This window comes from Halomonas urmiana (assembly GCF_005780185.1).
Taxonomy (GTDB): domain Bacteria; phylum Pseudomonadota; class Gammaproteobacteria; order Pseudomonadales; family Halomonadaceae; genus Halomonas; species Halomonas urmiana.
The window spans coordinates 1-54808 of sequence record NZ_VBUI01000016.1 but is presented as its reverse complement, the minus strand read 5'-3'; the positions used below and the strand labels follow the sequence as shown (position 1 = coordinate 54808).

The window sequence follows — 54808 nt, the reverse complement described above, 5'->3', positions numbered from 1 at the left end:
GCGGTATGGCTGACCTTGTGGGAGACGCTGCCGAAGACCATGCCGCGCATGTCGCTGACACCGCGGCTCCCCATGATGATGGCATCGACGCCGAGGCTCTCGGCCGCTTCGTTGATGCACTCGGCCGGACGGCCCTGGCGCACCACCTCCTCGACCTCGATGCCCTCGAGATCGACCGCGCCTCGCGCCTGGTCGATGATCTTGCGCGCCTCGTCCTTCATGCCGGCGGCCAGCTTCTCGCGATCCTCCTCGGAGAATGGCTCGGCGGTACCGCCGGTGAACAGGCCGATGTTGTCGGGCGGAAACTCGGCCACGGTCATCAGGTGCAGGGTCACCCCCGTGCCGCGGGCCAGCTGGGCCGCCACGGTGAGCGCCTTCTCGGCATGGGAGGAACCATCGAGCGGGACAAGGATTGACGTATACATGGCGGGTCTGGGTCCTGTGCGGGTGGGAAGCGGGCCGCGGCCGGCCCTTTACTCTCAAGACTAGACGCTACCCACATTTCGGCAAATACCGATATACAAGGCGCGCTCGGATCGCCGGCCGAAAGCGATGCGAGGGACGCCTGGTCGTCAGGGGATGGCGAAGGCCTGAGCGCGGAGCGACTCGATGACGAAGGCTTCCATGGCCTGGGCCGCCGGGGAGAGACTGCGCTTCCCGGGGCGCAGCAGGCCCAGCTCGCGCTCCACCATCGGATCCACCAGCGGGATGAAGCGCAGCCGCTCGTACTCCTGGGGGAAGGCGAGCCGCGGCAGGGTGGTGATGCCGATCCCCGCCACCAGCATGGCGGTCAGCGAGATCATGTTGGAAATGTCGAAGGCGCTCTCGGCCAGCAGCGGCTCGGCCTCGGTGCCCTCCAACAGCCGCGAGGTGCCGTTGCGGATCAGCACCTGGCCCTGCAGCGCCTCCCAGCCCAGCTCGGCACGCTCGGCCAGGGGATGATCATCCCGGCACACCACGCCGACATCGTCGCGCATCAGCGGCATGAAGGAGAGCTCGTCGTCCTCCCGCCACAGGCTGGTGATCCCCAGCTCGACCTCCCCGCCGGCCACCAGGCGCCGGACGAAGTCTGCGCTGCCGTCGTGCAGGCTTACCCGCAGGTCGGGATAGCGCAGGATGAAGTCGCTGAGCAGCCGCGGCATCAGCCGGCTGGCCACCGAGGGCACCGCGGCCATGTCGACGTGCCCCGCCTGTTTCTGCACCTGCGCCCAGAGCTCCCGGCTCAGGCGGTCGTGCTGGGTGATCAGCTCGCGGAAGCGCGGCAGACAGTAGCGACCGAAGGGCGTGAGGGCCGCCTTGCCGCCCTTCTCGAACAACGGCTCGCCCAGCCGCTGCTCCAGCTCGCGCACCGCCATGGACACCGCCGGCTGGGTGCGGTGCAGCTGTCGGGCCGCGGCGTGGAAGCCGCCCTCGTCGACGATGGCCAGCACGCAGCGCAGCGGTTGAATCTTGAGCTCCGGCAGCATGGCCACCTCCCCGCCTAATGGTAAGAAAAGCTGATCATAGGATCTTTTTTATTGATTATGCTTATCTTGGACGCTCACCTAGGATGACGGCAACGTCACTAAGGAGGTTTCCATGTCACACGTTCATTCCCTCTACATCGATGGCAGCTGGGTCGAAGGCCAGGACAGCATCGCCAACGTCAATCCGTCCGACACCAGCGACGTGATCGGCCACTACGCCCAGGCCGGCGTCGACCAGGTCGGCCTGGCCATCGCCGCGGCGCGGCGCGGCGTGAACGAGTGGCGCCATAGCGGCCTGGAGCAGCGCTACGGCGTGCTGATGGCCATCGGCGACGAGCTGTTCGCCCGCAAGGACGAACTGGGCCGCCTGCTGGCCCGCGAAGAGGGCAAGGCCCTGGCCGAGGGCGTGGGCGAAGTCTATCGCTCCGCGCAGTTCTTCCACTACTACGCCGCCGAGGTACTGCGCCAGATCGACGAGCGAGTCGACTCCGTGCGCCCGGGCGTCGAGGTCGACACGCGCCGCGAGCCGGTCGGCGTGGTGGGCATCATCAGCCCCTGGAACTTTCCCATGGCCACCGCGGTGTGGAAGATCGCCCCGGCGCTGGCCTTCGGCAACGCCGTGATCTTCAAGCCGGCCAACCTGGTGCCGGCCAGCGCCTGGGCGCTGACCGACATCATCAGCCGCCAGGCGCTGCCCGCCGGCACCTTCAACCTGCTGATGGGCCCGGGTTCCAGCGTCGGCGATGCGCTCATTTCCAGCCCCGACATCCACGCCCTAAGCTTCACCGGCTCGCTGGACGTGGGCCGCCGCGTGGCCGCCGCCACCGCCGGCAACCTGGTCAAGTGCCAGCTGGAGATGGGCTCCAAGAACGCCCTGATCGTCGCCGACGACGCCAACCTCGACCTGGCCGTGGAGGCCGCCTTCGCCGGTGCCTACTCCGGCACCGGCCAGAAGTGCACCGCCTCCTCGCGCCTGATCGTCACCGAGGCCGTGCACGACGCCTTCGTCGAGAAGCTGGTCGCCAAGCTCGAGACCATCCGCGTCGGCCACGCCCTGGAAGACGGCGTGCACATCGGCCCCGCCGTGGACGCCCGCCAGCTGGAGTCCAACCTGGCCTGGATCGAGCGCGCCCGCGCCGACGGCGCCACCCTGGCCTTCGGCGGCGAGCGCCTCACCCGCGACACCAACGGCTTCTACATGGCCCCGACGCTGTTCGTCGACACCACCAATGACATGGCCATCAACCGCGAGGAGGTCTTCGGGCCGATCGCCTGCGTGATCAAGGTGCGCGACTACGAGGAGGCCGTGGCCACCCTCAACGACACCAACTTCGGCCTCACCGCCGGCATCATCACCGACTCCCTGAAGCTCGCCAGCGACTTCAAGGCCCGCGCCGAGACCGGCTGCGTGATGGTCAACCTGGCCACCGCCGGCACCGATTATCACGTGCCCTTCGGTGGCCGCAAGGACTCCAGCTTCGGTCCCCGCGAGCAGGGCCGCTACGCCCGCGAGTTCTACACCGTGGTCAAGACCTGCTACGTCAAGGCCGGCTGAGCCGAGGCCTGAGGAGAGCGTCATGTCAAAAGAGCTGCTGATCGTCGACGGCCTGCAGTACTCCAACTGGTCGCGGGAGATCTTCGAGCAGATGCGCGAGGGCGGCGTCGATGCCGTCCACGCCACCCTCGTCTATCACGAGAACATCCGCGAGACCCTGACCCGCCTGGGCGAGTGGAATCGCCGCTTCGAGGCCCATGGCGACCTGATCATGCCGGTGCGGGAGGCGGGCGACATCGAGCGCGCCCGCCAGGCCGGCAAGGTGGGAATCTTCCTGGGCGCCCAGAACTGTTCGCCCATCGAGGATGACATCGACATGGTCGCGGTGATGCGCGACCTGGGGCTGCTGATCATGCAGCTGACCTACAATAACCAGAGCCTGCTGGCCTGTGGCTGCTACGAGGCCGAGGACAGCGGCATCACCCGCTTCGGTCGCCAGGTGATCCGCGAGATGAACCGGGTGGGCATGGTCATCGACATGTCGCACAGCGCCGAGCGCTCGACCCTGGAAGCCGTGGAGCTCTCCGAGCGTCCGGTGATCATCTCCCATGCCAACCCGAGCTCCTTCCATGCGGCCAAGCGCAACAAATCGGACAAGGTGCTCGAGGCGATCGCCGAGTCCGGCGGCCTGCTGGGCTTCTCCGCCTACCCCTTCCACCTGAAGAACGGGCCGGACTGCAGCCTCGAAGACTACTGCGACATGATCGCCCGCACCGCCGACCTGATGGGCATCGAGCATATCGGCATCGGCACCGACCTGTGCCAGGCGCAGCCGACCTCGGTGCTGGAGTGGATGCGCAACGGTCGCTGGTCGAAGGAGATGGACTACGGCGAGGGCAGCCAGGGCAACGCCGGCTGGCCGCGGCCGCTCGCCTGGCTGCGCGACAGCCGTGACTTCCCCAACCTGGTTGCGGGACTGCGCCAGCGCGGCTTCGATGAGGCATCAATCGCGCGCATCATGGGCCAGAACTGGGTCGAGCTGCTGGCGCGGGCCGCCACGCCGGCCCGGGCCGAGGAGGCGGCCGCCTGACATCGGCGCACGCTTCGGGACAATAATAAGGGCCCCTCAGGGGCCCCCATGCAAAGGCCACCGACATGACACAACATAACGCCACTCACTCCGCCGCGCCGACGCGGCGCGAGCACCGCCTGGGCGATCCCGTCGTCCTGGTGCTCAGCGTCGGCTTCATCCTGCTGTTCATCGCCCTGTCGCTGTATGACGTCGACTGGGTGGCCGAGGGCATCGGCGCCGGCTTCGCCTGGACCGCCGCTACCCTCGGCTCCTACTTCCAGCTGCTACTGCTGCTGACCTTCTTCATCGGCATCGGCGTGGCCCTCACCCCCGCCGCCAGCGCGCGGATCGGCAACCTCGCCACGCCGGAGATCAGCACCTTCAAGTGGCTGTCGATCATCATGTGCACCCTGCTGGCCGGCGGCGGCGTGTTCTTCGCCGCCGGCGAGCCAGTCTATCACTTCGTGGTCACCCCGCCGGCCTTCGACAGCGAGGCCGGCACGGTCGACGCCGTGGCCGGCGCCCTGGCGCAGTCGTTCATGCACTGGGGCTTTCTGGCCTGGGCGGTGCTCGGCTCGCTGACCGCGGTGGTGCTGGCCCACGCCCACTACGACAAGGGCCGGCCGCTGCAGCCGCGCACCCTGCTCACCCCGATCCTCGGCGAGCGCATCATCCAGGGGCCCGTCGGCGGCGTGATCGACGCCCTGTGCGTGATCGCCGTGGTCGCCGGCACCGTGGGGCCCATCGGCTTTCTGGCCACCCAGGTCAGCTTCGGCCTGCACGAGCTGTTCGGGGTCTCCGAGGGCTATGGCACCCAGCTCGCCATCCTCGTCGCGCTGGCCGTGGTCTACGTCACCTCGGCGGTGACCGGCATCCATCGGGGCATCCAGATCCTCAGCCGCTTCAACGTCTTCCTGGCGCTGGCCATCGCCGCGGTGATCTTCGTCTTCGGCCCGACACTGTTCCTGACCAACGCCTTCACCCAGGGCTTCGGCACCTACCTGACCTCCTTCTTCTCGATGGCCACCATGACCGCCGAGACCGCGCCTGCCTGGTGGATGCAGTGGTGGACGGTGTTCTTCTTCGCCTGGTTCATCGGCTACGGGCCGCTGATGGCGATCTTCGTGGCGCGCATCTCGCGCGGCCGCTCGATCCGCCAGATGATCCTGGCCGTGGCCGTGATGGCGCCGATCGCCACCACCATCTGGTTCACCCTGCTCGGCGGCTCGGGCATCCACTACCAGCTGACCGGCGTGATCGACCTCACCGAGGCGCTTAACAACTTCCAGTTCGACGTGGCCACCCTCACCGTGGCCCAGGCGCTGCCCGGCGGCACCCTGATGGCCGTGGCGATCCTGGTGCTGACCACCATCTTCGTCGCCACCACCGGCGACTCCATGAGCTACGCCATCGCCGTGGTGGGCTCCGGGCACGATCGTCCCAGCTCACTGATTCGCGCCTTCTGGGGCATCGCCATGGCCATCATGGCGGGCATCCTGCTCTACATGGGCGCCGGCCAGATCAGCGTGCTGCAGCAGTTCATCGTCATCACCGCCATTCCGGTCTCACTGGTGCTGCTGCCCTCGCTGTGGACCGGCCCCCAGGCCGCCTACGCCATGGCCCGCGAGCAGGGCCTGCTGGCCCGCCGCTCTGTGGAGACCCCCGATGCTTGAGTACCGCTACCCGATCGCCGGCACGGTGCCACTGCGTAACGCCGGCGAGGTCATGGACCTCGAGCGGCTGGGCAGCCTGCCGGCCAGCCGCCTGAGCTTCGTGCGCAGCCTGGTGCGCCAGATGGCGCGCCAGCGCTGGCAGATCAGCACCGCACGCTTCGACCTGGATGAGCACGGACACGGCGTCGCCATCTATCGCCTGCAGACCCCCCAGGGGCGCTATCACGGGGTGATCTTCTCCCAGCAGCTGGCCGACGACCAGCGCTCCGACCGGGTGATCGCCCAGGCCTGGGACGTGACCTTCGGCGTGATCGAGGGCGACGTCGACGACGCCCTGCTCAAGCAAATGGCCGCCAATGTGCCGCTGCAGGAGGCCGGCCGCCAGCATCCGCGGCTGCTGGTGCTCTCCCGCGCCAACCGCAGCCTGCGCAACTTCGCCCACTTCGTGGAGGCGCTCTCTGCCGGGCAGCAGCCCGATCCCGCCTGGCTGACCCGGGTCGGCTACCTCTACCGGACCACGGCGGTCTACGGCAATGGCAAGTTCGGCATCGCCGACTTCGTGCGCCTGCAGGACAATCCCGACTTCCACCGTCCCTTCTCGGCCCAGATGCTGGCGGTCTACCTGCTGCGCCACTTCTCCATCGAGCAGGTGGAACACATCGCCCGCTGCCAGGCACCCGAGCGCGCCGTGCCCATGGCCACCGAGCTGCGCCGCTACCTGGGCATCGGCAACTCCACCGGGCTCGGCATGGCGCCCTTCCTGATCAACCACCCTCAGCTGATCCAACAGTGGGTGACCTGCCGGGAGACCGCCCTGGCCCTGGTGCTCGGCCAGACACCCGACGAGGAGCGTCGCCAGCGGCTGATCGCACTGACCCGTCGCGCCATGCGCCATCTCGACCAGACGGTCACCGAGGATGCCGAGCAGGGCGAGCGCAATGCCGCCATCGTCGCGGCGCTGCCCGAGGTGATCGCCTGGCTCGAGGAGGTGCCGCTGGAGGAGGCCCTGTGGCCGCAGCTGGTGGCCTGGAGCGCGCGCACCCTGCCGCTGGAGGCCCAGGAACTGGTCAACACCCTGCTGATCGAGCTCTACCCCGAGCAGGTCGACCCGCTGGAGGACCAGATGGGCACCGATGAGCGCCTCGAGCTGACCCCGGACATGCCGCTGGTGCGCCTCAAGCAGCTCATCGAGACCCACTACGACTGGGCGCTGGCCGAGGACTTCGAGGCGCCCGAGGCGCGCTACTGGTTCTGGTACCGCTCCGCCGAGAAGGAGGAGCCGCGGCTCGGCGTGCGCGGCGTCGAGCCGGGGGCCGAGAAGGAGCTGTCGCTGGCCATCGCGCCGCGGGTCCATCACACCCACGGCGTGCTCTCCGAGTTCCTCGAGGCCAATCCCCGCGCCCTGGTGGTGGAGTTCCTGATCGCCCACCCGCGCCACAAGGACATCGTGCGGCGCATCCAGACCATGGCCGAGACACCCTACGGCGAGATCCGCGCCAACCTCTGGCATCGCGACATGAAGCCCATGCACCTGCTGCGCACCAAGCTTGCGTTCTTCGGCGCCGGACGCTTCGACCCCAAGTCCGACCGCTGGGTGCGCATCACCCTCTTCCAGGGCGCGCCCCTGGTCGAGGAGCTCAACGCCGAGCCCCGGGACCTGGCCGAGGTCGACGACTGGAGCTTCCCGCTGGAGCCCGAGGGGATCATGCACGCACAACGACAAGAGGCAGGAGAGACATCATGAAGGCGTCCTACAACGAGCTGCAGGGCCTGTGCCGCAAGGCGTTCATCGGCATGGGCTTCGAGGAAGGCGACGCGGCCGACGCCGCCGACATGGTCGCCTGGATGCAGTGCTTCGGCCTGGGCGGCCTGGCCGCCCTCAACCGCGGCCTGGACTTCCTGCTCACGGACGACCCCAACGAGCTGCCCAGCGTGCTCTACCAGGACGGCGACCTGGCGGTGGTCGACGGCCACGGACAGAGCGTGCTGCGAAGCTCCACCCTGGCGCTGGAGCTCGGCTTCGCCAAGGCGCGCGCACGCGGCCTCTCGGTGATCAAGATCCGCCATTGCCACAACCGCCAACTGATCATGGGCTACCTGGCACGGCTGGCCGGGCGCGGCATGAACGTCACCGCCTTCTGGCGCAACGCCGAGCATCCGCCGACCGAACAGGTCGTCGGCTTCCAGGCCAACAGCTCGGTCCCCGAGATCCGCGTCTACGCGGTCAAGGAAGTCCCGGAGGAGAACGAACCCAACGACGCCATCACCCTGGTGATGGCCAACCACGTCGACCTGCTGCCGGCGATGCGCTCGGACTACCGCTACGACCTGCTCGCACGCCACAACGAATCCGACCTGCTGGCCTGCCGCAACCAGTCCCTGGCCGAGGGCATCGAGGTCGAGGAGGCCGTCTGGGAGCGCCTCAAGCACCTCGCCACCCGCATGCTGGTGGAGGCCACCGAGGCCTCCCGGGAAGGGGCCGGCGCCGGCACCAACGATAACGACTGAGACGAGACCACCGACATGATTCACCCCGTAAGCACCGATCTCTTCGCCTCCAAGGCGCCCCTGGAATGGGCCGTCGTCGGTAACGGCATCCTGTTCACCGCCCAGATCCCCATCGGCGCCGACGGCCAGGTGGTCCAGGGCGGCATCGAGGCCCAGACCCGCCAGACCCTGGACAACCTCGTCCACACCCTGGAGAAGGCCGGCGCCGGCGTGGAGGCCCTGACCCAGGTGCTGATCTACGTCACCGCCCGCGAGGACCTGGCCACGGTCAACAAGGTCTACGCCGAGTACGTGCGCGAGCCCTACCCCAACCGCGCCGCCATCATCGTCTCCGGCTTCGCCCGGGAAGAGATGCTGGTCGAGATGGTGGCCTACGCGACCGTGGACGCCGAGGCGTCCTGAGCCCCGATCCCGCCGGGAGGGCGCTCCCTCAGTCCTCCCCCCGCAGGCCCAGCTCCTCGAGATAGCACTCCAATACCCGGTTGGGCGGCGCGCCCTTCCGGGTGATGGCACTGTAATGGGTCACGTAGCGGCAGGTGTCCGGCCTCAGGGCGCGCATCCTGCCGTCGCGCACCCAGCGCTCGGCAACATGCGTCGGCAGGTAGCCGATGTAGCGCCCAGAGAGGATCAGGAAGGCGATGCCCTCGCGATCGGTGGCCGAGGCGGTGGCCATGAGCGATTCGTGATGGGCCTTGATCTCTGGACTCTGGGCATAGGCCGGCGTCACGGCATCGCTGCTCGCCAGCTGCTCCTCCGTCACGGTCTCGGCGTCGAACAGCGGATGCCCGCTGGCGCAGTAGAGCCGCGAGGTCTCCTCGTAGAGCGCACGATAGTGCAGCCCGGGCAGGGTCTTGATCGCCGGCACCACCCCGGTGTGCAGGCGGCCGTCCAGCACGCCGAGTTCGATGTCGTGGGGCGGGATCATGCGGATGTTGATCTGCACGTCCGGCCCGCGCACCTTCAAGGCGCTCAAGGCATCGGTGATGTGCATCTCCGGCATGGTCACCAGGTTGTCGGTGATGCCGATGCTGAGCTCGCCCTTGAGCCAAGCATGAAGGCCGTTGACCCGGGTACGGAATCCTTCCGTCGCCGCCTGCAACTGCAGCGCGGCCTCATAGATCTCGGCCCCCTCGTCGGTCAGGGCGAAGCCGCTGCGGCCCCGCTGGCACAGCCGTAATCCCAACCGCGTCTCCAGGTCGCTCATCGCCATGCTGATAGCGGCGCGGCTGATGTTGAGCTCCACCTCGGCGGCGGAGAAGCCGCCGCACTCCACGACCTTGCGATAGATGCGCAGCAGCCGCAGGTCCGCATCGCTGAGCGCCCCGCTCAGCGCCTCCTTGCGACGTGCCATTGCCTCTCCCCCTCGCGGTGACGTGTCTCCCGAAGATTATTCCGGGAAGGGCAAAAAGTTAACTCAACGCTTACATGAAATTAAATAAGCCTAGATTTAACTTAGCTCAACCCTGAGCCACGCTGCTCTACAACGCCGCCAACAAGACGATGACAACAAGAGGGTGCTGCCATGTCAGATCGTTCTCCCCACCAGGCCGCGGGCCTGACCGCCGAGCAGTTGGATGCCTACTGGATGCCCTACACCGGCAACCGCCAGTTCAAGCGCGACCCGCGAATCATCGTCGGCGCCGAGGGCAGCTACTACACCGCGGCCGATGGGCGCCGGATCTACGATGGCCTCTCCGGCCTGTGGACCTGCGGCGCCGGCCACGGTCGGCCCGAGATCGTCGAGGCGGTCTCCCGTCAGCTTCGCGAGCTGGACTACGCCCCGGCCTTCCAGTTCGGCCACCCCAAGGCCTTCGAGCTGGCCCATCGCCTTCGCGGGCTGACCCCCGAGGGCCTCGACCACGTCTTCTTCACCGGCTCCGGTTCCGAGAGCGCCGACACCTCGCTGAAGATCGCCCGCGCCTACTGGCGCAAGAAGGGCAAGCCCACCAAGACCAAGCTGATCGGCCGCGCCAAGGGCTATCACGGCGTCAACTTCGGGGGTATCAGCCTGGGCGGCATCGGCGCCAACCGCTCCATGTTCGGCCAGGGCATCGACGCCGACCACCTGCCCCATACCCTGCTTCCGGAGAACGCCTTCACCCGCGGCATGCCCGAGCGCGGCGCCGAGCGGGCCGACGAGCTGCTGGAGCTGATCGCCCTGCACGACGCCTCCAACATCGCCGCGGTGATCGTCGAGCCCATGGCCGGCTCGGCCGGGGTGATTCCGCCGCCGGTGGGCTATCTCAAGCGGCTGCGCGAGATCTGCGATGCCCACGACATCCTGCTGATCTTCGACGAGGTGATCACCGCCTTCGGGCGCATGGGCTCGATGACCGGCGCCGAGGAGTTCGGCGTGGTCCCGGACATCATGAACGTCGCCAAGCAGCTGACCAACGGGGCCGTGCCCATGGGCGGGGTCATCGTGAAGGGCGAGATCTACCACACCTTCATGGAGCAGGGCGGCCCCGACTACATGCTCGAGCTGCCCCACGGCTATACCTACTCGGGCCACCCGGTGGCCTGCGCCGCGGCCCTGGCCGCCCTGGACGTGCTCGAGAACGACCGCCTGATCGATCGCGTGCGCGAGATGGCGCCGATCTTCGAGAACGCCCTGCACTCTCTGCGCAGCGACCCCAAGGCCGGCCGCCATATCACCGACATCCGCAACTACGGCCTCGCCGGCGCCCTGCAGATCGCGCCCTACCCCGGCGAGCCGGCCCGCCGCCCCTTCGAGATCGCCATGAAGTGCTGGGAAAAGGGCTTCTACGTGCGCTACGGCGGCGACACCATCCAGCTCGGCCTGCCCTTCATCGTCGAGCGCGAGGAGATCGACCGGCTGATCAACGCCCTGGGCGACGCCATCGGCGAGCTGGACTGACGCCTAGCTGTGATATCTCGGTAGGTTGTTCATCCAGAGCCTACTCGGAAAACGGGAGGTGACTCGGATGAGCAGGAGCCGTCGGCGGCTACTCCTCGCCGCGCTGACGGGCCAGCGCCTTGCGCGCCTTGTTGCGCCGGTAGAGCCGCACCAGGGCGATGCCCAGGGCGAAGGCGACCATGGCCGCCAGGGTCCAGCCCTGCCAGGGGCGCGCCGCGTCGCCCATCACGGTCTCGAGGGTGAGGATCAGGATGAAGCCCAGCGCCTGGCTGGCTATGGCCAGGGCGCGCAGGGTATCGAAGGCCGGTCGTGACATGCATGCTCCCGCTGGATGACAGCCCTGCCCGTCGGCAGTAGGCTTGGCGACACGAATGCGCCCAGTGTACCCGCTGCGGCCCCCGCCGCCGACCTCTCGGAGTCACCGCCAGACATGGATGCCATCGCCCTGGGGCCGCTGCTGATCGCGCTGCCGCGCCTCTACGCCTTCCTCGCCGCCCTGGTGCTGCTGGGCGCCAGCGCCCTGCTTCTCGGCCTGCCGCGCCGCCGCCACGCCCGCTGGTTCAACGGCCTGCTGCTGGCCTGGCTGATCGGTGCCCGCCTGGGGCACGTGGCGATGAATGCCGGCCCCTACCTGGAGGCGCCGCTGGACGCGTTCAAGCTCTGGCAGCCCGGCTACCACGGTCTCTGGGGCCTCGCGGCCGCACTGGCCTGGACGGCCTGGACGCTGCGCGACCGGCTGGGGGCGATGCTCGGTGGCATGGGCCTGGCGCTCGGGGTCTCGCTTGCGTGGCTCGCGCTGGTGACCCTGGCGCCGCTGGGCGGCGGCATGGCGCTGCGCGAACTGCCGGATCTCGCCCTGGAGAATCTCGAGGGCGAGACGGTGAACCTCGCCTCCCTCGAGGGCGAGACGGTGGTGGTCAACCTCTGGGCCACCTGGTGCCCCCCCTGCCGGCGCGAGATGCCGATCCTGGCCAAAGCCGATGCCCGGGAGGACGTGAGCGTGGTGATCGTCAACCAGGGCGAGACGCTGCTGCAGGCGGTGCGCTACCTGGACGAGCAGGGCCTGGACTTCCGCCATGCGCTGCTCGACCCGCGCCAGCGGCTGATGGTGCTGGCCGAGTCGCCGGGGCTGCCCACCACCCTGCTGTTCGACGCCGAGGGGCGCGCCCTCGAGCAGCACGTCGGCGAGCTGACCCGCGCCCAACTCTCGGCCTGGCTGGACGAGCGCTGAGCGGCCTCGGGGGCGATCGCCGCCTGATCGGTGCCTGGACGCTTAAGCCGCGTCGGGCTTTGCGGTAAGATACCGCGCCCTGTCGCCGCCGGGCCGGGTGTGGCCAGCGGCAACGAACCGATCCCAAGCATCCCCCGAGGCATCATGAGCGACTTCTCTCCCGGCCAGCGCTGGATCAGCGACGGCGAGGCCGAACTCGGCCTGGGCACTATCCTCAACGTCGACGCCCGCAGCGTCACCGTGCTCTTCGGCGCCAGTCAGGAAACCCGCACCTACAGCAGCCGCAACGCCCCCCTGACCCGCGTGGCCTTCGGCAGCGGCGACCGCATCCAGTCCACCGAGGGCTGGCAGATGACCGTCGACGACAGCAAGGAGGTCGGCGGCCTGATCGTCTACATTGGCGAGGACGACGCCGGCGCGCTGTGCGAGCTGCCCGAGGCACGCCTCGCCGACACCATGCAGTTCGACCAGGCCCGCGACCGCCTGCTCACCGGCCAGGTCGATCGCAACGACTGGTTCGACCTGCGCTTTCGCACCCTGCACCACCATCACCGGATCGAGCAGAATCCGGCGCTGGGCCTGGCCGGTCCGCGCATCGACCTGATTCCCCACCAGCTCTACATCGCCGACGAAGTGGCACGCCGCCATGCGCCGCGTGTGCTGCTGGCCGACGAGGTGGGGCTCGGCAAGACCATCGAGGCCGGGCTGATCCTGCACCGGCTGCTGCTCACCGGCCGCGCCGAGCGGGCGCTGATCCTGGTGCCGGCGAGCCTGACTCACCAGTGGCTGGTCGAGCTGCTGCGCCGCTTCGCCCTGGAGGTCACCCTACTCGACGAGCAGCAGAGCCAGGCCCACGGCGACGCCAACCCCTTCGAGGCGGGTCAGCTGGTGCTGGCGAGTCAGGACTGGCTGTTCGCCAACCCCCATCGCCAGCAGCAGGCCCAGACCTGCGACTGGGACCTGCTGATCGTCGACGAGGCCCACCACCTGGACTGGAGTCCCGAGCAGAGCGGGCCCGGCTATGCCTGCGTGGAACACCTGGCGGCCCGGGTGCCCGGCATGCTGCTGCTCACCGCCACCCCGGAGCAGATGGGCCTGGCCAGCCACTTCGCCCGGCTGCGCCTGCTCGACCCGGACCGCTACCACAGCCTCGAGGCCTTCCGCGAGGAGGAGGCCCACTACGTCGAGGTCGCCGAGGCGATCGACGCTCTCGACCGGCTGCCCGGCGAGGCGGCCGACTGCGAGCGGGTCGCCGCGGTGATCCATGAGCCCGACAGCCTGGCGCTGCTCGACACCCTGGCCGACCCGGAGCGCGGCGACGACCAGCGTGCCGCGGCCCGGGCGCAGCTGCGCGACCAACTGCTCGACCGCCACGGCACCGGCCGGGTGATGTTTCGCAACGGGCGTCGCCACGTGGGCGGCTTCCCGGAGCGTCGCCTGCACGTCACCGAGCTCGAGGCGCCTTCCGCCTACCGGCGGGTGCTGCGTCGCCTAGCCCGGGACGAGGACTACCTGGACGAGCTGCTGATCGAGACCGGCCTGGATCACCCCGAGGTGCTGATCTACCCCGACGCCATGTACCGGGCGATGACCGACGACCCGCTCAACACCGAGCCCTGGTGGCAGTTCGACCCGCGCGTGAGCTGGTTGCTGGAGCGCCTCGCCGACGACGGCGAAACAGGCTTCGCCGGCGACAAGGCGCTGGTCATCGCCCACGACCGCGAGACCGCCCAGGGCCTCGCCGAGGGCCTGCGGGTGCTCGGCGGCTACCAGGCTCCGGTGTTCCACGAGGGGCTCTCGCTGGTCGAGCGCGACCGGGCCGCGGCGGCCTTCGCCGACGAGGAGGAGGGCTGCCAGGTGCTGGTCTGCTCGGAGATCGGCTCCGAGGGGCGCAACTTCCAGTTCTGCCGTCACCTGGTGATGTTCGACCTTCCGCTTCACCCGGACCAGCTCGAGCAGCGCATCGGTCGCCTCGACCGCATCGGCCAGCGCCACGCCATCGAGATCCACGCACCGGTGTTCACCGGCAGCCCCGGCGAGAAGCTGCTGCGCTGGTACCACCGGGGCCTGGACGCCTTCGGCGCCCCCCACGGCCTGGGCAGCGAAATCCACGCCGCCTTCGGCGATACCCTGGCCGACAGCCTGCTCGACGATGAGAGCCTCGATGAGGTGATCGAGGAGACCCGCGCCCTGTTCGACGCCAAGCTCGAGGAGCGAGACGCCGGCCGCAACCGCCTGCTCGAGCTCAACGCCTGTCGCCACGACCGTGCCGAGGCAGTCATCGCGGCGATCCGCGAGCTCGACGCCGACAAGGCCCTGGCCCGCTACCTGGACCAGGCGCTGGATATCTTCGGTGTCGACAGCCAGGACATCGGCGGCGGCATCCAGCACCTGCAACCCAGCCCGCAGATGCTCGACGGCCTGCCGGGCCTGGTGAAGGGCGAGGAGGGCTTCTCGGCCACCTTCTCCCGGGAGCGTGCCCTGGCCCGGGACGACGTCCAGCGCCTCTCCTGGGAACACCCGCTGCTGCGCGAGATGATGGGGCGGATCCTCGGCGGCGCCATGGGCAACACCGCCCTGGCGCTGCTCAAGCACCCGACCATCCCGGCCGGCCGGCTGATGGTCGAGCTGGTCTTCCGCACCCACTGCCCGGCGCCGAAGCGCCTGCACCTCAACCGCTTTCTGCCGCCCACCGCGGTGCGCGTGCTGCTCGACGAGTCGGGGGCCAACCTGACCGCCAAGATCTCCTTCACCGGGCTCTCCAAGGCGGTGAAGAAGGTCAAGAAGGCGGTCGCCCGGGATCTGATCAAGAGCCGCCACGACCAGCTGCGCGAGCTGCTCGACGGCGCCGAGACCGAGGCTCAGCGGGAGCTGCCGAGTATCGTCGAGGCTGCCCAGGGGCGCATGCGCGCCGAGCTGGACGCCGAGCTCGCCCGCCTCGAGGCGCTCTCGCGGCTCAACCCGGCGGTGCGCGCCGACGAGCTCGAGGCGCTGCGCCGCGAGCGCGCCGAGCTGGATGCCGCCATCGAGGCCACGCGACTGCGCCTGGACGCGGTGCGGGTGATCGTCACGGTAGGCGACGACGCGCGCTGATCGAAAGCGGCCTTCGACGCACAGGGGCCCCGCCGGCACTGCCGGCGGGGCCCCTGTGAGTGTGGGCGTGGCGCCCTCAGCCGAGGATATCGGCCAGGGCCTTGTCCAGGGTCGGGAAGCGGAACTCGAAGCCGGCCTCCTGCAGCCGCGCCGGACGCATGTCGGCGCCGGTCAGGAGCAGACGCGACATCTCGCCGAAGGCGACCTCCAGGGCGATGGCCGGCACCGGCATCAGCGCCGGGCGGCCCAGCTGCCCGGCCAGGGTGCGGGAGAACTCGGCGTTGGTGACCGGGTGGGGGGCGCTGCCGTTGAAGGGACCCTCCAGGTCATCGCGCTCGAGCAGGAAGAGGATGGCACGTACCAGGTCCTCGCGGTGGATCCACGGCATGAACTGCGTACCGTTGCCGAAGCGCCCACCCAGCCCCATCTTGAAGGGCGGCAGCATCTTCGCCAGGCTGCCGCCGCCGACGTCGAGCACCAGGCCGATACGCAGCAGGGCGACCCGCACGCCGAAGTCCGCCGCCTCGCCGGCGACCTCCTCCCAGCGCTTGCAAAGCCGGTGGGCGAACTCGTCGTGGGGCGGGGTCTCTTCGGTGACCTCGCGATCGCCCTGATCGCCGTAGTAGCCCATGGCCGAAGCCGAGACCATCACCTTCGGCATGCGCCCCTCGCTGGCCTTCAGCTGCTCGCAGAGCATCACCAGGTCGCCGGTGACGTTGACCCGGGAGTCGATCAGCCGCTCCTTCTGATCCTCGCTCCAGCGCTTGGCGGCGATCGGCTCGCCGGCCAGGTTAACGATGGCATCCGGCGGGGTGTCGACGAAGTCCAGCACCGAACGCCGAATGTCGCTGCCTTCCGGCAGGCGGTCGCGGACCGCGTCGGGCTCCCGGGACACCACCAGCAGCTGGTGTCCCGCCTCCTTCAACCGCCGGCAGAGGCGCTGCCCGACGAACCCGCTGCCGCCCGTGATCAGCACTCGCATCCGGAATCCCTCCCCAAGCCTTGTGTGGCAAGCCGTGACGACACGCCATCATGAGTTATACAGCCGTTGTACACTTCTGCTAGTCTAGCGATGAACGCCGTTGACTGCACGAGAGGCCCATGCCCCACGCCCCCGCTACCACCGCCATCATCGGTGCCGGCCTCGCCGGCCTCGCCTGTGGACAGGCCCTGCAGGCGCACGGCCTGCCGGTGCGCCTCTACGACAAGGCACACGGCCCTGGAGGACGCATGTCGACGCGCCGCCTCGACGAGGCGGCGGTCGACCTGGGGGCCCAGTTCTTCAGCGTGCGTGATCCGGCCTTCCGCCGCCAGGTCGCAGCCTGGCGCGAGGCGGGCATCGTCGCTTCCTGGCCCGACTCCCTGTGGGAGGCGAGTGAATCCGGCTGGTATCGCCACCGGGACGAGGTCGAGCGCCTGATCGGCGTCCCTCGCATGAGTGCGGTCACCCGCCACCTGGCCGAGGGGCTCGCCCTCGAGACCGGCACCCGCATCGAGCGCCTCGAGCCCCGGGGCAATGACTGGTGGCTGATCGATCAGCACGACGTGCGCCACGGCCCCTTCGATCAGGTGGTGATCGCCCCGCCCTCGCCCCAGGCCCAGGCGCTGCTGGCGCCCCACGAGCCGACCCTCGCGGCCGCCTGTGAGGCGGTTATCCAGCGCCCCTGCTGGGCCGCCTGGGCCTGCTTCGCGGCGCCGCTGCCCGAATTGCCGGGGGTCGACGACGACTGGCAGGCGGTGCGCCTGGCGCCCGACCCGGCGCGGCCGCCGGGCGAGCCATCGCTGCGCTTCGTCAGCCGCAACGATCACAAGCCCGGTCGTCACGGCCAGGGCGAAAGCCTGAGCCTGCTGGCGCGGCTCGAGTGGAGCGAGGCACACCTGGAGCTCGACGCCGAAACCGTCGCCCAGCGCCTGCTCGAGGCCTTCCGCGCACGGCTGCCAGATGGCGTGATGCTGCCCGACCCGACCTCACTGGGCGCCCACCGCTGGCGCTATGCCCAGCCGGACGTCTTCGCCGGCGGCGAGGCGGTGAACCTCGACTACCGCCGTTCGCCCACCGGGCTCGCGCTGTGCGGCGACGGCTGGCGCGGGCCGCGGGTCGAGGACGCCTGGCTCTCCGGTCACCACCTCGGCGAGGCCCTGGCGGCCGACGCTTCCTGACTCCCTCTTCGCGACTGGAGACTTTTATGTCCTACGCCCTGATCCTGCTCGCCCACGGCTCCAGCGACCCGAACTGGCGAGCCCCCTTCGAACACTTCGCCAAGGCCCTGACCGAGCGGCTGTCGACCCCGCTGCGCCTGGCCTACATGGAGCTCAGCGAGCCCTCGCTCGAGTCCACGGTGGCCGAGCTGGCCGCGGCCGGGGTCGAGCGCGCCGAGATCCTGCCGCTGTTCTTCGCCGCCGGCCGCCACCTACGCCGTGACGTGCCCGGCCAGGTCGAGGCGTTGACCGCCGCCCATCCGAGCCTCGAGCTGACCCTGCTGTCGCCGGTCGGCGAGCACCCGGCCTTCGTCGAGGCGCTGGCGGCGGTGGTCGCCGAGCAGGCAGGGGAGTCGGCACGCTCATGAACGACGAGGCACGGCGCCCGGCCGACACCCCGCTCTACCCGATCCGCGAAGTCTCTCGGCTAACCGGCGTGAACTCCGTCACCCTGCGCGCCTGGGAGCGTCGCTACGGGCTGATCCAGCCCCAGCGGACCCCCAAGGGACATCGCCTCTATGCCCGCGAGGACATCGAGCGCGTCGAGCGCATCCTGCAGTGGCTCAACCGCGGCGTCCCGGTCAGCCAGGTACGCGAGCTGCTCGACCAGCCGGAGACGGCCGAGACCCCGGCGCCGGCGGCCGGCGACTGGCCGGGCCAGCGACGCCAGCTGATCAGCGCCCTCCAGGCGCTCGACCTCGAGCGCCTCGAGGCGCTGTTCAACCAGTCGCTGGCTCTCTATCCGGTGCCGATCTGCCTGGCCGAGCTGTGGCAGCCGGTGGTGCGCCAGCTCGAGGAGGGCTGGGGCGAGCAGCTGGGCGACATCCTGCAGCGCCGTACCCTGGAGGCCTTCCTGCGCACCCACATCGGCACCCGGCTGCTGCACGCCAACCGGCTCAGCGCCGGCCCGACGCTGCTCGTCGCCCCGCTGCCGGACGACCCCTCGCCGCTCTGGGTGCTGCTCGCGGCGCTGGCCGCCAGCGACCGCGGCTACCGCATCCGGCTCTTCGACGCCCCGCTGCCCTTCGGCGAGGTGCCGCTGGCGGTGGAGCGCTTCCAGGCCGCCGGCCTGCTGCTGGCCAGCGGCAAGGCCGAGAAGGCCGAGCTGGTGCGACGCCAGCTGCCGCGACTGGCCGAGCAGCTCGAGGTGCCACTGATGGCCTGCGGCCCGATGGCCCGCATCCGCGAGGCCGACCTGGAAGATACCCGGGTGGAGCTGCTCGGCGATGATCTCGACGAGGCCATGCAGTGCCTCCAGGCCCGACTCCCCGCCCGCTGACCCGGAGCCGTCCATGTCCACTCCCGTGATCGTCTGGTTTCGCAGCGACCTGCGGATTCACGACAACACTGCCCTGGCCGCGGCCGCTCGCCAGGGCCCCGTGGTCGCCGTCTTCCTGCGCTGCCTGTCCCACTGGCGGCGTCACGGCCACGGCGCCAACAAGCTCGACTTCTGGGGCCGCGGGGTGGCCGCCCTGCGCGACAGCCTCGACGGCCTCGGCATCCCGCTGCTGCACCGCGACATCGACTACTTCGCGAGGGCCCCGGCCACGCTGCTCGAGATCGCTCGCGAGACCGGCGCCCGCGCCCTGCACTTCAACCACGAGTACCCGCTGGACGAGCAGCGCCGCGACCGCGACGTGATCGCCGCCTTCCAGGAGGCGGGCCTCGCGGCCACCGGCCACCACGACGCCGTGGCCTTCGCCCCGGGCGAGCTGCTCACCGGCAAGGGCGACTACTACGGCGTCTTCACCCCCTTCGCCAAGGCCTGGCATCGTCAGCTGACACCGGAGCGCATCGCCCTGCGCAATACGCCCGCGCCCCAGGCGCCGCTTCCGGTCGCCGCCGATCCGTTGCCCGCGCTCCCCCAACTCGACGACACTCCTATCGATGGACGCCTCTGGCCCGCCGGCGAGGGCCCCGCCGCCGATCGCCTGGGGCGCTTCCTGCGCTATCGCGGACGCCACTACCAGCGCCAGCGCGACTTCCCGGCGATCCGTGGCACCAGCGAGCTGTCGCCCTACCTGGCGCTGGGCATGATCTCCCCCCGCCAGTGCCTGCAGGCGGTGCTCGCCGAGAACGACGGCACCCTGGCCGAGGGCGATGCCGGCCTCACGGCCTGGGTCAACGAGCTGGTATGGCGGGAATTCTACCGCCACGTGGCCGTCGGCTTCCCGCGGGTCTGCCGCCATCGCGCCTTCCAGCGGCATACCGAGGCCCTCGCCTGGCGCGATGACGAGGCCGACTTCCGGGCCTGGTGCGAGGGGCGCACCGGTTACCCGATCGTCGATGCCGCCATTCGCCAGCTGGTGGCCACCGGCTGGATGCACAACCGCCTGCGCATGGTCACCGCCATGTTCCTCTCCAAGCACCTGCTGATCGACTGGCGCCGGGGCGAGGACTTCTTCCTGCGCCACCTGGTGGACGGCGAGTTCTGCGCCAACAACGGCGGCTGGCAGTGGGCGGCCTCCACCGGCACCGACGCCGCGCCCTACTTCCGCATCTTCAACCCGACGACCCAGTCCACGCGCTTCGATCCCGACGGCACCTTCCTGGCGGAGTGGCTGCCCGAATTGGCCGGGCTGCCCGCCAAGGCCCGCCATGCGCCCTCGATCGACCTGCTCGGCGGGGTCGATTACCCGGCCCCCATCGTCGACCACCGCGCCGCTCGGGTGCGCGCCCTCGAGGCCTTCAAGGCCCTGACCGCGGGCTGATGCCCGCCTGACACGGGAGATACCACCATGCGCCAGGCACCTGACCTGGAAGCTTTCTGTGCCTTCTTCAATAATCTAGACAAAACCTGTACAAACAAATTGTACAAGGTATACACTGACGACGTGGAGTTTACTGATCCTCTGCACCACATAGTGGGCCGAGAGGCGCTAGAGAGGTACTTCCAGAACCTGTACGACAACGTGACATCGTGCCATTTCGTTTTCCACGAGCGTCTACAGCAGGGGGAGTCGTCCTTCGTCACCTGGACCCTGCACCTGGTGCATCCGAGGCTCGACGGGGGGCGCGACATCGAAGTCGAGGGGTGTTCGTACCTGCACTTTGCCCCCGACGGCCGGGTGGCCCGGCATCGCGACTACTTCGATGCGGGCGCCCTGCTCTACGAGCGACTGCCGCTGCTGGGTGGGGTGATACGTCGGGTGAAGCGACAACTGGGCCAGTGACGGCCATCGAGGACGGGGAGAGCGCATGACCAACGCGAACGACACACAGCGCATCTGGCTGACGGGGGCCACCTCGGGCATCGGCCGCGCCCTGGCCGAGCGCCTGCTCGAGCAGGGGCACCGGGTGGCGCTGAGCGCGCGCAGCGAATCGGCCATGGCCGAGCTCTGCGAGGGCCATGACAACGCCCTGCCGCTGCCCCTGGACGTGGCGGACCGTCAGGCCGTCGAGTGGGCCGGCGAGCGCCTGGCCGAGGCGTTCGGTGGCCTGGACCTGGCGATCCTCAACGCCGGCACCTGCGAATACCTGGACGCTCGCGACTTCGAGGTCGAGCTCGTCGAACGCGTCTTCGCCCCCAATTTCTTCGGCGCCGTCTACTGCATCGAGGCGGCGCTGCCGCTGCTGCGCCGGGCCCGCGAGGAGGGTGGTCATCCGCTGCTGGCCGCCACCTCCAGCGCCGCGGCCTACCTGCCGCTGCCCCGGGCCGAGGCCTACGGCGCCTCCAAGGCGGCGCTGAGCCACTTCATGGAGTCGCTGCGCCTGGACCTGGCCGGCGAGGGCATCGGGGTCAGCCTGATCCACCCGGGCTTCGTGAAGACCCCGCTCACCGACCGCAACGACTTCGACATGCCCATGCGCATCTCCACCGATGCCGCCGCCGAAGCGATCCTCACGGGCCTCGCGCGGCGCCGCCTGGACATTCACTTTCCGCGCCGCTTCACGCTGCTGGTCCGGCTGATGGGCATCCTGCCCCCGGGCCTGCGCCACCGCCTGGGCCTGCGCATGACCCGCCAGGATTCGCCCGTGGAGGCTCGCCGATGAATGCGCCGACCCGTCCCTTCCATCCGGCTCAGGGCGACGCCCGACGGGGTGACGTCCAACGCATCGCCGTGATCGGCAGCGGCATCGGTGGCATGGCCACCGCCTGGTACCTGTCGAGCCGCCACGAGGTGACGCTCTTCGAGGCCGACGAGCGGCTCGGCGGCCACACCGCGACCATCGACGTCTCGCTCCAGGGTCGGGACTACGCCATCGACACCGGCTTCATCGTCTTCAACGATTGGACCTACCCGCACTTCCAGCGCCTCCTGGGGGCCCTCGGGGTCGCCGCCCAACCCACCGAGATGAGCTTCTCGGTCCACGAGACGGCCCGCGACTTCGAGTACAACGGCCACACCCTGGCGAGCCTCTTCGCCCAGCGGGGCAACCTGCTGCGCCCCCGCTTCTACCGGCTGCTGCGCAACATCCTGCGCTTCAACCGCGAGGCGACCCGGACACTGGAGAGCGGCCGGCTCGACCCGGCCATGACCCTCGGCGCCTGGCTCGACGCCGGCGGCTACGATGCCGACTTCCAGCGGCGCTACTTGCTGCCCATGGGCGCCGCCATCTGGTCGGCCAGCATCCGTGACCTGCGCGACTTCCCGCTGCTGTTCTTCGTGCGCTTCTTCCGCCACCACGGCCTGCTGTCGGTCAACGACCGTCCCCAGTGGTACACCCTGGTGGGCGGCTCACGCGCCTACATCCCGGCCCTGACTGCGCCCTATGCCGAGCGCATCCGGCTCTCGACCCCGGTGCGCGGCATTCGCCGCCACGCCGACCGGGTCGAGGTGCGCAGCGACGCCGGCGTGGAGGCCTTCGATCAGGTGGTGCTGGCCTGCCACGCCGACCAGGCCCTGGCGATGCTGGAGGACCCGAGCGACGCCGAGCGCGAGATCCTCGGCGCCCTGCCCTACCGGGACAACGAGGTGGTGCTGCACACCGACACCCGCCTGCTGCCGCGTCGGCCGCGCGCCTGGGCGAGCTGGAACTACCGGCTCGACGGCCGCGGTGACGCGGCGCGCGTCTCGGTCACCTACGACATGAACATCCTGCAGCGCATCACGGCCCCGCACACCTTCTGCGTGACCCTCAACGACACGGCCGCCATCGACCCCGCCAAGGTGCTAGGCCGTTTCACCTACGCCCACCCGCAGTTCACCCTGGCCGGCCAGGCCGCCCAGGCTCGCCACGACGAGATCTCGGGGCCGTCGCGGCGTACCCACTACTGCGGCGCCTACTGGCGCAACGGCTTCCACGAGGACGGCGTCTGGAGCGCCCTGCGCGTGGCTCGGGACCTGGGCTGCGACGAGCAGGGCCCGGGCGCCGAGGCCGAAGCCCCCGCCACCCGCTCGCCGGCGGCCGAGGAGAACGCGGCATGAGGCGAACGCCGCACTCGCGGATCTACCGGGGCAGCCTGCGCCATCGCCGCTTCCTGCCCCGTCCCCACGCCTTCCGCTACGACCTGTGGATGGCCTGGCTCGACCTGGACGAACTGCCCGAGTTGTTCGACGGCGTGCCCGCCTTCAGCGCGCGGCGACCGGCCCTGGCACGCTTTCGCCGTGAGGACTACCTCGGCCCCCACGACCGTCCCCTCAAGCAGGCCGTGCGCGAGGAGTTCGAACGCCAGCTCGGCAGCGCCCCGGACGGTCGCATCTGCGTGCTGACCCAGCTGCGCACCCTGGGACTCGGCTTCAATCCGGTCTCGTTCTACTACGCCTTCGATGCCCGCGGCGAGTTGCGGGCCCTGCTCGGCGAGGTGAGCAACACCCCCTGGGGAGAGCGGACCCGCTACGCCTGCGCCGTGGCACCCCGGCACCATGGCCACACCGCCGAGTTCGACAAGGCCATGCACGTCTCGCCCTTCAATCCCATGGACATGACCTACCGCTGGCGCTTCGATACCCCCGGCGAGTCGCTGTCGATGCACATGGAGAACTGGAAGGAGGGCCAGCGCCACTTCGACGCCACCCTGACCCTCGAGGGTCGCCCGGCGACCCGTGGCGTGCTGCTCGCCACCCTGGCGCGCCAGCCCTGGATGAGCCTGAAGACGCTGGCCGGCATCCACTTCGAGGCGCTGCGGCTGTGGCTCAAGCGCTTCCCGGTCCATGACCACCCCGGACAAGACCCCCCGTCCCGTGAGGAGAGCTCGTCGTGAACACGCTTCGCTCCGCCACCGCCCACCCTCTGGCCGCCGAGGGCGATCGCCTGACTCGCTGGCTCAAGCCACGGGTGATGGCCCAGCTCGACCGCCTGGAGGGCGGTAACATCACCCTGATCGACGGCCACCAGCGTCATCGCCTGGGCCAGGGAGGGCCACTGCACATCACCCTGGTGGTGCGCCACCACCGGGCCTGGAAGCGCCTGGCGCTGGGTGGCACCGTGGGCGCCGCCGAGGCCTACATGGACGGCGACTGGGACGCCGATGACCCGGTGGCCCTGGTGAGGCTGTTCGCCGCCAACCTCGAGCGGGTCAACGGCGAGATGGAGAACGGCACCGCGCGCCTCGGCCGCTGGCTGCTGGGCGGCCTCTACCGCCTGCAGCGCAACAGCCTGAGTGGTTCGCGGCGCAACATCGCCGCCCACTACGACATCGGCAACGCGCTCTTCTCCACCTTCCTCGACCGCGAGCACCGCATGTACTCGAGCGCGGTCTTCCCTCACGCCGAGGCGAGCCTGGAGAAGGCCTCGACCCACAAGCTCGACCTGATGCTGGAGAAGCTCGACGTCCAGCCCCACCACCACCTGCTGGAGATCGGCACCGGCTGGGGCGGTCTCGCCATCCATGCGGCGAAGACCCGCGGCTGTCGCATCACCACCACCACCATCTCCGCGGAGCAGCACGCCTTCACGGCAAAGCGCATCGAGGAGGAGGGGCTCGGCGATCGCATCACGCTGCTGCAACAGGACTATCGCAAGCTCGAGGGGCGCTTCGACCGGCTGATCTCGGTGGAAATGATCGAGGCGGTAGGTCACCAGTACCTCGGCACCTACCTGGCGACGCTGGACCGGCTGCTCACCGACGACGGCCAGGTAATGCTGCAGGCGATCACCATCCGCGACCAGCGCTACGAGGCGGCCAAGCACGAGATGGACTTCATCAAGCGCTACATCTTCCCCGGGGGCTTCCTGCCGTCGCACCGTGCCATCCTCGACGGCGTGGCCCGCCACACCTCGCTCAACCTGATCGACCTGGACGAGATCGGCCTGCACTACGCCCGCACCCTGCGCGAGTGGCGCCACCGTTTCGAGGCGAGCCTGGAGACCGTGCGCAAGCTCGGCTACGACGAGCACTTCATCCGCATGTGGCGCTACTACCTCTGCTACTGCGAGGGTGGCTTCATGGAGCGCACCATCGGCACCTGCCAGCTGCTGCTGGCCAAGCCCGGCGCCCGACCGGCGCCGCTGACGGGGGACCTGTGAGGCTCGGCGTGCCCGACGGCGCCGCCCGGCTGCTCTGCAACCTGGCCGCCTTCCAGGCGGGCTGGTTCGCCTGTGTGCTGGGCGGCTCGCTGATCGGGGGGCTGGTCGTGGCGCTGATCGTCACCCTGCACCTCACCTGGCTGGGTCGCCCCGGGGAGTGGCGCTGGCTGGCGGCCTTCGCCGTCCTGGGGCTCGCGGTCGACGGCCCCCTGGCGCTCGCCGGCGGTTTCGCGTTCCCCGACGGCACGCTCTCCATCGCCGGCATGCCGCCGTGGCTATGGCTGCTCTGGCCGCTGTTCGCGACCCTGATCCACCACTCGCTGGCCTGGCTCTGGTCGCTCCCCAGGCTCGCCGCACTCGGCGGCGCCACCAGCGGCCCGCTCTCCTACTTCGCCGGTGCCCGACTCGCCGGAGTCGAGCTGGCGCCCTGGCTGCTGCCCGTCGAGGCGATGGCCTGGGCGCTGATCTGCCTGGCGCTAAGCCGTCGCCTCGGCCACGCGCCGGCCCTCGAGGGACGCCCCCGCTGAGGACTGGGCCTGCCCCACTCGGCCTCCAGCCGCGCCGCCGGCTGGGGCCTGGCATAGAAGAAGCCCTGCACCTCGGTCTCCACTCCCTCTGCCACGATCTCCAGGCCGAGCCCCTCGTCGATGGATGCCGCCTCGGCCCCGGGGTGGCATGGCGACCCGCTCGGCGTGCATTCGTCGAGTGTGGACAGTAGACTAGGCACAGCCGCCCGGCGGCCTCAGGCCGCTTTCGGCAGACAATAATCCCGACACTCGGAACGATTCAGTGACCAAGCAACACTCCTTTGATCGCGAAGAACTGCTGGCCTGCTCGCGCGGCGAGCTGTTCGGTCCGGGCAATGCGCAATTGCCGGCCCCCAACATGCTGATGCTCGATCGCATCATGCACATCCACGAGGAAGGTGGGGATCACGGCAAGGGCGAGTTGATCGCCGAGCTGGATATCCGCCCCGACCTGTGGTTCTTCGACTGTCACTTCCCAGGCGACCCGGTGATGCCCGGCTGCCTGGGGCTGGACGCCATGTGGCAGCTGGTCGGCTTCTACCTGGGCTGGCTCGGCCACCCCGGCCGCGGCCGCGCCCTGGGCTGTGGTGAGGTCAAGTTCTCCGGCCAGATCCTGCCCGAGGCCGAGAAGGTCACCTACCGCATCAACATCAAGCGCATCATCACCCGGCGCCTGATCCTGGGCCTCGCCGACGGCACCGTGTCCGTCGACGGCCGCGACATCTATCAGGCCAACGACCTCCGCGTCGGCCTATTCACCTCCACCGCGAATTTCTGAACAGGAGGCTCCCATGCGACGAGTGGTAGTCACCGGCCTGGGCATCGTGTCCTGCCTGGGCAACGATGCACAACAGGTTCTGGAGGCGCTCAGGAACGGGCGCTCGGGCATTCGCTTCAAGGAAGAGTACGCCGAACGCGGCTTCCGCAGCCAGGTGGCGGGCAGCGTCGACATCGACCTGGACGCCCTGATCGACCGCAAGCTGCTCCGCTTCATGGGCGATGCCGCCGCCTACGCCTACATCTCCATGGCCCAGGCCATCGAGGATGCCGGCCTCATGCCGGAGCAAGTCTCCCATGAGCGCACCGGCCTGATCGCCGGCTCCGGCGGCGCGTCCAGCGCCAACCAGGTCGAGGCCGCCGACGTCATGCGCGAGAAGGGGCTGCGCCGCGTGGGTCCCTATCGGGTCACCCGCACCATGGGCAGCACCGTCTCGGCCTGCTTGGCGACGCCGTTCAAGATCAAGGGCGTCAACTACTCGATCTCCTCGGCCTGCGCCACCTCGGCCCACTGCATCGGCAGTGCGGTCGAGCAGATCCAGCTAGGCAAGCAGGACGTGGTGTTCGCCGGCGGCGGCGAGGAAGAGCACTGGACCCTGTCGTGCCTGTTCGATGCCATGGGCGCGCTCTCGACCCACTACAACGAGACGCCGGACAAGGCCTCGCGCCCCTATGACCAGGCCCGCGACGGCTTCGTCATCGCCGGCGGCGGCGGCATGCTGGTGCTCGAGGACCTGGAGCATGCCCAGGCGCGCGGCGCCAAGATCTATGCCGAAGTGGTCGGCTATGGCGCCACCTCGGACGGCTACGACATGGTCGCTCCGTCCGGCGAGGGCGCGGCCCGCTGCATGCGCCAGGCCATCGCCACGGTCGACGGCGATATCGACTACGTCAACACTCACGGCACCTCCACCCCGGTGGGCGATGTCGCCGAGCTGAAGGCGATTCGTGAGGTGTTCGGCGATCGCACCCCGGCGATGAGCTCGACCAAGTCGCTGACCGGTCACTCGCTGGGCGCCACCGGCGTGCAGGAAGCGATCTACTCGCTGCTGATGATGGAGAACGACTTCATCACCGCCTCGGCCAACATCGAGCACCTCGACGAGCAGGCGGCCGGCTTCGACATCGTCACCGAGCGCCGCGATGGCGTGACGGTCGATCGCGTGCTGTCCAACAGCTTCGGCTTCGGCGGCACCAACGCCTGCCTGGTGCTGGAGAAGTTCAAGGACTGAGCTTAAGTTCAGCGACTCATCCAGCGCGTCACCTCGATCGATGTAAGAACGCAAGAAGGCGCCCCTCGGGGCGCCTTCTTGCGTTGCCAACGATGGTGAAAGGTGCTGCCTCAGGCCGGGCGCTTCACCGGCGCGGCCGCCGCCTCGGGCCGCGGCACCTCGGAGATCTCCGCCAGGCGTGCCTCGATCCACGCTTCGGCTTCCGCCATCACCTCCTCCGCCGTACGCCCCTCCGTCTCGATCGGCGGACCGACCTCCAGCGACAGGCGTCCCGGCTTCTTGACCCAGTGGCGCCCCGGCCAGCGTTCGCCGGCGTTATGGGCGACCGGCACCACCGGCATCCCGGCACGACAGGCGATCACCGCGCCGCTCTTGTTGTAGCGCACACGCTGCCCCGGGGAGACCCGAGTGCCCTCGGGGAAGATCAGCACCGAGAGCCCCGCCTCGAGGCGCGCCTTGCCCTGAGTGAGCACCTGTTTCATGGCCCGGGCCGGCTTCGAGCGGTCCAGGGCGATGGGGTGGAGCAGCCGCAGCGCCCAGCCGAAGATCGGGATGTTCAGGAGCTCGCGCTTGAGTACCGTGCAGACCGGCGGATGGAGCAGCTGCAGGTAGACCGTCTCCCACTCGGACTGATGGTTGGAGAGGATCACGCAGGGGCCGTCCGGCAGGCGCTCAAAGCCGCGGAAGTCGTAGCGCACGCCGCAGACCAGGCGGAACCAGGCGATGATGAAGTGGTTGTAGAGGTTGAGCAGCCGATAGCGGGAGTGCAGCGGCAGGAAGGGGGCCGGAGGCAGGAAGAGCACCCCGCAGACCAGCATGGCCAGGACATAGCCGACGTAGAAGATCAGGCTGCGGATCACGTTCATTGCGGCGCCGACTCCTCGGCCCTGACCAGGCACCAGGCATCGAGCATGCGACCGACCTCCAGCCGCCAGGGCTTCTGGTGGACGCCGAACACGTCCAGCACCCGTCGGCAGTTCAGCACCCGACGCAGCGGCTGGTCGTGGTGGTGCTTGAGCGCCTTGGCATTGCCCAGGGCGACCCGCTCGCCGCGGCCCTCCAGGCGCGTGTCGAGCTGGGTGCGCACCATCGAGACGAAGGTGTAGGCGCTCACCGGCTCGGTGCCGGCCAGGTGATAACTGCCCCAGGCATCGGCGCCGCAGTGCTGCTGCTGGAGCATGCCGATCAGTGCCATGGCCACGGCATCTGCCGAGGTCGGGCAGAAGATCATATCGGATTCCGCGCGCACCTCGCCGCCCTCGATGAAGGTATCGAGCAGCTCGCTCAGCCAGGCGTGGCTGCCTTCCAGGGCGAACAGCGGCCCCAGGCGCACGATGAGATGGTGCGGCAGCTCGGCGCGGATCCGATCACCGGTGCGCACCAGCCGCCGCAGGCCGTCGTCCCGGGGCTCGGGAATCACATGCTCGTCGATGGGGACGTCGAAGCCATCCTCGTAGAGCTGGTCGGAGACGCACCACACCAGCGGGATCTCCGCCTCGCGACAGGTCTCCATGCAGGCCTCGACCGCCTCGGCGTGGGCCGTGACGGCAGCCGGCTCGGCGCTGAGCGGTCGGGACAGCGGCGGGATCACCAGCGCATCCGGGCGCAGCGTCTCGAGCCGCGCCGGCGTGGTCTGCAGCGCCGGCTCGATGGTGAGCTCGGTATCGCTGCGCCGGTTGGCCTCGCGGGCCATCGCCAGGCTCAGGCAGTGCCCGGCCTCCAGAATCAGCAGCTTCACGGCATCTCCTCGGCTAACGCTCGATCAAAAAGGGATCTCGTCGTCGAAATCATCGAAGCTGCCCGGATCCGGGGCGCCGTAGTTGCCGCCCTGCTGGCCACCCTGCTGAGGCGGTGCCGGCTGCGGTGCCGGCTGCGGGGCCGGACGCTGTGGCTGACCGCCACCGTACTGGCCGCCCTGCTGAGGCGGCTGCTGGCCGCCGCCGAAGTTGCCGCCCTGCTGCGGGGGCTGGCCGCCATACTGGCCACCCTGCGGGGGCCGGCCGCCACCCTGCTGACCGCCGCCGTCGCCGCGACCATCGAGCATCTGCATGTCGTTGGCGACGATCTCGGTGCTGTACTTGTCCTGGCCGTTCTGGTCCTGCCACTTGCGAGTCTGCAGGCGGCCCTCGATGTAGACCTTGGAGCCCTTCTTGAGGTACTGCTGGGCGATCTCGGCGGTCTTGTTGAACAGCACGATCCGGTGCCACTCGGTGCGCTCCTGGCGCTGGCCGCTCTGGCGGTCCATCCAGGTGTCCGTGGTGGCCAGGTTAAGGTTGGCAACGGCGGTGCCGGAGGGCGTGAAGCGCACCTCCGGGTCCTGGCCGAGGTTGCCGATGAGGATGACCTTGTTGATGCCACGGGCCATGGGGAACTCCTTGCTGTCATGAAATGCGTTATACGGCGATCGAGTGGCACCCAGGGCGCCCTCTCCGGATCATACGCGGCTCAGGCGCCGCTGTGGGGATTGCCGGAACCGGTGAGGCGCGCCAGGGCCTGCTCGTCGAGGCGCTGCCGGTCCACCTTCAGGTAGGCCAGGCGCTCCTCGGGAACGACCAGCACATCCTCCACCCCGGCCACGTCGGCGAAACGCGCCATCAGGGTGTCCAGGGCATCGTCCTGCTCATGGTCGTCCAGCGCCACCACCTCGCTGGAGAGATGCCGAGGGGGCACCATGCCGGCCATCGCCGCCAGCCAGGCGAGGCCCAGCAAACCGCAGCCGATGAAGACCGCGGAGAGCCCCCACTGCTGGGCGAGCCAGCCGCCCAGCACGCCGCCGAGGAAGGCGCCCAGGAACTGGCTGGTGGAGTAGACGCCCATGGCGGTGCCCTTGGCACCGGCCGGGGCGAGCTTGCTGAGCATCGAGGGCAGCGTGGCCTCGAGCAGATTGAAGGCGATGAAGAACAGCAGCAGCCAGCCGAACAGTGCCCAGCTCCCCTCGCCCAGGCCCGCCAGGCCGAACAGGCTCAGGGTGATGCCGGTGATCGCGGAGAGGCACATGGTCTTCATGCGGCGCTGCTTCTCGGCGACGATCACCAGCGGCACCATGGCCACGAAGGCCAGCAGCATGACGCCGAGATAGGTCAGGCCGTGCTGCTCGACGGCGATCCCCGCCTCCACCAGCCGAAAGGGCACGGCGACGAAGATCGCCATCAGCACCAAGTGCAGGGCGAAGATCGAGAAATCCATGCGCCACAGGTCGCTGCGCGCCAGGATGCCCCGCAGCTGCTCGCGGTCCATGCCCACGTCGCGGTGGCGCACGCGGCGCGGTGCCGGCGGTACCAGCTTCCACAGCACGCCGAGCCCCAGCAGCGCCAGGGCGGCGGTGAACCAGAAGACGCCGGCGAGGCCATGATCCGCGGCGAGCCAGGGCCCCAGCACCATGGCCACGGCGAAGGCCACGCCGATGGAGAGCCCGATGGTGGCCATGGCGGCGGTGCGCACCTGCTCGCGGGTCTGGTCAGCGAGCAGCGCCATGATGGCCGCGGCCACGGCGCCGCTGCCCTGCAGGCAACGCCCCAGGATCACCGCACCGATGGAGTCGGCCTGGGCGGCCACCAGGCTGCCGAGCATGAACAGCACGAGGCCACCGGCGATCACCGGCTTGCGCCCGAGGCGGTCGGAGAGCAGCCCGAAGGGGATCTGCAGCACCGCCTGGGTGAGGCCGTAGATGCCCAGCGCCAGGCCGACCAGCAGCGGCGTGGCGCCCGCCAGGTCGTCGGCATACAGGGCGAGCACTGGCAGCACCATGAACAGCCCGAGCATGCGCGTGGCATAGAGCCCGGCCAGCCCGGCGATGGCACGACGCTCGGTGGCTAACAGCAGTCCTGAGACCTTTCGCATAGCGATTCGAACTTCCGTGGACGGGCCCTCGGGCCCGGAGGTGGACCGCATATTCTAGCGGCTCGCCACCCCCCAGGGAAAGCCGAGGGCAGCGGCGCTTTGCCGCCGGTGCGGCCCGCCCCGTATAATCGAGGTTTTGCCGCGTCCGGCGAGGTGGGAATGGACACAATTCTGGTCAGGGGTGCGCGCACCCACAACCTGAAGAACATCGACGTCGAACTGCCCCGTGACAAGCTGATCGTGGTCACCGGGCTCTCCGGCTCGGGCAAGTCGTCGCTGGCCTTCGACACCCTCTATGCCGAGGGGCAGCGCCGCTACGTGGAGTCGCTTTCCACCTACGCGCGCCAGTTCCTGTCGATGATGGAGAAGCCCGACGTCGACCACATCGAGGGGCTGTCGCCGGCGATCTCCATTGAGCAGAAGTCCACGTCCCACAACCCGCGCTCCACCGTCGGTACCATCACCGAGATCTACGACTACCTGCGCTTGCTGTACGCCCGGGCCGGCACGCCGCGCTGCCCCGAGCACGGCGAGGACCTCGAGGCGCAGACCGTGTCGCAGATGGTCGACCAGGTGCTGACCCTGCCCGAGGGCAGCAAGCTGATGCTGCTGGCCCCGGTGATCAAGGGGCGCAAGGGCGAACACCTGCAGCTGCTGGCCGAGCTGCGCGCCCAGGGCTTCGTGCGCGCCCTGGTCGATGGCCAGGTGCTGGAGCTCGACGACATCGCCCCGCTGGACAAGAATAAGAAACACGACATCAGCGTGGTGGTCGACCGCATCAAGGTCCGCGAGGGGCTGGCCCAGCGCCTGGCGGAATCCTTCGAGACGGCGCTCAACCTCGCCGACGGCACCGCCATGATTCACTTCATGGATGGCGAGGCGGAGGACCTCGCCTTCTCGGCGCGCTTCGCCTGCCCGGTGTGCGGCTACTCCATCGCCGAGCTCGAGCCGCGCATGTTCTCCTTCAACAACCCGGCGGGTGCCTGTCCGACCTGCGACGGCCTCGGCGTGCAGCAGTTCTTCGATCCCGACAAGCTGATCAGCCATCCCGAGCTGTCGCTGGCCGAGGGCGTGATCAAGGGCTGGGACCGGCGCAGCGTCTACTACTTCAACCAGCTGCAGGCCGTCGCCGACCACTATCGCTTCACCCTGGAGACACCCTGGCAGGACCTCGCCCGCCACGAGCGCGAGGTCATCCTCTACGGCAGCGGCAGCGACGACATCGCCTTCCACTACGTCAACGACCGTGGCCGCAAGGTCACCCGCGAGCACCCCTTCGAGGGCGTGCTGCCCAACATGCAGCGCCGCTATCGCGAGACCGAGTCGAGCATGGTGCGCGAGGACCTGGCCCGGCACATCGCCGTGCAGCCCTGTCCGACCTGCCACGGCTCCCGGTTACGCCGGGAATCGCGGCACGTCTACATCGACGATAACACCCTGCCCCAGCTCGTTCGGCTGCCCATCGGCGAGGCGCTGGCCTACTTCGGCGAGCTCAGCCTACCGGGGCGCCGCGGCGAGATCGCCGTGAAGATCATCAACGAGATCCACGCGCGCCTGGAGTTCCTGGTCAACGTCGGGCTCGACTACCTGAATCTCGAGCGCAGCGCCGAGACGCTCTCCGGCGGCGAGGCCCAGCGCATTCGCCTGGCCAGCCAGATCGGCGCCGGCCTGGTCGGCGTGATGTACATCCTCGACGAGCCCTCCATCGGCCTGCACCAGCGCGACAACGACCGCCTGCTGCAGACCCTGGAGCGGCTACGCGACCTGGGCAATACCGTGATCGTGGTCGAGCATGACGAGGAAGCCATCCGCGCCGCCGACCACGTGCTCGACATCGGCCCCGGCGCCGGCGTCCACGGCGGGCAGATCGTCGCCCAGGGCACGCCCCAGGACATCATGGCGACCCCCGACTCCCTCACCGGCCAGTACCTCGCCGGCAGCCGGCGTATCGAGGTCCCGCCGTGGCGCATTCCCGGCAACCCCGAGAAGGTGGTGCGCCTCTCCGGCGCGCGGGGCAACAACCTTCAGGAGGTCACCCTCGAGTTGCCCCTGGGTCTCTTCGTCTGTATCACCGGTGTCTCGGGCTCCGGCAAGTCGACGCTGATCAATGCCACCCTGATGCCGATCGCTGCCCGGGAACTCAACCGTGCCACCAGCCTGACCCCGGCCGCCCACGATCGTCTCGAGGGCCTCGAGCACCTCGACAAGGTGATCGACATTGACCAGAGCCCCATCGGGCGCACGCCGCGCTCCAACCCGGCCACCTACACCGGCATCTTCACACCGATCCGCGAGCTCTTCGCCGGCACCCAGGAAGCCCGCTCGCGAGGCTACAAGCCGGGCCGCTTCTCCTTCAACGTCAAGGGCGGGCGCTGCGAGGCCTGCCAGGGCGAGGGGATGATCAAGGTGGAGATGCACTTCCTGCCGGACATCTACGTGCCCTGCGACGTCTGCAAGGGCAAGCGCTACAACCGCGAGACCCTGGAGATCGCCTACAAGGGCAAGAGCATCCACGAGGTGCTGGAGATGACCGTCGAGGAGGCGCTGGCGTTCTTCTCGCCGGTGCCGGCCATCGCCCGGCGCCTGCAGACCCTGCTCGACGTCGGGCTCTCCTACATCCGCCTGGGACAGAGCGCCACCACGCTCTCCGGCGGCGAGGCCCAGCGGGTCAAGCTGGCCCGCGAGCTGGCCAAACGCGATACCGGCAAGACGCTGTACATCCTCGACGAGCCGACCACCGGCCTGCACTTCGAGGACATCCGCCAGCTGCTCACGGTGTTGCACCGCCTGCGCGACCACGGCAACACCATCGTGGTGATCGAGCACAACCTGGACGTGATCAAGACCGCGGACTGGCTGATCGATCTCGGCCCCGAGGGCGGCTCCGGGGGCGGGCGCATCGTCGCCGAGGGCACGCCGGAGCAGGTGGCGCGCCACGAGGCGTCACACACCGGGCGCTTCCTCAAGCCGCTGCTGGAGCGCGCCAAGGCCAGCAAGACTGAGCCGGAGACAACCGCCTGACAGCGAGCCGAGCAATGCCAAGCGGCCAAGCGGCCAAGCGGCCAAGCGGCCAAGCGGCCAAGCGGCCAAGCGGCCAAGCGGCCAAGCGGCCAAGGATAGAGCACGATGAAAAAGAGAAACCCCGCCGACCATAGGATCTGCGGGGTTTCTTCTTGCCTGACGCCTGCCTCCGCACCCGCCGCCCCTCACCGAGCGGCTTGGCGCTTGTGGCTCGGCGCTTGTGGCTCGGCGCTCAAAGAAAAAACCGGCTCCCCTTGAGGAGCCGGTTTGGCGTGCCACTGGCGGAAGGCCGGTCGAGGATCACTCCTCGGCGGCTTCCTCGACGACCGGACGGTCGACCAGTTCGACGAAGGCCATGGGGGCGTTGTCGCCGGTGCGGTAGCCGCACTTGAGGATACGGACGTAACCGCCCGGACGCTCGGCGTAACGCGGACCCAGCTCATTGAAGAGCTTGCCGACCGCTTCCTTGGAGCGGGTGCGGCTAAAGGCCAGACGACGGTTGGCGACGCTATCCTGCTTGGCCAGGGTGATCAGCGGCTCGATGACGCGACGCAGCTCCTTGGCCTTGGGCAGGGTTGTCTTGATCACTTCGTGCTCGACCAGCGAGACAGACATGTTCTTGAACATGGCCTGACGATGCGTGCTGGTGCGATTCAGGTGACGACCACTCTTACGATGACGCATGGTTGTGATTCCTTACCAAACTGGGACTCGAGTCGAGGCTCACGCGGAGGCCTTGTCGTCCTTCAGGCTTGCCGGCGGCCAGTTCTCCAGCCGCATGCCCAGAGAAAGCCCGCGGGCGGCCAACACGTCCTTGATCTCATTCAGGGACTTCTTGCCGAGATTGGGGGTCTTCAGCAGCTCCACCTCGGTGCGCTGGATCAGATCCCCGATGTAGTAGATGTTCTCGGCCTTCAGGCAGTTGGCGCTGCGAACGGTCAACTCGAGATCGTCTACGGGGCGCAGCAGGATCGGATCGATATGATCCTCTTCCTCCACCACTTCCTGTTCCTTGTCGGCTTCCAGATCGACGAACGCGGCCAGCTGCTCTTGCAGGATGGTCGCGCTGCGACGAATCGCCTCTTCCGGATCCAGGGTGCCGTCGGTTTCCAGGTTGATGATCAGCTTGTCGAGGTCGGTGCGCTGTTCGACACGCGCGGCCTCGACCGAGTAGGAAACCCGACGCACGGGGCTGAAGGTAGCATCCAGCTGCAGGCGACCGATGGCGCGGGACTCGTCGTCGGCCTCGCCACGGGCGTCCGCGGGCTCATAGCCGCGGCCGCGAGCGACCTTGAGCTGCATCTTCAGCTCGGACCCCTCGTTGACGTGGGCGATGACATGCTCGGGGTTGACGATCTCGACGTCGTGGTCGAGGGCGATATCCCCTGCCGTCACGACGGCCGGCCCCTGCTTGTTCAGCGAGAGCACTGCCTCGTCGCGGCTATGCATCCGGAGCGCCACGTCCTTGAGGTTCAGGAGGATTTCGATGACATCTTCCTGGACGCCCTCGATCGCGCTGTACTCATGCTCGACGCCGGCGATCTCGGCCTCCACCACGGCACAGCCGGGCATGGACGAGAGCAGGATGCGACGCAGGGCATTCCCCAGCGTGTGGCCGAAGCCCCGCTCGAAGGGCTCGAGCACGATCTTGGCGTGGTGTGCGCTGATCTCTTCGACCTTGATGTCGCGAGGACGGAGAAACTCTGTCACTGAACGCTGCATATGAACACCTATCAGGCTGCCAAACGGATTGTCGGTACTCCAGGCCGCCCCCGCGGACGAGGGCGGCGCGACGCGGGCGCCACTTACTTGGAGTACAGCTCGACGATCAGGTTTTCGTTGATGTCGGCAGACAGGTCACCGCGTTCAGGCAGGGCCTTGAAAGTGCCTTCCATCTTCTTGGCATCGGTCTCGACCCACACCACGTCGCCGCGATTGGCGGCGATGGCCAGGGAAGTCTGGATGCGCGCCTGGTTCTTCGCCTTTTCACGGACGGAGACCACGTCACCCGGCTTGACCTGGTAGGACGCCACGTTGACGGTCTTGCCATTGACGGCAATCGCCTTGTGGCTGACCAGCTGACGTGCCTCGGAACGCGTGGAGCCGAAGCCCATGCGGTAGACGACGTTGTCCAGTCGGGATTCGAGGAGCTGCAGCAACAACTCGCCGGTCGCGCCCTTCAGGCGGGCCGCTTCCTTGTAGTAATTGCGGAACTGCTTCTCGAGTACGCCGTACATGCGACGTACTTTCTGCTTCTCGCGAAGCTGCAAGCCGTAGTCGGAAAGACGCTGACGGCGCTGGCCGTGCACACCCGGGATCTGCTCGGATTTGCACTTCTTCTCGAAGGGAGTGATACCGCTCTTGAGGAAGAGGTCGGTCCCCTCACGACGAGACAGTTTGCACTTCGGTCCAATGTAACGAGCCATGAATCTGTCTCCTTAAACGCGGCGTTTCTTCGGCGGACGGCAGCCATTGTGCGGAATGGGCGTCGCGTCGGTGATGCTCTGCACGCGGAAGCCGGCGGCATTGAGTGCGCGCACGGCGGATTCACGGCCAGGACCGGGGCCCTTGACCAGCACGTCGACGTTTTTCACACCATACTCGGCTGCAGCGGTCGCTGCACGTTCGCTTGCCACTTGAGCAGCGAACGGGGTGCTCTTGCGAGAACCACGAAAACCCGAACCACCGGCAGTCGCCCAGGAAAGGGCGTTGCCCTGGCGGTCTGTGATCGTAATGATCGTGTTGTTAAAAGAGGCGTGGATATGCGCGATGGCATCCACTACCTGCTTTTTAACCTTTTTACGGTTGCTACGCGGGTTAGCCATGTTGATGTCTATTCCTGTCTTTACGCCAGAACGTGCGTGTTATTTGCGGATCGGCTTGCGCGGGCCCTTGCGGGTACGCGCATTGGTCTTGGTACGCTGACCACGCAGCGGAAGACCACGACGATGACGCAGACCACGATAGCAACCCAGGTCCATGAGACGCTTGATGTTCAGCGTCACATCACGACGAAGGTCACCTTCCACGGTGTACTTGCCGACTTCAGACCGCAGGGTATCCAGATCTTCACTGGACAGCTCCTGGATCTTGATGGTCGGCGCGATGCCGGTCGCGGCACAGATGTCCTGCGCGCGAGTACGGCCAATCCCGAAGATATAGGTCAGCGAGATCGCCGCATGCTTGTTGTCCGGGATATTGACGCCTGCAATACGGGCCATCAGCTTACTCCGAAATTTGAGCGGCTTGCTCGATTAATCATCTACAAAAGGCGCAACAGCATACCCCTTTCCTCGCTCGAGGACAAGGGGCATGCCGGCACCCGGTTCAGTGCAGCGTCGGACTTAGCCCTGACGCTGCTTGTGCCGCGGCTCGCTGCAGATGACGCGCACGGCGCCATTGCGACGAATGATCTTGCAGTTGCGGCACATTTTCTTCACGGAAGCTCGAACTTTCATCGTTCTATCTCCAAAGTTGGCTCGCGACGCGGGCCAACGGTTCAGCTCGCGGCGCACCAAATCGCCAGCGACGCGCCTCAGCGCATGATGCCGCCGCTACCGTAGCCTTTCAGGTTGGACTTCTTCATCACCGACTCGTACTGATTCGACATGAGGTGCGACTGCACCTGAGCCATGAAGTCCATGATGACCACCACCACGATCAGCAGCGAGGTACCGCCGAAGAAGAACGGCACGTTCCAGGCCACGATCAGGAACTGGGGCATCAGGGAAACCGCAGTGATGTAAAGCGCGCCGAACAGGGTCAAGCGGGTCATGACCTTGTCGATGTAGCGAGCGGTCTGCTCGCCGGGGCGGATGCCCGGCAGGAAGGCCCCTGACTTCTTGAGGTTGTCAGCGACATCCTTGGGGTTGAAGACCAGCGCTGTGTAAAAGAAGCAGAAGAATACCACCGCCGCGGCGAAAAGCAAGATGTAGAGCGGCTGCCCCGGCCCCAGGGCCTGGGAGGCGCTCTGCAGCCACTCCATGCCATCCCCGGCCCCGACCCACTGCCCGAGCGACGCCGGGAACAGCAGGATACTCGAGGCGAAGATCGCCGGAATCACGCCCGCCATGTTGACCTTGAGCGGCAGGTAGCTGCTCTGGCCGGCATACATCTTGTTGCCCACCTGGCGACGCGGATAATTCACGGTGAGGCGGCGTTGGCCGCGCTCGATGAACACCACGAAGGCCACGGTGGCGATGCCCAGCACGGTCAGGGCCAGCAGCGGCAGGACGTTCCAGGCCCCCTCGTTGCGAGCCAGCTCGAAGGCCTGCCCCACGGCACCCGGAAGGCCGGCCACGATCCCCGAGAAGATCAGCAGCGAGATGCCGTTGCCGATACCCTTCTCGGTGATCTGCTCGCCCAGCCACATCAGAAACACCGCCCCGGTGACAAACGTCACGATGGCAGTGAAGTAGAAGCTGAAGTCGGCCGTGTAGGCAATGCCCTGACTCGCCAGGCCCACGGACATGCCGGAGGCCTGAATCAGGGCCAGCAGCACGGTGCCGTAGCGTGTGTACTGACTGATCTTGCGGCGGCCGGCCTCGCCTTCCTTCTTCAGTTGCTCGAGATGCGGCGAGACCGCGGTCATCAGCTGCATGATGATCGACGCCGAGATATAGGGCATGATGCCCAGCGCCATGATACTCATGCGCTCCAGGGCGCCCCCCGAGAACATGTTGAACATGCCCAGGATGGTGCCCTGCTGCTCCCTGAACAAGGCAGCAAGCTGGTCAGGATTGATACCGGGAACGGGGATGTGGGCACCGATACGGTAGACCACGATGGCGAGGAGCACGAAGCGCAGACGCGCCCAGAGTTCACCCAGACCGCTACCCATCGCCGGCATGTTTCCTGACTTAGCCATTTAGTCCTCTACCTTGCCGCCGGCGGCTTCGATCGCGGCACGGGCACCCTTGGTGACCTTGAGACCGCGGACCGTGACCGCCTTATTCAGTTCGCCGGAAAGGATCACCTTGGCATGCTTGGTGGCATCCTTGAGCACGTTGGCTTCCTTGAGGGTGTCCAGGGTGACGTCGTCACCCGCGACCCGGGCCAGCTCGGCCAGGCGGACTTCCTCGGAAACCAGCGACTTCGCGGAGGTGAAGCCGAACTTGGGCAGGCGCCGCTGCAGCGGCATCTGACCGCCCTCGAAACCGGGCTTCACGCTGCCGCCGCTGCGCGACTTCAGGCCCTTGTGGCCGCGGCCACCGGTCTTGCCCAGACCGGAGCCGATGCCACGACCGACGCGCTTCTCGGCGTGCTTGGAGCCCGGTGCCGGGCTCAGGCTATTGAGTTTCATGGATTACTCTCCCTCAACACGCACAAGGTAATTGACCTTGTGGATCATGCCGCGGACGGCAGGGGTGTCTTCCAGCTCAACCGTGTGACCGATGCGACGCAGGCCGAGGCCCTTCATGGTGGCCTTGTGCTTGGCCAGTACGCCGATGGTGCTGCGGGTCTGGGTAACCTTGATCGTTGCTGACATGGTGCTTACCCCGTGATCGCTTCGACAGGCAGACCGCGCTTGGCGGCCACGTCTTCCGGCGACTGCAGGGAGGCCAGACCGTTGACGGTCGCCCGCACCACGTTCACCGGGTTGGTGGAGCCGTAGCACTTGGCCAGGACGTTATGCACGCCAGCCAGCTCGAGCACGGAGCGCATGGCACCGCCGGCGATGATCCCGGTACCGTCGGAGGCCGGCTGCATGTACACCTTGGAGGCGCCGTGACGGGCCTTGACCGGGTACTGCAGGGTGCCACCGGTGAGGTTCACCTTGACCATGTTGCGACGCGCCTGGTCCATGGCCTTCTGGATCGCGACCGGCACTTCACGTGCCTTGCCGCGGCCGAAGCCCACACGACCGTTACCGTCACCCACGACGGTCAGAGCGGTGAAACCGAAGATTCGGCCACCCTTGACCACCTTGGCGACACGGTTGATCTGCACGAGTTTTTCCTGCAGATCGCCGTTTTGCTGTTCATTCTTCGCCATCGTAAAACCCTTTAGAATTCCAGGCCGCCTTCACGAGCGGCGTCAGCCAAGGCCTTCACACGACCGTGGTACTTGAAGCCGGCACGATCGAAAGCCACCTGGGTGATGCCAGCCTGCTTGGCGCGTTCGGCAATCAGAGCGCCCACCTTGGAGGCGGCGTCGGCGTTGCCGGTCGCCCCCTCGCGCAGGGCCTTGTCCAGCGTGGAAGCGCTGGCGAGGACCTTGCCACCATCCGGCGAAATGATCTGCGCGTAGATGTGGCGGGGGGTACGATTGACGCACAGGCGATACACGCCCAGCTCGCGGATCTTGGCGCGAGCACGGCGGGCACGACGGAGACGAGATTCTTTCTTCGCGTTCATAACCCTGCCTTACTTCTTCTTGGCTTCTTTGCGACGCACCTGCTCGTCGGCGTACCGGACACCCTTGCCCTTGTAGGGCTCGGGCGGACGGAAGGCGCGGATTTCCGCAGCACACTGGCCGAGCGCCTGCTTGTCCGCGCTCTTCAGCACGATGACGGTGTTCTTCGGCGTTTCCGCCGTGACACCTTCAGGCAGGGTGTAGTCGACCGGGTGCGAGAAGCCCAGTGTAAGATTGAGCGTCTGGCCCTTGGCCTGGGCACGATAACCGACGCCGATGATTTCGAGGGACTTGGTGAAGCCCTCGCTGACACCGGTGACCAGGTTTTGAACCAGGGCACGGGTGGTGCCGACCATTGCCCAGCTCTTAGCGGACTCGCTCGGCTGGAAGGTCAGCTGTCCCTCTTCCTGACCGATCACCACATCCTGGTGAACGGGCATGGACAGGGTGCCCTGGCTGCCCTTGACGGACAGCTGGTCACCGTCGAGCTTGATCTCGACGCCTGTGGGCAATTTGACCGGATATTTGGCTACGCGGGACATTCCAAACTCCTAGAATACGGTGCAGATGACTTCGCCACCGACACCCGCCTGACGAGCCGCACGATCCGTCATCACCCCCTGAGAGGTGGTGACGATGGCGACGCCCAGACCTTCGGCGACCTTCGGCAGCGCGTCCTTGCCCTTGTACTGGCGCAGGGACGGCTTGGAAACCCGCTGCAGGTGCTCGATGACCGGCTTACCCTCGAAGTACTTGAGGGTCACGGTCAGTTCGGGCTTGGCGGACTCGCTGACGGCGAAATCGCCGATGTAGCCCTCTTCCTTCAGCACGCGGGCCACCTCGACCTTCAGCTTGGAGGACGGCATGGAAACCGTCTCCTTGGTGGCCATCTGCGCATTGCGGATACGGGTAAACATATCCGCCAGAGTGTCTTGCATGCTCATTTACGTTGCGCTCCTGATGATTCTACGTGGCGTTACCAGCTGGACTTCTTGAGTCCGGGCACATCGCCACGCATGGCGGCTTCACGCAGCTTGTTGCGGCCGAGGCCGAACTTGTTGTAGTAGCCGTGCGGACGGCCGGTGATACGGCAGCGGTTACGCTGGCGCACCGGACTGGAGTCACGCGGCAACTGCTGCAGCTTGAGCTGCGCGTCGAAGCGCTCTTCGTCAGAAGCGTTCACGTCCTGGATGAGCGCCTTGAGCTCGGCGCGCTTGGCGGCATACTTCGCCACCAGCTTGGTGCGCTTGAGCTCACGCTCTACCATGCTTTTCTTTGCCATGATCCCACCCTTATTTCTTGAACGGGAAGTTCAGCGCGCCGAGCAGCGCACGACCTTCTTCATCGGTTTTGGCGGTGGTGGTGATGGTGACATCCAGACCACGGATCCGGTCGATCTTATCATACTCGATCTCCGGGAAGATGATCTGCTCACGCACCCCCATGGAGTAGTTGCCACGACCGTCGAAGGACTTCGGGTTGAGACCACGGAAGTCACGAACGCGGGGGATCGCGATGTTCACCAGGCGATCGAGGAAGTCCCACATGCGCTCGGAGCGCAGGGTCACCTTGATCCCGATCGGCCAGCCCTCACGGACCTTGAAGCCCGCGATGGACTTGCGTGCCTTGGTGACCAACGGCTTCTGACCGGAGAGTTTCTCCAGGTCGCCGATAGCGTTGTCGATCAGCTTCTTGTCGCTGGTCGCCTCGCCGATCCCCATGTTCAGGGTCACCTTGGTGACCCGGGGTACCTGCATCACATTGGCGTAGCTGAACTGCTCTTGGAGTTGAGCCACCACCTCGTTTTGATAACGTTCTTTCAAGTTCGCCATTTTGCTATCCGACTCGCGTTAGGCGTCGATCTGCGACTGCGTCGACTTGTAGATACGTACCTTGGTACCGTCTTCCTGAACCTGGAAGCCGACGCGATCCGCCTTGCCGGTCTCCTGGTTGAAGATGGCCACGTTGGACGCGTGAATCGATGCCTCGCGCTCGACGATACCGCCCTGGTTGCCCGCCATCGGGTTGGGCTTGGTGTGACGCTTGATCATGTTCACACCGGACACCACGAAACGGTTTTCGAGAACCCGCTTCACGGTGCCGCGCTTGCCCTTGTCCTTGCCGGCGATGACGATGACTTCATCGTCACGTTTGATCTTTTGCATATCCGCCTCGCTCCTTACAGCACTTCAGGCGCCAAGGAAATGATCTTCATGAACTTCTCGTTGCGAAGCTCACGCGTCACCGGCCCGAAGATACGGGTACCGATCGGCTGATCGTTGGTGTTGTTCAACAACACAGCCGCATTTCCATCGAAGCGGATCAGCGAACCGTCATTACGACGGACGCCACTACGGGTGCGAACCACCACCGCTTTGAGGACCTGGCCCTTCTTGACCTTGCCACGCGGAATGGCTTCCTTCACCGTGACCTTGATGACATCGCCGACGCGCGCGTAGCGACGGTGCGAACCGCCCAGCACCTTGATGCACTGCACCCGGCGCGCTCCGCTGTTGTCGGCGACATCCAGCATTGTCTGAGTCTGAATCATCGGTTTTCTCCAAACCTAATCTGACTGCACTGGATCGATCGGCGTGAGCCGATCAACCCTTGGCCTGTTCGACGACTTCGATCAGGGTCCAGGACTTGTTCTTCGACAGCGGACGGCACTCCTCAATGGAGACCGTGTCGCCGGCCTTGGCCTGGTTCGACTCGTCGTGGGCGTGCAGCTTGGTGGAGCGCTTGACATATTTGCCGTAGATCGGGTGGCGCTCACGACGCTCGATCATGACAACGATGGACTTGTCCATCTTGTCGCTCACCACCTTGCCAGTGAGCGTACGGGCTTTCTTTTCTTCGACCATCTCAGTCACCTGCCTTCTCGTTGAGCACAGTCTTCACGCGGGCGATATCCCGACGAACCTGCTTGAGCAGATGAGTCTGGCTCAGCTGACCGGTGGCCTTCTGCATGCGCAGGTTGAACTGCTCGCGGAGGAGTTCGAAAAGCTGCTCCTGGAGCTGCTCTGCTGACTTTTCACGAATTTCCTGGGCTTTCATCACATCACCGTCCGTTTCACAAAGGTGGTGGAGACCGGGAACTTCTGGGCAGCCAGGGCGAATGCCTCGCGAGCCAGCTCCTCGGAAACGCCTTCGATCTCGTACAGAACCCGACCCGGCTGGATCTGTGCGACCCAGTACTCGACGGAGCCCTTACCCTTACCCATGCGGACTTCCAGCGGCTTCTTGGAAATCGGCTTGTCGGGGAAGACACGGATCCAGATCTTGCCGCCACGCTTGACGTGACGCGTGATGGCACGACGGCCGGCTTCGATCTGACGGGCGGTGACACGCCCCCGGCCAGTGGCCTTGAGGCCATACTCGCCGAAGCTCACCTTGCTTCCGCGATGCGCCAGGCCACGGTTGCGGCCCTTCTGCATCTTGCGGAACTTCATACGCTTAGGTTGTAACATCGACTCGCTCTCCCCTTACCTGGAACCTTTCTTCTTGGAGGGTGCGGCCTGCGGCTGCTTCGCCTTGGCGCGGACCTCCTCGATGCCCCCGAGGATTTCACCCTTGAAGACCCAGACCTTGACACCGATGATGCCGTAGGTGGTCTTGGCTTCGTAGGTGGCGTAGTCGATGTCCGCGCGCAGGGTGTGCAGCGGGACGCGACCTTCGCGGTACCACTCAGTGCGGGCGATTTCCGCGCCACCGAGGCGACCGGAGAGCTGCACCTTGATGCCGCCGGCGCCCAGACGCATGGCGTTCTGAACGGCACGCTTCATGGCACGACGGAACATCACACGGCGCTCGAGCTGGCCGGCGATGTTCTGCGCGACGAGCTGGGCGTCGAGTTCCGGCTTGCGGACTTCCTCGATGTTGACGTGCACGGGCACGCCCATCATCTGAGTGACGTCGCGACGCAAGCGGTCGACATCTTCGCCCTTCTTGCCAATCACGATACCCGGACGGGCAGTGTGAATGGTGATGCGGGCGTTGTTGGCCGGGCGCTCGATGGTGATCTTGCTCACGGAGGCGTTCTTCAAACGTTCCTCCAGGAAGCGACGCACTTCGAGATCGCTGTTCAGCTTGTCGGCATAAGCGCCGCGCTCGGCATACCACACCGAGGTATGGTCTTTGACGATACCCAGGCGAATGCCTGTTGGATTGACTTTCTGACCCATCTGGTCGACTCCTACTTCTCGGCTACCTTGACGGTGATGTGGCAAGTGCGCTTCAGAATGCGATCCGCACGGCCCTTGGCGCGCGGACGGATGCGCTTGAGCGTCATGCCCTCATCGACGCAGATGGTCGAGACACGCAGCTCGTCGATATCCATGCCGTTGTTTTCTTCCGCGTTCGCGATGGCGGACTGCAGCACCTTCTTGACCAGCTTCGCGGCCTTCTTCGGGGAGAAGGTCAGCAGATCGAGCGCCTCGGCGACCGGTTTATCGCGCACCTGGTCAGCCACCAAACGGGCCTTCTGGGCGGATAAACGAGCGCCACGCAGCTTTGCTGTGACTTCCATCTCTCAATCCTCTCTGGCTTACCGTTTGGCTTTCTTGTCCGCCGCATGGCCGCGATAAAGGCGGGTAGCAGCGAATTCGCCCAGCTTGTGGCCAACCATTTCCTCGGAGACGTGCACCGGGACGTGTTGGCGACCGTTATGGACAGCAATGGTGAGCCCGACCATGTTGGGCAGGATCATGGAGCGACGCGACCAGGTCTTGATCGGTTTGCGATCGCTCTTCTCCACTGCAGTCTCAACCTTCTTCAACAGATGAAGGTCAATAAAGGGACCTTTCTTCAGTGAACGTGGCACAGCCGTTACCTCTTGATGTCTTGGCGTGGGATCTTATTTCCGGGCCTTGCGGCGACGGATGATCAGCTTGTCGGTGCGCTTGTTCTTGCGGGTCTTGTGGCCCTTGGTGGGGATACCCCACGGAGACACCGGGTGACGACCACCGCTGCTGCGGCCTTCGCCGCCGCCGTGCGGGTGATCCACCGGGTTCATGGCCACGCCGCGAACGGTCGGACGCACGCCTCTCCAGCGCTTCGCACCGGCCTTGCCAAGTTGACGCAGGCTGTGCTCGGAGTTGCTCACTTCGCCCAGGGTCGCGCGGCACTCGGCCAGCACCTTGCGCATCTCGCCGGAGCGCAGACGCAGGGTGACGTAGTTGCCTTCGCGAGCCACCAGCTGGGCGCTGGTACCGGCGCTGCGAGCGATCTGCGCGCCCTTGCCGGGCTTGAGCTCGATGCAGTGCACGGTGGAACCCAGCGGGACGTTGCGCAGCGGCAGCGCGTTGCCCTTCTTGATAGGCGCGTTGACGCCGGACTCGAGACGATCGCCGGCGCTCACGCCACGCGGGGCGATGATGTAGCGACGCTCGCCGTCCATGTACTTCAGCAGCGCGATGTGGGCGCTACGGTTCGGGTCATGCTCCAGGCGCTCGACGATGGCCGGAATGCCATCCTTGGTGCGCTTGAAATCGATGATCCGATAGTGATGACGATGACCACCGCCCACGTGGCGGGTGGTGATGCGACCGTAGTTGTTACGGCCACCGGACTTGGACTGCTTCTCGAGCAGCGGCGCGTACGCGCGGCCCTTGTGCAGTTCCTCACCAACGATCTTGACGACGTGGCGACGACCGGCGGATGTGGGTTTAGTCTTGACGATTGCCATGATCCGTACTCCTGCCCTTATTCGGCGCCAGAGAAGTCTTCAAGCGTCTCGCCGGCGGCCAGTGTCACGTACGCCTTGCGATAACCCTTGCGCTGACCCAGACCCTGCGCGGTGCGCTTGGTCTTGCCCTTCATGTTCAGTACCTGAACACGGTCGACCTTCTTGCCGAACAGCTCCTGCACGGCAGCCTTGATCTCGGGCTTGGTCGCGTCGCTTGCCACCTTGAACACGTACTGGTTGCGCTCGGCGGCCATGGCGGCCTTCTCGGTCACGTGCGGACCGAGCAGAACCTTGAATACACGTTCCTGGTTCATGCCAGCTTCTCCTCGAATTTACGCAGAGCGGAGACGGTGACCAGCACCTTGTCGAAGGCGACCAGGCTCACCGGATCAGCGGCGGCGACGTCCACCACATCCACGTTCGGGATGTTGCGGGCGGCGAGGTACAGATTCTCGTCGACCTCTTCGGTGACGATCAGCACCTTCTCCAGACCCAGCTCCTCGAGCTTGGCGACCAGCTGCTTGGTCTTGGGCGCTTCGACGGCGAAGGCATCGACGGCCACCAGACGTTCCTGACGGACCAGCTCGGAGAGAATCGAGCGCATGGCCGCACGGTACATCTTGCGGTTGACCTTCTGGGAATGGTCCTGCGGACGCGCCGCAAAGGTCACACCACCGGCACGCCAGATCGGCGAGCGGATGGTACCGGCACGGGCACGACCGGTGCCCTTCTGGCGCCACGGCTTCTTGCCACCGCCACGCACATCGGAACGATTCTTCTGGGCGCGAGTACCCTGGCGACCACCGGCCAGATAGGCGGTGACGACCTGGTGCACCAGGGCCTCATTGAATTCTTTGCCAAAGGTGGCATCGGATACTTCGACAGCACCGGCGCCTGCACCTGCAAGATTCAGATTCATCGGTAAGTTCCCCTTCAGCCTGCTTTGACGGCGCTGCGCACGATGACATCACTGCCGGTAGCGCCAGGTACGGCGCCCTTGATCAGCAGCAGATTACGTTCGGCGTCGACACGGACCACTTCCAGGCTCTGCACGGTGCAGCGAGCATTGCCCATCTGACCGGCCATCTTCTTGCCCTTGAACACGCGGCCCGGCGTCTGACACATGCCGATGGAACCCGGTGCGCGGTGGGCCAGGGAGTTACCGTGAGTGTTGTCCTGGGTGCGGAAGTTCCAGCGCTTGACGGCGCCCTGGAAACCCTTGCCCTTGGAGGTGCCGGTCACGTCGATCATCTGACCAGCTTCGAAGAGGGATACGGTGAGTTCGCCGCCCACTTCCGGAGCCTCAACGCCTTCGGGAAGGCGGAACTCCATCAGCGAACGACCGGCCTCGACACCTGCCTTGGCGAACTGCCCGGCTTGGGCTTTCGACAGATGCTTGGCCTTGCGGGAGCCGGTTGTCACCTGAACCGCGGCGTAGCCGTCAGACTCGACGGACTTGACGCGAGTCACACGGTTAGGCTCAACCTCGATCACGGTTACGGGCACGGATGCACCGTCTTCGGTGAAGACGCGGGTCATACCGGCCTTCCTACCGACTAAACCGATAGTCATTCTCAGTCTCCTATAGTGTACGGGGCTATCACCCGCTATGGCTGCCCTTTCCAGAGCATTCCACTAGCACGTTGTGTGGCGCCATCCCGGCGCGGCGGCTGCTGGACACCTTCCAAACGGAGAGGGCGAACGCTGGGCCGCGAGTGTCTAGTGTGGTATCAGTCGAGCTTGATCTGCACGTCAACGCCGGCGGCGAGGTCGAGCTTCATCAGGGCATCAACGGTCTTTTCGGTGGGCTCGACGATGTCGAGCACCCGCTTGTGGGTACGAATCTCGTACTGATCGCGCGCGTCCTTGTTGACGTGCGGAGAGACCAGCACGGTGTAACGCTCGCGATTGGTCGGCAGAGGAATCGGACCACGGACCTGGGCGCCGGTACGCTTGGCGGTATCTACGATCTCCGCGGCGGACTGGTCGATCAGGCGATGGTCGAAGGCCTTCAACCTAATGCGAATCTTCTGGTTCTGCATTTGCCCTAACTCCAATGGATTCTGACGGCGCGAGCCGTCAACCCACGCATTCAAAGGATGCGCATTATAGGCACGCCGACAGTGAGAGTCAAACACTCACTTACGGTGCGCAGAAAGGGGGCTCCTGGCGGAGCCCCCTTCGATCGATCAAGCGGCGAAGCGCTTACTCGATGATCTTGGCCACGACGCCGGCGCCGACGGTACGACCGCCTTCACGGATGGCGAAGCGCAGGCCGTCGTCCATGGCGATCGGAGCGATCAGGCTGACGACCATCTTGACATTGTCGCCCGGCATGACCATCTCGACGCCTTCCGGCAGCTCACAGGTACCGGTGATGTCGGTGGTACGGAAGTAGAACTGCGGACGGTAGCCCTTGAAGAACGGGGTGTGACGACCACCCTCGTCCTTGGACAGCACGTACACCTCGGCCTCGAACTTGGTGTGCGGGGTGATGGTGCCCGGCTTGGCCAGGACCTGGCCACGCTCGACGTCGTCACGCTTGGTGCCGCGCAGCAGCGCGCCGACGTTCTCACCGGCACGACCTTCGTCGAGCAGCTTGCGGAACATCTCGACGCCGGTCACGACGGTCTTGACGGTGTCCTTGATACCGACGATCTCGACTTCTTCACCAGCCTTGACCACGCCGCGCTCGACGCGACCGGTGACCACGGTGCCGCGGCCAGAGATGGAGAAGACGTCTTCGATCGGCATCAGGAACGGCTGGTCGATGGCACGCTCCGGCTCCGGAATGTACTCGTCCAGGGCCTTGATCAGGTTGGCAACGGCGGTAGTACCCATGCCGTTGTCGTCCTTGCCTTCCAGGGCCATCAGGGCGGAACCGGTGATGATCGGGGTGTCGTCGCCCGGGAAGTCGTACTCGTCGAGGAGTTCACGAACCTCCATCTCGACCAGCTCCAGGAGCTCCTCGTCGTCGACCATGTCGGCCTTGTTCAGGAACACGACGATGAACGGCACGCCAACCTGACGCGACAGCAGGATGTGCTCGCGGGTCTGCGGCATGGGGCCGTCGGCAGCGGAACAGACCAGGATCGCGCCGTCCATCTGGGCGGCACCGGTGATCATGTTCTTGACGTAGTCGGCGTGACCCGGGCAGTCGACGTGCGCGTAGTGACGCGTCTCGGACTGGTACTCCACGTGAGAGGTGGCGATGGTGATACCACGCTCACGCTCTTCCGGGGCGTTGTCGATGGCATCGAACTCGCTCCAGTCACCGCCGAACACCTCGGCAGAAACGCGAGTCAGGGCCGCAGTCAGCGTGGTCTTGCCGTGGTCGACGTGACCGATGGTACCGACGTTGATATGCGGTTTGGAACGTTCAAATTTTGCCTTAGCCACTGCTATAACCTCTTTACGTTAGCTAACGGTTAACCGTTCTGGTTGATGACGGCTTCAACGACGCTGGACGGCGCCTCTTCGTAGTCCGCAAACTCCATGACGTAGCTTGCGCGGCCCTGGGTCTGAGAGCGAAGATCGGTCGCATAACCGAACATCTCAGCCAGAGGTACCGTGGCCCGGATGATCTTGCCCATGGCGGTGTCATCCATGCCCTGGACGAGGCCACGACGGCGATTCAGATCGCCCATGACGTCACCCATGAAGTCCTCGGGGGTCACGACCTCGACCTTCATCACCGGCTCGAGGAGCACGGCCTTCGCCTTCTTGGCACCTTCCTTGACGGCCATGGAAGAGGCAACCTTGAACGCGGTCTCGTTCGAGTCCACGTCATGGTAGGAACCGTCGAACAGCGTGACCTTGACGTCAATCATCGGGTAACCCGCGATGACACCGTTCTGCAGCTGCTCGTAGGCCCCTTTCTCGACGGCCGGCACGTATTCCTTGGGAACCACGCCGCCAACGATCTCCGAGACGAACTTGAAGTGCATCTCTTCGTCGTCGCCCTTGTCCTCGGCGGTGAGCGGTTCGATACGCAGGTACACGTGACCGAACTGACCGCGACCACCGGACTGGCGGACGAACTTGCCTTCCTGCTCGACCTTGCCGCGGATGGTCTCGCGGTAGGCCACCTGCGGCTTGCCGATGTTGGCATCGACCTTGAACTCGCGACGCATGCGGTCGACGAGGATATCCAGGTGAAGCTCACCCATGCCGGAGATGATGGTCTGACCCGTCTCCTCATCGGTGCGCACCTGGAAGGAGGGATCTTCCTGGGCCAGCTTGCCCAGTGCGATACCCATCTTTTCCTGGTCGGGCTTGGACTTCGGCTCGACGGCCACCGAGATGACCGGATCCGGGAACTCCATGCGCTCGAGCACGATCTTGTCGTTCAGATCGCACAGGGTGTCGCCGGTGGTAACGTCCTTCAGGCCGATGCAGGCGGCGATGTCGCCGGCCAGCACTTCCTTGATCTCCTCGCGGGAGTTGGCGTGCATCTGGACGATACGACCGACGCGCTCCTTCTTCTGCTTGACGGAGTTGTAGATGCTGTCGCCCGACTTCAGCACGCCCGAGTAGACGCGGATGAAGGTCAGGGTACCGACGAAGGGGTCGGTGGCGATCTTGAAGGCCAGGGCGGAGAAGGGCGCCTTGTCGTCCGCCTCGCGGGTGGCGATGGTGCCGTCCTTGTCGTCCAGCTCGCCTTCGATGGCCTTGACTTCGGTGGGCGACGGCATGTACTCGATGACGCCATCCAGCACAGCCTGCACACCCTTGTTCTTGAAGGCGGAGCCGCAGGTGACCAGGACGATCTCGTTGTCGAGGGTACGACGACGCAGGCCGGCCTTGATCTCCTCGATGGACAGGTCGCCCTCTTCGAGGTACTTGTCCATCAGTTCTTCAGAGGCTTCGGCGGCCGACTCGACCATCTCCTCGCGGAACTTCTCGGCAGTCTCCTGGAGCTCGGCCGGGATGTCGACGAGATCGTAGTTCATCCCGAAGTTGGCCTCATCCCACAGGATGGCCTTCATCTGGATGAGGTCGATGACGCCCTTGAACTCGTCCTCGGTACCCCAGTTGATCTGGATCGGCACGGTGTTGGCACCGAGACGCTCCTTCAGCTGATCGACCACCATGAAGAAGTCGGCGCCGGTACGGTCCATCTTATTGACGAACACCATGCGCGGGACTTCGTACTTGTTGGCCTGACGCCAGACGGTCTCGGTCTGCGGCTGAACGCCCGAGGAGCCACACAGCACCACGACGGCGCCGTCGAGCACACGCAGGGAACGCTCCACCTCGATGGTGAAGTCGACGTGCCCCGGCGTATCGATGATGTTGATGCGGTGCTCATCGAACTGCTTGTTCATGCCCTGCCAGAAGCAGGTGGTCGCCGCGGAGGTGATGGTGATACCACGCTCCTGCTCCTGCTCCATCCAGTCCATGGTGGCAGCGCCCTCATGGACTTCGCCGACCTTATGGGAGAGGCCGGTGTAGAACAGGACGCGTTCGGTGGTGGTGGTCTTGCCGGCGTCTACGTGCGCCACGATACCGATGTTGCGGTAGCGATTTAGCGGAGTCTTGCGAGCCACGTTGGAACTCCCCGATGGTTGGCGGTGCGTCGGTTACGACGCACTTAGAAGCGGTAGTGAGAGAAGGCCTTGTTGGCTTCTGCCATACGATGCACGTCTTCACGCTTCTTGACGGCCGAGCCCTTGCCTTCGGCGGCATCGAGCATCTCACCAGCGAGGCGCTGCACCATGGTCTTCTCGCCACGGCGACGGGCCGCGTCGACCAGCCAGCGCATGGCCAGAGCCTGACGGCGCGAGGGGCGAACTTCCACGGGCACCTGATAGGTCGCGCCGCCGACGCGGCGGGACTTGACCTCGACCATCGGCTGGATGGTTTCCAGCGCCTTGTCGAAGATCTCCAGCGGCTCTTCCTTGCTACGCTCGGCAACCCTGTCCAGCGCACCGTAGACGATGCGCTCAGCTACGGACTTCTTGCCGCTGACCATCAGGTGGTTCATGAACTTCGCCAGGCGCTCACTTCCGAACTTGGGATCCGGCAGGATCTCGCGCTTGGCCGCAACTCTTCTTCTAGGCATGATAAGCCCTCATCAAAGGATCCTTCAGGTAAACCCGAGACGCGCGACCTCTCGCCATGCGATAGACCGTGCTCGACCTTACTCTTATCAGACCGTGGTCAAAATAGGGTGACTGCTGCGTGCGAAGGCCGATCAGGCCTTCGGACGCTTGGTGCCGTACTTGGAACGGCCCTGCTTACGGTTCTGCACGCCGGAGGTGTCCAGGGCGCCACGCACGGTGTGATAACGCACACCGGGAAGGTCCTTCACACGACCGCCGCGAATCAGGACCACGGAGTGCTCCTGGAGGTTGTGGCCTTCACCACCGATGTAAGAGGAGACCTCGTAGCCGTTGGTCAGGCGAACACGGCACACCTTACGCAGTGCGGAGTTCGGCTTCTTCGGGGTGGTGGTGTAGACGCGGGTGCAGACACCGCGACGTTGCGGGCAGGCCTGCAGCGCAGGCACGTCGCTCTTGGCGGCCTGGCGCTTGCGCGGCTTGCGCACGAGCTGATTGATCGTTGCCATGGTGTGTAGCTGACTCCAATGGGTTGCCTTGCCTTACTCAGCGGATGCGGGCGCACCGCCCCACTGTTAAAGGCTGCGCATTCTAATGGCTGACGCGCCACGTCGTCAAGCCCGCGCCCCGAGAGGGCGCAGGCCGCGACGCGAACGTCAGATCTCGTCGTCGTCCGAGTCCAGCGCGGTGAGCTGGGCGCCCAGCTCCTGCTCGACATCGTAGGCCGACGGGTGGAGCAGCCGCTCGGCGTCTTCACGCTTACGGCGACGCTCCGCGTGGTGAGTAAGGCCGGTACCGGCCGGGATCAGACGCCCCACCACCACGTTCTCCTTCAGGCCGCGCAGGTAATCACGCTTGCCGGTCACCGCCGCCTCGGTCAGCACCCGCGTGGTCTCCTGGAAGGAGGCCGCGGAGATGAACGACTCGGTGGCGAGGCTCGCCTTGGTGATACCCAGCAGCAGCCGCTGGTACTTGGCCGGGAACTTCTCCTCCTTCTCCAGGCGCGCGTTCTGCTCGAGCACGCGGACCAGATCGGCCTGGTCGCCGGGGATGAAGTCGCTGTCGCCGGCGTCGGCGATCTCCACCTTGCGCAGCATCTGACGCACGATCACCTCGATGTGCTTGTCGTTGATGCCCACGCCCTGCAGGCGATAGACGTCCTGTACCTCGGTGGTGATGTACTTGGCCAGCTCGGCGATGCCCAGCAGGCGCAGGATGTCGTGCGGGTTGCTCGGGCCGTCCGAGATCACCTCGCCCTTCTCCACCGACTCGCCCTCGAAGACCGCGATCTGGCGCCACTTCGGGATCAGCATCTCGAACGGATCGCCCGATTCCGGGGTGATCGTCAGGCGACGCTTGCCCTTGGTCTCCTTGCCGAAGCTGATCACGCCGCTGATCTCGGCAAGGATCGCCGGCTCCTTCGGCTTGCGCGCCTCGAACAGGTCGGCGACGCGCGGCAGACCACCGGTGATGTCCTTGTTGCCGGTCGCCTCGACCGGGATCCGCGCCACGACCTCACCGACGCCGATACGCGCGCCGTTGTCGGCGGTGATGATCGCCTTGCCGGGCAGCGGGTACTGGACCGGCGTGTCGGAGCCCGCGACGGTGACCGCCTTGCCCGCCGCGTCGGTGAGCATGATCAGCGGACGCTTGTCGCGGCCCGCCATGGGACGCGCCGCCGACTCGATCACCTCGATCGAGGAGAGGCCGGTCATCTCGTCCACGCTGCGGTGCATGGTCACGCCTTCGTCGAGGTCGGCGTACTGCACTTGGCCCTCGCCCTCGGCGATGATCGGGTGGGTGTGTGGATCCCACTTGGCCACGGCCTGGCCGGCCTCGACCTGATCGCCGTCGCGGACGTCCAGCTCGGCGCCGTAGGGCAGCTTGTAGTACTCGCGCTCGCGGCCGTGGTCGTCGGCGACGGCCAGGGCGCTGGAACGGGAGACCACCACCAGCTTGCCGTCGCCGCGCTCGACGTGCTTGATGTTGTGCAGGCGCACCTTGCCGCCGTGCTTGACCTGGACGCTGTCCACCGCAGAGGCCCGTGAGGCCGCGCCGCCGATGTGGAAGGTCCGCATGGTCAGCTGGGTGCCCGGCTCGCCGATCGACTGGGCGGCGATGACGCCGACGGATTCGCCGATGTTCACCTGATGACCGCGCGCCAGGTCGCGACCGTAACAGGCCGAGCAGACGCCGTGGGCGGTCTGGCAGGTGATGGTCGAGCGCACCACGATCTCGTCGACACCCATGGTGTCGAGCTCGGCACACCAGGCCTCGTCGAGCA

General features: G+C 66.7%; 63 protein-coding genes and 1 pseudogene (1 of these 64 cut by a window edge). 22 read left to right on the top strand and 42 right to left on the bottom strand.

The window, feature by feature from the left end; translation table 11 throughout:
• Together FEI13_RS11385 and FEI13_RS11380 are read right to left on the bottom strand one after the other, a co-directional pair.
• Positions 1-425: the 5' portion of a universal stress protein gene (locus FEI13_RS11385; RefSeq protein WP_138181640.1), read on the bottom strand. Its footprint begins 28 nt before the window's first position; the window shows 425 of its 453 coding nt (coding positions 1-425); it begins with the start codon at positions 423-425; the stop codon falls past the left edge of the window.
• Positions 426-572: 147 nt separating this feature from the next.
• On the bottom strand, positions 573-1466 hold the full coding sequence (locus FEI13_RS11380; protein ID WP_138181639.1) for a LysR family transcriptional regulator: 894 nt from the start codon (positions 1464-1466) through the stop codon (positions 573-575).
• 112 nt (positions 1467-1578) lie between these two features.
• Between FEI13_RS11380 and FEI13_RS11375 the strand changes: the two genes are divergently transcribed.
• The 6 genes from FEI13_RS11375 (at position 1579) to FEI13_RS11350 (ending at position 8616) form a co-directional block, all read left to right on the top strand.
• The gene (locus FEI13_RS11375) at positions 1579-3021 is read left to right on the top strand and encodes an aldehyde dehydrogenase family protein (RefSeq protein WP_138181638.1); all 1443 of its coding nucleotides are present in this window, start codon (positions 1579-1581) and stop codon (positions 3019-3021) included.
• 22 nt (positions 3022-3043) lie between these two features.
• Positions 3044-4051: a dipeptidase gene (locus FEI13_RS11370; protein ID WP_193555734.1), complete on the top strand. Its 1008-nt coding sequence runs from the start codon at positions 3044-3046 to the stop codon at positions 4049-4051.
• A 65-nt stretch (positions 4052-4116) separates the two neighbouring features.
• Positions 4117-5706 (top strand): BCCT family transporter, encoded by a 1590-nt coding sequence (locus FEI13_RS11365; protein ID WP_138181637.1) that lies wholly within the window; start codon positions 4117-4119, stop codon positions 5704-5706.
• Positions 5699-7450 (top strand): hypothetical protein, encoded by a 1752-nt coding sequence (locus FEI13_RS11360; protein WP_138181636.1) that lies wholly within the window; start codon positions 5699-5701, stop codon positions 7448-7450. The genes FEI13_RS11365 and FEI13_RS11360 overlap by 8 nt, the downstream gene beginning before the upstream one ends.
• Positions 7447-8214, top strand: a complete 768-nt coding sequence (locus tag FEI13_RS11355; protein ID WP_138181635.1) for a DUF3726 domain-containing protein — start codon at positions 7447-7449, stop codon at positions 8212-8214. Before FEI13_RS11360 ends, FEI13_RS11355 begins: the two co-directional genes overlap by 4 nt.
• Before the next feature lie 15 nt (positions 8215-8229).
• Complete coding sequence (locus FEI13_RS11350) at positions 8230-8616, top strand: RidA family protein (protein ID WP_138181634.1); 387 nt, start codon at positions 8230-8232, stop codon at positions 8614-8616.
• Positions 8617-8644: 28 nt separating this feature from the next.
• Here FEI13_RS11350 and FEI13_RS11345 read toward each other — a convergent pair whose 3' ends face one another.
• Entirely contained in the window at positions 8645-9565 is a 921-nt protein-coding gene (locus FEI13_RS11345) for a LysR family transcriptional regulator (protein WP_138181633.1), read from the bottom strand.
• Positions 9566-9736: 171 nt separating this feature from the next.
• On the opposite strand from FEI13_RS11345, the gene aptA reads away from it, so the two are divergent.
• Positions 9737-11092 (top strand): omega-aminotransferase AptA, encoded by a 1356-nt coding sequence (gene aptA / locus FEI13_RS11340; protein ID WP_138181632.1) that lies wholly within the window; start codon positions 9737-9739, stop codon positions 11090-11092.
• Positions 11093-11180: 88 nt separating this feature from the next.
• Here aptA and FEI13_RS11335 read toward each other — a convergent pair whose 3' ends face one another.
• Entirely contained in the window at positions 11181-11408 is a 228-nt protein-coding gene (locus FEI13_RS11335) for a hypothetical protein (protein WP_138181631.1), read from the bottom strand.
• Between the two features lie 114 nt (positions 11409-11522).
• On the opposite strand from FEI13_RS11335, the gene FEI13_RS11330 reads away from it, so the two are divergent.
• Together FEI13_RS11330 and rapA are read left to right on the top strand one after the other, a co-directional pair.
• Complete coding sequence (locus FEI13_RS11330; RefSeq protein ID WP_138181630.1) at positions 11523-12323, top strand: TlpA family protein disulfide reductase; 801 nt, start codon at positions 11523-11525, stop codon at positions 12321-12323.
• 144 nt (positions 12324-12467) lie between these two features.
• The gene (gene rapA, locus FEI13_RS11325; RefSeq protein WP_138181629.1) at positions 12468-15416 is read left to right on the top strand and encodes an RNA polymerase-associated protein RapA; all 2949 of its coding nucleotides are present in this window, start codon (positions 12468-12470) and stop codon (positions 15414-15416) included.
• A 76-nt stretch (positions 15417-15492) separates the two neighbouring features.
• Here the strand turns inward: rapA and FEI13_RS11320 are convergent, their stop codons facing one another.
• Complete coding sequence (locus FEI13_RS11320; RefSeq protein ID WP_138181628.1) at positions 15493-16398, bottom strand: TIGR01777 family oxidoreductase; 906 nt, start codon at positions 16396-16398, stop codon at positions 15493-15495.
• Between the two features lie 119 nt (positions 16399-16517).
• Between FEI13_RS11320 and FEI13_RS11315 the strand changes: the two genes are divergently transcribed.
• From FEI13_RS11315 to fabB, 12 genes are all read left to right on the top strand, one after another.
• Entirely contained in the window at positions 16518-17576 is a 1059-nt protein-coding gene (locus tag FEI13_RS11315; protein WP_138181627.1) for an NAD(P)/FAD-dependent oxidoreductase, read from the top strand.
• Positions 17577-17602: 26 nt separating this feature from the next.
• On the top strand, positions 17603-17983 hold the full coding sequence (locus tag FEI13_RS11310) for a sirohydrochlorin chelatase (RefSeq protein ID WP_138181626.1): 381 nt from the start codon (positions 17603-17605) through the stop codon (positions 17981-17983).
• Positions 17980-18894 carry a MerR family transcriptional regulator gene (locus tag FEI13_RS11305; protein ID WP_138181625.1) on the top strand — a complete coding sequence of 305 codons (915 nt, stop codon included), beginning with the start codon at positions 17980-17982 and terminating at the stop codon, positions 18892-18894. The genes FEI13_RS11310 and FEI13_RS11305 overlap by 4 nt, the downstream gene beginning before the upstream one ends.
• Positions 18895-18907: 13 nt before the next feature.
• Positions 18908-20326, top strand: a complete 1419-nt coding sequence (gene phrB, locus FEI13_RS11300; RefSeq protein WP_138181624.1) for a deoxyribodipyrimidine photo-lyase — start codon at positions 18908-18910, stop codon at positions 20324-20326.
• A 27-nt stretch (positions 20327-20353) separates the two neighbouring features.
• On the top strand, positions 20354-20788 hold the full coding sequence (locus FEI13_RS11295) for a nuclear transport factor 2 family protein (RefSeq protein ID WP_138181623.1): 435 nt from the start codon (positions 20354-20356) through the stop codon (positions 20786-20788).
• A gap of 25 nt (positions 20789-20813) precedes the next feature.
• A complete protein-coding gene (locus FEI13_RS11290; RefSeq protein WP_138181622.1) occupies positions 20814-21608 on the top strand; it encodes an SDR family NAD(P)-dependent oxidoreductase in 795 nt (264 codons plus the stop codon).
• Positions 21605-22984: an NAD(P)/FAD-dependent oxidoreductase gene (locus tag FEI13_RS11285; RefSeq protein WP_138181621.1), complete on the top strand. Its 1380-nt coding sequence runs from the start codon at positions 21605-21607 to the stop codon at positions 22982-22984. The genes FEI13_RS11290 and FEI13_RS11285 overlap by 4 nt, the downstream gene beginning before the upstream one ends.
• Positions 22981-23760 (top strand): DUF1365 domain-containing protein, encoded by a 780-nt coding sequence (locus FEI13_RS11280; protein WP_138181620.1) that lies wholly within the window; start codon positions 22981-22983, stop codon positions 23758-23760. Before FEI13_RS11285 ends, FEI13_RS11280 begins: the two co-directional genes overlap by 4 nt.
• A 77-nt stretch (positions 23761-23837) precedes the next feature.
• Positions 23838-25025: an SAM-dependent methyltransferase gene (locus tag FEI13_RS11275; RefSeq protein ID WP_138181684.1), complete on the top strand. Its 1188-nt coding sequence runs from the start codon at positions 23838-23840 to the stop codon at positions 25023-25025.
• An 8-nt stretch (positions 25026-25033) separates the two neighbouring features.
• Positions 25034-25552, top strand: coding sequence for a DUF2878 domain-containing protein (locus FEI13_RS11270; RefSeq protein WP_138181619.1), 519 nt, complete (start codon positions 25034-25036; stop codon positions 25550-25552).
• A 262-nt stretch (positions 25553-25814) separates the two neighbouring features.
• Positions 25815-26330, top strand: a complete 516-nt coding sequence (gene fabA, locus FEI13_RS11265; protein WP_138181618.1) for a 3-hydroxyacyl-[acyl-carrier-protein] dehydratase FabA — start codon at positions 25815-25817, stop codon at positions 26328-26330.
• A 13-nt stretch (positions 26331-26343) separates the two neighbouring features.
• Positions 26344-27561, top strand: coding sequence for a beta-ketoacyl-ACP synthase I (gene fabB, locus FEI13_RS11260; RefSeq protein WP_138181617.1), 1218 nt, complete (start codon positions 26344-26346; stop codon positions 27559-27561).
• Positions 27562-27671: 110 nt separating this feature from the next.
• Here fabB and FEI13_RS11255 read toward each other — a convergent pair whose 3' ends face one another.
• The 4 genes from FEI13_RS11255 to FEI13_RS11240 all read right to left on the bottom strand — a co-directional run bounded on the left by FEI13_RS11255 (position 27672) and on the right by FEI13_RS11240 (position 31401).
• Entirely contained in the window at positions 27672-28427 is a 756-nt protein-coding gene (locus FEI13_RS11255; RefSeq protein ID WP_138181616.1) for a lysophospholipid acyltransferase family protein, read from the bottom strand.
• On the bottom strand, positions 28424-29299 hold the full coding sequence (locus FEI13_RS11250; RefSeq protein ID WP_138181615.1) for a sugar nucleotide-binding protein: 876 nt from the start codon (positions 29297-29299) through the stop codon (positions 28424-28426). The genes FEI13_RS11255 and FEI13_RS11250 overlap by 4 nt, the downstream gene beginning before the upstream one ends.
• 24 nt (positions 29300-29323) lie before the next feature.
• The gene (gene ssb / locus FEI13_RS11245; protein WP_138181614.1) at positions 29324-29926 is read right to left on the bottom strand and encodes a single-stranded DNA-binding protein; all 603 of its coding nucleotides are present in this window, start codon (positions 29924-29926) and stop codon (positions 29324-29326) included.
• Positions 29927-30006: 80 nt separating this feature from the next.
• Entirely contained in the window at positions 30007-31401 is a 1395-nt protein-coding gene (locus tag FEI13_RS11240) for an MFS transporter (RefSeq protein WP_138181613.1), read from the bottom strand.
• A 159-nt stretch (positions 31402-31560) separates the two neighbouring features.
• Here FEI13_RS11240 and uvrA point away from each other — a divergent pair, with 159 nt between their 5' ends.
• Entirely contained in the window at positions 31561-34422 is a 2862-nt protein-coding gene (gene uvrA / locus FEI13_RS11235) for an excinuclease ABC subunit UvrA (protein WP_138181612.1), read from the top strand.
• A gap of 300 nt (positions 34423-34722) precedes the next feature.
• Here uvrA and rplQ read toward each other — a convergent pair whose 3' ends face one another.
• The 33 genes and pseudogenes from rplQ to FEI13_RS11070 form a co-directional block, all read right to left on the bottom strand.
• Positions 34723-35106 (bottom strand): 50S ribosomal protein L17, encoded by a 384-nt coding sequence (rplQ, locus tag FEI13_RS11230; protein WP_138181611.1) that lies wholly within the window; start codon positions 35104-35106, stop codon positions 34723-34725.
• A gap of 39 nt (positions 35107-35145) precedes the next feature.
• Entirely contained in the window at positions 35146-36144 is a 999-nt protein-coding gene (locus FEI13_RS11225) for a DNA-directed RNA polymerase subunit alpha (RefSeq protein WP_138181610.1), read from the bottom strand.
• An 83-nt stretch (positions 36145-36227) separates the two neighbouring features.
• Positions 36228-36848, bottom strand: coding sequence for a 30S ribosomal protein S4 (rpsD, locus tag FEI13_RS11220; protein WP_040183104.1), 621 nt, complete (start codon positions 36846-36848; stop codon positions 36228-36230).
• Positions 36849-36860: 12 nt separating this feature from the next.
• Entirely contained in the window at positions 36861-37247 is a 387-nt protein-coding gene (gene rpsK, locus FEI13_RS11215; RefSeq protein WP_040183105.1) for a 30S ribosomal protein S11, read from the bottom strand.
• Between the two features lie 39 nt (positions 37248-37286).
• A complete protein-coding gene (gene rpsM, locus FEI13_RS11210; protein ID WP_138181609.1) occupies positions 37287-37643 on the bottom strand; it encodes a 30S ribosomal protein S13 in 357 nt (118 codons plus the stop codon).
• Between the two features lie 123 nt (positions 37644-37766).
• Positions 37767-37880 (bottom strand): 50S ribosomal protein L36, encoded by a 114-nt coding sequence (gene rpmJ / locus FEI13_RS11205; protein ID WP_008959154.1) that lies wholly within the window; start codon positions 37878-37880, stop codon positions 37767-37769.
• A gap of 77 nt (positions 37881-37957) precedes the next feature.
• The gene (gene secY, locus FEI13_RS11200) at positions 37958-39289 is read right to left on the bottom strand and encodes a preprotein translocase subunit SecY (RefSeq protein WP_138181608.1); all 1332 of its coding nucleotides are present in this window, start codon (positions 39287-39289) and stop codon (positions 37958-37960) included.
• Complete coding sequence (rplO, locus tag FEI13_RS11195) at positions 39290-39724, bottom strand: 50S ribosomal protein L15 (RefSeq protein WP_138181607.1); 435 nt, start codon at positions 39722-39724, stop codon at positions 39290-39292.
• A 3-nt stretch (positions 39725-39727) separates the two neighbouring features.
• On the bottom strand, positions 39728-39910 hold the full coding sequence (rpmD, locus tag FEI13_RS11190; protein WP_013331010.1) for a 50S ribosomal protein L30: 183 nt from the start codon (positions 39908-39910) through the stop codon (positions 39728-39730).
• 5 nt (positions 39911-39915) lie between these two features.
• Positions 39916-40416, bottom strand: coding sequence for a 30S ribosomal protein S5 (rpsE, locus tag FEI13_RS11185; RefSeq protein ID WP_089848236.1), 501 nt, complete (start codon positions 40414-40416; stop codon positions 39916-39918).
• A gap of 11 nt (positions 40417-40427) precedes the next feature.
• Positions 40428-40778 (bottom strand): 50S ribosomal protein L18, encoded by a 351-nt coding sequence (gene rplR / locus FEI13_RS11180; protein ID WP_089848238.1) that lies wholly within the window; start codon positions 40776-40778, stop codon positions 40428-40430.
• Between the two features lie 9 nt (positions 40779-40787).
• Positions 40788-41318 (bottom strand): 50S ribosomal protein L6, encoded by a 531-nt coding sequence (rplF, locus tag FEI13_RS11175; protein WP_138181606.1) that lies wholly within the window; start codon positions 41316-41318, stop codon positions 40788-40790.
• Between the two features lie 9 nt (positions 41319-41327).
• A complete protein-coding gene (rpsH, locus tag FEI13_RS11170) occupies positions 41328-41720 on the bottom strand; it encodes a 30S ribosomal protein S8 (protein WP_138181605.1) in 393 nt (130 codons plus the stop codon).
• Between the two features lie 32 nt (positions 41721-41752).
• A complete protein-coding gene (gene rpsN / locus FEI13_RS11165; RefSeq protein ID WP_108447068.1) occupies positions 41753-42058 on the bottom strand; it encodes a 30S ribosomal protein S14 in 306 nt (101 codons plus the stop codon).
• 10 nt (positions 42059-42068) lie between these two features.
• Entirely contained in the window at positions 42069-42608 is a 540-nt protein-coding gene (gene rplE / locus FEI13_RS11160) for a 50S ribosomal protein L5 (protein WP_106232381.1), read from the bottom strand.
• 18 nt (positions 42609-42626) lie between these two features.
• Positions 42627-42941: a 50S ribosomal protein L24 gene (rplX, locus tag FEI13_RS11155; RefSeq protein WP_108447070.1), complete on the bottom strand. Its 315-nt coding sequence runs from the start codon at positions 42939-42941 to the stop codon at positions 42627-42629.
• Positions 42942-42955: 14 nt separating this feature from the next.
• Positions 42956-43327, bottom strand: coding sequence for a 50S ribosomal protein L14 (rplN, locus tag FEI13_RS11150; protein ID WP_071943813.1), 372 nt, complete (start codon positions 43325-43327; stop codon positions 42956-42958).
• 52 nt (positions 43328-43379) lie between these two features.
• Entirely contained in the window at positions 43380-43640 is a 261-nt protein-coding gene (gene rpsQ, locus FEI13_RS11145; RefSeq protein WP_138181683.1) for a 30S ribosomal protein S17, read from the bottom strand.
• A 1-nt stretch (position 43641) separates the two neighbouring features.
• On the bottom strand, positions 43642-43833 hold the full coding sequence (gene rpmC, locus FEI13_RS11140) for a 50S ribosomal protein L29 (RefSeq protein ID WP_040183129.1): 192 nt from the start codon (positions 43831-43833) through the stop codon (positions 43642-43644).
• Positions 43833-44246 (bottom strand): 50S ribosomal protein L16, encoded by a 414-nt coding sequence (gene rplP, locus FEI13_RS11135; RefSeq protein ID WP_021819610.1) that lies wholly within the window; start codon positions 44244-44246, stop codon positions 43833-43835. The genes rpmC and rplP overlap by 1 nt, the downstream gene beginning before the upstream one ends.
• Before the next feature lie 15 nt (positions 44247-44261).
• On the bottom strand, positions 44262-44960 hold the full coding sequence (rpsC, locus tag FEI13_RS11130; protein ID WP_089848246.1) for a 30S ribosomal protein S3: 699 nt from the start codon (positions 44958-44960) through the stop codon (positions 44262-44264).
• An 11-nt stretch (positions 44961-44971) separates the two neighbouring features.
• Positions 44972-45304 carry a 50S ribosomal protein L22 gene (rplV, locus tag FEI13_RS11125; protein ID WP_089848247.1) on the bottom strand — a complete coding sequence of 111 codons (333 nt, stop codon included), beginning with the start codon at positions 45302-45304 and terminating at the stop codon, positions 44972-44974.
• 18 nt (positions 45305-45322) lie between these two features.
• The gene (gene rpsS, locus FEI13_RS11120) at positions 45323-45598 is read right to left on the bottom strand and encodes a 30S ribosomal protein S19 (RefSeq protein ID WP_040183133.1); all 276 of its coding nucleotides are present in this window, start codon (positions 45596-45598) and stop codon (positions 45323-45325) included.
• Positions 45599-45631: 33 nt separating this feature from the next.
• A complete protein-coding gene (gene rplB, locus FEI13_RS11115) occupies positions 45632-46462 on the bottom strand; it encodes a 50S ribosomal protein L2 (RefSeq protein WP_138181604.1) in 831 nt (276 codons plus the stop codon).
• A 17-nt stretch (positions 46463-46479) separates the two neighbouring features.
• Positions 46480-46776: a 50S ribosomal protein L23 gene (gene rplW / locus FEI13_RS11110; protein WP_040183135.1), complete on the bottom strand. Its 297-nt coding sequence runs from the start codon at positions 46774-46776 to the stop codon at positions 46480-46482.
• Entirely contained in the window at positions 46773-47381 is a 609-nt protein-coding gene (gene rplD / locus FEI13_RS11105; RefSeq protein ID WP_138181603.1) for a 50S ribosomal protein L4, read from the bottom strand. The genes rplW and rplD overlap by 4 nt, the downstream gene beginning before the upstream one ends.
• A 14-nt stretch (positions 47382-47395) precedes the next feature.
• Positions 47396-48034, bottom strand: coding sequence for a 50S ribosomal protein L3 (gene rplC, locus FEI13_RS11100; RefSeq protein WP_138181602.1), 639 nt, complete (start codon positions 48032-48034; stop codon positions 47396-47398).
• Positions 48035-48192: 158 nt separating this feature from the next.
• Complete coding sequence (gene rpsJ, locus FEI13_RS11095; RefSeq protein WP_089848256.1) at positions 48193-48504, bottom strand: 30S ribosomal protein S10; 312 nt, start codon at positions 48502-48504, stop codon at positions 48193-48195.
• Positions 48505-48667: 163 nt separating this feature from the next.
• On the bottom strand, positions 48668-49861 hold the full coding sequence (gene tuf, locus FEI13_RS11090; RefSeq protein WP_138181601.1) for an elongation factor Tu: 1194 nt from the start codon (positions 49859-49861) through the stop codon (positions 48668-48670).
• Positions 49862-49890: 29 nt separating this feature from the next.
• Positions 49891-52011, bottom strand: a complete 2121-nt coding sequence (gene fusA, locus FEI13_RS11085; protein WP_138181600.1) for an elongation factor G — start codon at positions 52009-52011, stop codon at positions 49891-49893.
• Between the two features lie 44 nt (positions 52012-52055).
• A complete protein-coding gene (gene rpsG / locus FEI13_RS11080; protein WP_138181599.1) occupies positions 52056-52526 on the bottom strand; it encodes a 30S ribosomal protein S7 in 471 nt (156 codons plus the stop codon).
• Between the two features lie 132 nt (positions 52527-52658).
• On the bottom strand, positions 52659-53033 hold the full coding sequence (gene rpsL / locus FEI13_RS11075; RefSeq protein WP_089848264.1) for a 30S ribosomal protein S12: 375 nt from the start codon (positions 53031-53033) through the stop codon (positions 52659-52661).
• Between the two features lie 147 nt (positions 53034-53180).
• Positions 53181-54808, bottom strand: a pseudogene (locus FEI13_RS11070) (DNA-directed RNA polymerase subunit beta'); the annotation flags it as partial.

Coding starts and splice junctions, on each gene's coding strand:
- rplW (WP_040183135.1), bottom strand. CDS start 46,776: ATGAACCAGGAACGTGTATTCAAGGTTCTGCTCGGTCCGCACGTGACC.
- FEI13_RS11290 (WP_138181622.1), top strand. CDS start 20,814: ATGACCAACGCGAACGACACACAGCGCATCTGGCTGACGGGGGCCACC.
- rpsQ (WP_138181683.1), bottom strand. CDS start 43,640: ATGGTCGAAGAAAAGAAAGCCCGTACGCTCACTGGCAAGGTGGTGAGC.
- FEI13_RS11320 (WP_138181628.1), bottom strand. CDS start 16,398: ATGCGAGTGCTGATCACGGGCGGCAGCGGGTTCGTCGGGCAGCGCCTC.
- phrB (WP_138181624.1), top strand. CDS start 18,908: ATGTCCACTCCCGTGATCGTCTGGTTTCGCAGCGACCTGCGGATTCAC.
- rplN (WP_071943813.1), bottom strand. CDS start 43,327: ATGATTCAGACTCAGACAATGCTGGATGTCGCCGACAACAGCGGAGCG.
- rplV (WP_089848247.1), bottom strand. CDS start 45,304: ATGGAAGTCACAGCAAAGCTGCGTGGCGCTCGTTTATCCGCCCAGAAG.
- FEI13_RS11330 (WP_138181630.1), top strand. CDS start 11,523: ATGGATGCCATCGCCCTGGGGCCGCTGCTGATCGCGCTGCCGCGCCTC.
- rpsL (WP_089848264.1), bottom strand. CDS start 53,033: ATGGCAACGATCAATCAGCTCGTGCGCAAGCCGCGCAAGCGCCAGGCC.
- rpsC (WP_089848246.1), bottom strand. CDS start 44,960: ATGGGTCAGAAAGTCAATCCAACAGGCATTCGCCTGGGTATCGTCAAA.
- rapA (WP_138181629.1), top strand. CDS start 12,468: ATGAGCGACTTCTCTCCCGGCCAGCGCTGGATCAGCGACGGCGAGGCC.
- rplD (WP_138181603.1), bottom strand. CDS start 47,381: ATGAATCTGAATCTTGCAGGTGCAGGCGCCGGTGCTGTCGAAGTATCC.
- rplQ (WP_138181611.1), bottom strand. CDS start 35,106: ATGCGTCATCGTAAGAGTGGTCGTCACCTGAATCGCACCAGCACGCAT.
- FEI13_RS11350 (WP_138181634.1), top strand. CDS start 8,230: ATGATTCACCCCGTAAGCACCGATCTCTTCGCCTCCAAGGCGCCCCTG.
- rpmD (WP_013331010.1), bottom strand. CDS start 39,910: ATGTCAGCAACGATCAAGGTTACCCAGACCCGCAGCACCATCGGCGTA.
- FEI13_RS11275 (WP_138181684.1), top strand. CDS start 23,838: ATGGCCCAGCTCGACCGCCTGGAGGGCGGTAACATCACCCTGATCGAC.
- FEI13_RS11225 (WP_138181610.1), bottom strand. CDS start 36,144: ATGCAGCGTTCAGTGACAGAGTTTCTCCGTCCTCGCGACATCAAGGTC.
- rplO (WP_138181607.1), bottom strand. CDS start 39,724: ATGAAACTCAATAGCCTGAGCCCGGCACCGGGCTCCAAGCACGCCGAG.
- fabB (WP_138181617.1), top strand. CDS start 26,344: ATGCGACGAGTGGTAGTCACCGGCCTGGGCATCGTGTCCTGCCTGGGC.
- rpsH (WP_138181605.1), bottom strand. CDS start 41,720: ATGAGCATGCAAGACACTCTGGCGGATATGTTTACCCGTATCCGCAAT.
- FEI13_RS11355 (WP_138181635.1), top strand. CDS start 7,447: ATGAAGGCGTCCTACAACGAGCTGCAGGGCCTGTGCCGCAAGGCGTTC.
- rplX (WP_108447070.1), bottom strand. CDS start 42,941: ATGCAAAAGATCAAACGTGACGATGAAGTCATCGTCATCGCCGGCAAG.
- FEI13_RS11285 (WP_138181621.1), top strand. CDS start 21,605: ATGAATGCGCCGACCCGTCCCTTCCATCCGGCTCAGGGCGACGCCCGA.
- FEI13_RS11380 (WP_138181639.1), bottom strand. CDS start 1,466: ATGCTGCCGGAGCTCAAGATTCAACCGCTGCGCTGCGTGCTGGCCATC.
- aptA (WP_138181632.1), top strand. CDS start 9,737: ATGTCAGATCGTTCTCCCCACCAGGCCGCGGGCCTGACCGCCGAGCAG.
- FEI13_RS11370 (WP_193555734.1), top strand. CDS start 3,044: ATGTCAAAAGAGCTGCTGATCGTCGACGGCCTGCAGTACTCCAACTGG.
- rpmJ (WP_008959154.1), bottom strand. CDS start 37,880: ATGAAAGTTCGAGCTTCCGTGAAGAAAATGTGCCGCAACTGCAAGATC.
- rplB (WP_138181604.1), bottom strand. CDS start 46,462: ATGGCAATCGTCAAGACTAAACCCACATCCGCCGGTCGTCGCCACGTC.
- rplP (WP_021819610.1), bottom strand. CDS start 44,246: ATGTTACAACCTAAGCGTATGAAGTTCCGCAAGATGCAGAAGGGCCGC.
- FEI13_RS11335 (WP_138181631.1), bottom strand. CDS start 11,408: ATGTCACGACCGGCCTTCGATACCCTGCGCGCCCTGGCCATAGCCAGC.
- FEI13_RS11345 (WP_138181633.1), bottom strand. CDS start 9,565: ATGGCACGTCGCAAGGAGGCGCTGAGCGGGGCGCTCAGCGATGCGGAC.
- rpsN (WP_108447068.1), bottom strand. CDS start 42,058: ATGGCAAAGAAAAGCATGGTAGAGCGTGAGCTCAAGCGCACCAAGCTG.
- secY (WP_138181608.1), bottom strand. CDS start 39,289: ATGGCTAAGTCAGGAAACATGCCGGCGATGGGTAGCGGTCTGGGTGAA.
- rpsM (WP_138181609.1), bottom strand. CDS start 37,643: ATGGCCCGTATTGCAGGCGTCAATATCCCGGACAACAAGCATGCGGCG.
- FEI13_RS11365 (WP_138181637.1), top strand. CDS start 4,117: ATGACACAACATAACGCCACTCACTCCGCCGCGCCGACGCGGCGCGAG.
- rplE (WP_106232381.1), bottom strand. CDS start 42,608: ATGGCGAACTTGAAAGAACGTTATCAAAACGAGGTGGTGGCTCAACTC.
- FEI13_RS11315 (WP_138181627.1), top strand. CDS start 16,518: ATGCCCCACGCCCCCGCTACCACCGCCATCATCGGTGCCGGCCTCGCC.
- rplR (WP_089848238.1), bottom strand. CDS start 40,778: ATGAACGCGAAGAAAGAATCTCGTCTCCGTCGTGCCCGCCGTGCTCGC.
- FEI13_RS11255 (WP_138181616.1), bottom strand. CDS start 28,427: ATGAACGTGATCCGCAGCCTGATCTTCTACGTCGGCTATGTCCTGGCC.
- FEI13_RS11310 (WP_138181626.1), top strand. CDS start 17,603: ATGTCCTACGCCCTGATCCTGCTCGCCCACGGCTCCAGCGACCCGAAC.
- rpmC (WP_040183129.1), bottom strand. CDS start 43,833: ATGAAAGCCCAGGAAATTCGTGAAAAGTCAGCAGAGCAGCTCCAGGAG.
- FEI13_RS11240 (WP_138181613.1), bottom strand. CDS start 31,401: ATGCGAAAGGTCTCAGGACTGCTGTTAGCCACCGAGCGTCGTGCCATC.
- rplF (WP_138181606.1), bottom strand. CDS start 41,318: ATGTCCCGCGTAGCCAAATATCCGGTCAAATTGCCCACAGGCGTCGAG.
- FEI13_RS11295 (WP_138181623.1), top strand. CDS start 20,354: ATGCGCCAGGCACCTGACCTGGAAGCTTTCTGTGCCTTCTTCAATAAT.
- FEI13_RS11305 (WP_138181625.1), top strand. CDS start 17,980: ATGAACGACGAGGCACGGCGCCCGGCCGACACCCCGCTCTACCCGATC.
- rpsE (WP_089848236.1), bottom strand. CDS start 40,416: ATGGCGAAGAATGAACAGCAAAACGGCGATCTGCAGGAAAAACTCGTG.
- rpsK (WP_040183105.1), bottom strand. CDS start 37,247: ATGGCTAACCCGCGTAGCAACCGTAAAAAGGTTAAAAAGCAGGTAGTG.
- rpsJ (WP_089848256.1), bottom strand. CDS start 48,504: ATGCAGAACCAGAAGATTCGCATTAGGTTGAAGGCCTTCGACCATCGC.
- FEI13_RS11375 (WP_138181638.1), top strand. CDS start 1,579: ATGTCACACGTTCATTCCCTCTACATCGATGGCAGCTGGGTCGAAGGC.
- uvrA (WP_138181612.1), top strand. CDS start 31,561: ATGGACACAATTCTGGTCAGGGGTGCGCGCACCCACAACCTGAAGAAC.
- ssb (WP_138181614.1), bottom strand. CDS start 29,926: ATGGCCCGTGGCATCAACAAGGTCATCCTCATCGGCAACCTCGGCCAG.
- FEI13_RS11360 (WP_138181636.1), top strand. CDS start 5,699: ATGCTTGAGTACCGCTACCCGATCGCCGGCACGGTGCCACTGCGTAAC.
- rplC (WP_138181602.1), bottom strand. CDS start 48,034: ATGACTATCGGTTTAGTCGGTAGGAAGGCCGGTATGACCCGCGTCTTC.
- rpsG (WP_138181599.1), bottom strand. CDS start 52,526: ATGCCTAGAAGAAGAGTTGCGGCCAAGCGCGAGATCCTGCCGGATCCC.
- rpsD (WP_040183104.1), bottom strand. CDS start 36,848: ATGGCTCGTTACATTGGACCGAAGTGCAAACTGTCTCGTCGTGAGGGG.
- FEI13_RS11280 (WP_138181620.1), top strand. CDS start 22,981: ATGAGGCGAACGCCGCACTCGCGGATCTACCGGGGCAGCCTGCGCCAT.